The organism is Streptomyces sp. SID14515 (genome assembly GCF_010548505.1).
GTDB classification, from domain to species: domain Bacteria; phylum Actinomycetota; class Actinomycetes; order Streptomycetales; family Streptomycetaceae; genus Streptomyces; species Streptomyces caviscabies.
In genome coordinates this window covers 1-43,586 of record NZ_JAAGMH010000050.1, presented here as the reverse complement: position 1 = coordinate 43,586, position 43,586 = coordinate 1, and the positions used below count along the sequence as shown (strand labels likewise).

General features: G+C 71.0%; 40 protein-coding genes and 1 pseudogene. 26 read left to right on the top strand and 15 right to left on the bottom strand.

Annotation, left to right across the window (positions count from 1 at the left end):
• The first annotated feature begins 243 nt into the window (after positions 1–243).
• Positions 244–1,590, top strand: coding sequence for a 6-phospho-beta-glucosidase (locus G3I54_RS09760; protein ID WP_164613118.1), 1,347 nt, complete (start codon positions 244–246; stop codon positions 1,588–1,590).
• A 92-nt stretch (positions 1,591–1,682) separates the two neighbouring features.
• On the opposite strand, the gene G3I54_RS09755 is transcribed toward G3I54_RS09760, so the two are convergent.
• Positions 1,683–2,120: a hypothetical protein gene (locus G3I54_RS09755; RefSeq protein ID WP_164613116.1), complete on the bottom strand. Its 438-nt coding sequence runs from the start codon at positions 2,118–2,120 to the stop codon at positions 1,683–1,685.
• Positions 2,114–2,590 carry an ATP-binding protein gene (locus G3I54_RS09750; RefSeq protein WP_164613114.1) on the bottom strand — a complete coding sequence of 159 codons (477 nt, stop codon included), beginning with the start codon at positions 2,588–2,590 and terminating at the stop codon, positions 2,114–2,116. The genes G3I54_RS09755 and G3I54_RS09750 overlap by 7 nt, the downstream gene beginning before the upstream one ends.
• Positions 2,591–2,797: 207 nt before the next feature.
• On the opposite strand from G3I54_RS09750, the gene G3I54_RS09745 reads away from it, so the two are divergent.
• The 3 genes from G3I54_RS09745 to G3I54_RS09735 are packed head-to-tail and all read left to right on the top strand — an operon-like array spanning position 2,798 to position 4,763.
• Positions 2,798–3,658 carry a helix-turn-helix transcriptional regulator gene (locus G3I54_RS09745; protein WP_164613112.1) on the top strand — a complete coding sequence of 287 codons (861 nt, stop codon included), beginning with the start codon at positions 2,798–2,800 and terminating at the stop codon, positions 3,656–3,658.
• The gene (locus tag G3I54_RS09740) at positions 3,658–3,894 is read left to right on the top strand and encodes a DUF397 domain-containing protein (protein ID WP_010058136.1); all 237 of its coding nucleotides are present in this window, start codon (positions 3,658–3,660) and stop codon (positions 3,892–3,894) included. Before G3I54_RS09745 ends, G3I54_RS09740 begins: the two co-directional genes overlap by 1 nt.
• A 59-nt stretch (positions 3,895–3,953) precedes the next feature.
• Positions 3,954–4,763 (top strand): SAM-dependent methyltransferase, encoded by an 810-nt coding sequence (locus G3I54_RS09735; RefSeq protein WP_164613110.1) that lies wholly within the window; start codon positions 3,954–3,956, stop codon positions 4,761–4,763.
• Positions 4,764–4,775: 12 nt separating this feature from the next.
• Here G3I54_RS09735 and G3I54_RS09730 read toward each other — a convergent pair whose 3' ends face one another.
• Complete coding sequence (locus tag G3I54_RS09730; RefSeq protein ID WP_164613108.1) at positions 4,776–5,003, bottom strand: hypothetical protein; 228 nt, start codon at positions 5,001–5,003, stop codon at positions 4,776–4,778.
• 44 nt (positions 5,004–5,047) lie between these two features.
• On the opposite strand from G3I54_RS09730, the gene G3I54_RS09725 reads away from it, so the two are divergent.
• Together G3I54_RS09725 and G3I54_RS39385 are read left to right on the top strand one after the other, a co-directional pair.
• A complete protein-coding gene (locus G3I54_RS09725) occupies positions 5,048–5,482 on the top strand; it encodes a YchJ family metal-binding protein (protein WP_164613106.1) in 435 nt (144 codons plus the stop codon).
• A gap of 117 nt (positions 5,483–5,599) precedes the next feature.
• Positions 5,600–5,947, top strand: a pseudogene (locus G3I54_RS39385) (GNAT family N-acetyltransferase); the annotation flags it as partial.
• 225 nt (positions 5,948–6,172) lie between these two features.
• Here G3I54_RS39385 and G3I54_RS09715 read toward each other — a convergent pair.
• From G3I54_RS09715 to G3I54_RS09680, 8 genes are all read right to left on the bottom strand, one after another.
• Positions 6,173–8,266, bottom strand: a complete 2,094-nt coding sequence (locus G3I54_RS09715) for an MDR family MFS transporter (RefSeq protein ID WP_164613104.1) — start codon at positions 8,264–8,266, stop codon at positions 6,173–6,175.
• A 57-nt stretch (positions 8,267–8,323) separates the two neighbouring features.
• Positions 8,324–9,178, bottom strand: coding sequence for a hypothetical protein (locus tag G3I54_RS09710; RefSeq protein ID WP_164613102.1), 855 nt, complete (start codon positions 9,176–9,178; stop codon positions 8,324–8,326).
• Between the two features lie 136 nt (positions 9,179–9,314).
• Positions 9,315–9,491: a hypothetical protein gene (locus G3I54_RS09705; protein WP_164613048.1), complete on the bottom strand. Its 177-nt coding sequence runs from the start codon at positions 9,489–9,491 to the stop codon at positions 9,315–9,317.
• 344 nt (positions 9,492–9,835) lie between these two features.
• Positions 9,836–10,360 (bottom strand): excalibur calcium-binding domain-containing protein, encoded by a 525-nt coding sequence (locus G3I54_RS09700; protein WP_164613100.1) that lies wholly within the window; start codon positions 10,358–10,360, stop codon positions 9,836–9,838.
• A gap of 134 nt (positions 10,361–10,494) precedes the next feature.
• Positions 10,495–11,709: an acyl-CoA dehydrogenase family protein gene (locus G3I54_RS09695; protein ID WP_164613098.1), complete on the bottom strand. Its 1,215-nt coding sequence runs from the start codon at positions 11,707–11,709 to the stop codon at positions 10,495–10,497.
• Between the two features lie 4 nt (positions 11,710–11,713).
• A complete protein-coding gene (locus G3I54_RS09690; protein ID WP_164613096.1) occupies positions 11,714–12,187 on the bottom strand; it encodes an SCP2 sterol-binding domain-containing protein in 474 nt (157 codons plus the stop codon).
• 105 nt (positions 12,188–12,292) lie between these two features.
• On the bottom strand, positions 12,293–12,556 hold the full coding sequence (locus G3I54_RS09685) for a hypothetical protein (protein WP_030076261.1): 264 nt from the start codon (positions 12,554–12,556) through the stop codon (positions 12,293–12,295).
• 201 nt (positions 12,557–12,757) lie between these two features.
• Positions 12,758–13,972: a helix-turn-helix domain-containing protein gene (locus tag G3I54_RS09680; RefSeq protein ID WP_164613094.1), complete on the bottom strand. Its 1,215-nt coding sequence runs from the start codon at positions 13,970–13,972 to the stop codon at positions 12,758–12,760.
• Between the two features lie 811 nt (positions 13,973–14,783).
• Here G3I54_RS09680 and G3I54_RS09675 point away from each other — a divergent pair.
• The 17 genes from G3I54_RS09675 (at position 14,784) to G3I54_RS09595 (ending at position 32,493) form a co-directional block, all read left to right on the top strand.
• Positions 14,784–15,719, top strand: coding sequence for a hypothetical protein (locus G3I54_RS09675; protein ID WP_164613092.1), 936 nt, complete (start codon positions 14,784–14,786; stop codon positions 15,717–15,719).
• A 165-nt stretch (positions 15,720–15,884) separates the two neighbouring features.
• Positions 15,885–16,541: a hypothetical protein gene (locus G3I54_RS09670; RefSeq protein ID WP_164613090.1), complete on the top strand. Its 657-nt coding sequence runs from the start codon at positions 15,885–15,887 to the stop codon at positions 16,539–16,541.
• Between the two features lie 481 nt (positions 16,542–17,022).
• Positions 17,023–18,513 carry a DUF6801 domain-containing protein gene (locus G3I54_RS09665; RefSeq protein WP_164613088.1) on the top strand — a complete coding sequence of 497 codons (1,491 nt, stop codon included), beginning with the start codon at positions 17,023–17,025 and terminating at the stop codon, positions 18,511–18,513.
• A 471-nt stretch (positions 18,514–18,984) separates the two neighbouring features.
• Positions 18,985–19,971 carry an ATP-binding cassette domain-containing protein gene (locus G3I54_RS09660; RefSeq protein WP_164613086.1) on the top strand — a complete coding sequence of 329 codons (987 nt, stop codon included), beginning with the start codon at positions 18,985–18,987 and terminating at the stop codon, positions 19,969–19,971.
• Positions 19,968–20,849, top strand: coding sequence for an ABC transporter permease (locus tag G3I54_RS09655; RefSeq protein ID WP_164613084.1), 882 nt, complete (start codon positions 19,968–19,970; stop codon positions 20,847–20,849). The genes G3I54_RS09660 and G3I54_RS09655 overlap by 4 nt, the downstream gene beginning before the upstream one ends.
• Positions 20,850–20,852: 3 nt before the next feature.
• Positions 20,853–21,656, top strand: a complete 804-nt coding sequence (locus G3I54_RS09650; protein ID WP_164613082.1) for an ABC transporter permease — start codon at positions 20,853–20,855, stop codon at positions 21,654–21,656.
• Complete coding sequence (locus G3I54_RS09645; protein WP_164613080.1) at positions 21,656–22,957, top strand: MCE family protein; 1,302 nt, start codon at positions 21,656–21,658, stop codon at positions 22,955–22,957. The genes G3I54_RS09650 and G3I54_RS09645 overlap by 1 nt, the downstream gene beginning before the upstream one ends.
• Positions 22,954–23,985 (top strand): MCE family protein, encoded by a 1,032-nt coding sequence (locus G3I54_RS09640; RefSeq protein WP_164613078.1) that lies wholly within the window; start codon positions 22,954–22,956, stop codon positions 23,983–23,985. The genes G3I54_RS09645 and G3I54_RS09640 overlap by 4 nt, the downstream gene beginning before the upstream one ends.
• On the top strand, positions 23,982–25,001 hold the full coding sequence (locus tag G3I54_RS09635) for an MCE family protein (protein ID WP_164613075.1): 1,020 nt from the start codon (positions 23,982–23,984) through the stop codon (positions 24,999–25,001). The genes G3I54_RS09640 and G3I54_RS09635 overlap by 4 nt, the downstream gene beginning before the upstream one ends.
• 1 nt (position 25,002) lies before the next feature.
• Positions 25,003–26,133 carry an MCE family protein gene (locus tag G3I54_RS09630; RefSeq protein WP_164613073.1) on the top strand — a complete coding sequence of 377 codons (1,131 nt, stop codon included), beginning with the start codon at positions 25,003–25,005 and terminating at the stop codon, positions 26,131–26,133.
• The gene (locus tag G3I54_RS09625; protein WP_164613071.1) at positions 26,130–27,356 is read left to right on the top strand and encodes an MCE family protein; all 1,227 of its coding nucleotides are present in this window, start codon (positions 26,130–26,132) and stop codon (positions 27,354–27,356) included. Before G3I54_RS09630 ends, G3I54_RS09625 begins: the two co-directional genes overlap by 4 nt.
• On the top strand, positions 27,353–28,588 hold the full coding sequence (locus tag G3I54_RS09620) for an MlaD family protein (protein ID WP_164613069.1): 1,236 nt from the start codon (positions 27,353–27,355) through the stop codon (positions 28,586–28,588). The genes G3I54_RS09625 and G3I54_RS09620 overlap by 4 nt, the downstream gene beginning before the upstream one ends.
• Entirely contained in the window at positions 28,585–29,106 is a 522-nt protein-coding gene (locus tag G3I54_RS09615) for a hypothetical protein (protein ID WP_164613067.1), read from the top strand. The genes G3I54_RS09620 and G3I54_RS09615 overlap by 4 nt, the downstream gene beginning before the upstream one ends.
• Positions 29,107–29,129: 23 nt before the next feature.
• Positions 29,130–29,738, top strand: a complete 609-nt coding sequence (locus tag G3I54_RS09610) for a hypothetical protein (RefSeq protein ID WP_164613065.1) — start codon at positions 29,130–29,132, stop codon at positions 29,736–29,738.
• Between the two features lie 140 nt (positions 29,739–29,878).
• Positions 29,879–30,376, top strand: coding sequence for a nuclear transport factor 2 family protein (locus G3I54_RS09605; RefSeq protein WP_164613124.1), 498 nt, complete (start codon positions 29,879–29,881; stop codon positions 30,374–30,376).
• 68 nt (positions 30,377–30,444) lie between these two features.
• Entirely contained in the window at positions 30,445–31,218 is a 774-nt protein-coding gene (locus G3I54_RS09600; protein WP_164613063.1) for a hypothetical protein, read from the top strand.
• A 21-nt stretch (positions 31,219–31,239) separates the two neighbouring features.
• Positions 31,240–32,493 (top strand): lytic transglycosylase domain-containing protein, encoded by a 1,254-nt coding sequence (locus G3I54_RS09595; RefSeq protein ID WP_164613061.1) that lies wholly within the window; start codon positions 31,240–31,242, stop codon positions 32,491–32,493.
• Here the strand turns inward: G3I54_RS09595 and G3I54_RS09590 are convergent.
• Complete coding sequence (locus G3I54_RS09590; RefSeq protein WP_164613059.1) at positions 32,482–33,543, bottom strand: ATP-dependent DNA ligase; 1,062 nt, start codon at positions 33,541–33,543, stop codon at positions 32,482–32,484. The genes G3I54_RS09595 and G3I54_RS09590 overlap by 12 nt on opposite strands.
• Positions 33,544–33,619: 76 nt before the next feature.
• Here G3I54_RS09590 and ligD point away from each other — a divergent pair, with 76 nt between their 5' ends.
• Together ligD and G3I54_RS09580 are read left to right on the top strand one after the other, a co-directional pair.
• Positions 33,620–34,645 carry a non-homologous end-joining DNA ligase gene (gene ligD / locus G3I54_RS09585; protein ID WP_203685825.1) on the top strand — a complete coding sequence of 342 codons (1,026 nt, stop codon included), beginning with the start codon at positions 33,620–33,622 and terminating at the stop codon, positions 34,643–34,645.
• The gene (locus G3I54_RS09580) at positions 34,642–35,769 is read left to right on the top strand and encodes an ABC transporter permease (RefSeq protein ID WP_164613056.1); all 1,128 of its coding nucleotides are present in this window, start codon (positions 34,642–34,644) and stop codon (positions 35,767–35,769) included. Before ligD ends, G3I54_RS09580 begins: the two co-directional genes overlap by 4 nt.
• 16 nt (positions 35,770–35,785) lie before the next feature.
• On the opposite strand, the gene G3I54_RS09575 is transcribed toward G3I54_RS09580, so the two are convergent.
• Entirely contained in the window at positions 35,786–38,026 is a 2,241-nt protein-coding gene (locus tag G3I54_RS09575) for a family 16 glycoside hydrolase (protein WP_164613054.1), read from the bottom strand.
• Positions 38,023–40,527: a ThuA domain-containing protein gene (locus G3I54_RS09570; protein WP_203685824.1), complete on the bottom strand. Its 2,505-nt coding sequence runs from the start codon at positions 40,525–40,527 to the stop codon at positions 38,023–38,025. The genes G3I54_RS09575 and G3I54_RS09570 overlap by 4 nt, the downstream gene beginning before the upstream one ends.
• A gap of 282 nt (positions 40,528–40,809) precedes the next feature.
• On the opposite strand from G3I54_RS09570, the gene G3I54_RS09565 reads away from it, so the two are divergent.
• On the top strand, positions 40,810–41,844 hold the full coding sequence (locus G3I54_RS09565; protein ID WP_164613052.1) for a multicopper oxidase domain-containing protein: 1,035 nt from the start codon (positions 40,810–40,812) through the stop codon (positions 41,842–41,844).
• Between the two features lie 39 nt (positions 41,845–41,883).
• Here G3I54_RS09565 and G3I54_RS09560 read toward each other — a convergent pair.
• Positions 41,884–43,586: DEAD/DEAH box helicase (locus G3I54_RS09560; RefSeq protein ID WP_164613050.1), on the bottom strand; the 1,703-nt coding region annotated here is incomplete at its 5' end.

The following is a 43,586-nucleotide window of genomic DNA, read 5'->3' as shown; positions in this document are numbered from 1 at the left end:
GGTGGCGACGATCCCGCAGCAGCGCCGCCCGGCCGCCCCCGCCCGGCTCTGGCAGGCGGTCGCCCGCTGGTGGAGCGGCTACTGACATACCGTCGCCCCGTCCGGCCGCGGCGGCCCCGGATCACGCCCACGGGCCCGGGGCCGCCGCGTCGTACGCCCGGACCGGCGCGGGCGGCGGGAGTCCCGGACCTGCCCGCGCGGCCCCCACCGGACGGCCCCGGCCTGCCCGTACCATCGAGCAGCGTGAAGCTGACAATTCTTGGCGGTGGCGGATTCCGGGTGCCTCTGGTGTACGGGGCCCTCCTCGGCGATCACGCCGAGGGCCGCGTCTCCCGGGTCACGCTGTACGACACCGACGCCGACCGGCTCACCGCCGTCGCCCGCGTCCTCGCGGAACAGGGGCGGGGCATCGCGGACGCCCCCGCCGTCGTCGCCACCACGGAGCTCGACGAGGCACTGCGCGGAGCCGACTTCGTCTTCTCCGCCATCCGCGTCGGCGGACTGGCCGGACGCGCCGCCGACGAACGGGTGGCCCTCGACGAAGGCGTGCTCGGCCAGGAGACCGTCGGCGCCGGAGGCATCGCGTACGGGCTGCGCACCGTCCCCGTCGCCCTCGACCTCGCCCGGCGCATCGCCCGCCTCGCCCCGCAGGCCTGGGTCATCAACTTCACCAATCCGGCGGGCCTGGTCACCGAGGCCATGTCCCGGCACCTCGGTGACCGGGTCATCGGGATCTGCGACTCGCCGGTCGGCCTCGGGCGGCGCATCGCCCGGGTCCTGGGCGCCGACCCCGACCGGGCGTGGATCGACTACGCCGGGCTCAACCACCTCGGCTGGGTGCGCGGGCTGTACGTGGACGGGCGGGACGAACTGCCCCGGCTGCTCGCCGACCCGAAACTGCTCGACTCCTTCGAGGAGGGCCGGCTCTTCGGCGCGGAACTGCTCCGTTCGCTGGGCGCGATCCCCAACGAGTACCTGCACTACTACTACTTCAACCGGGAAGCCGTACGCGCCTACCAGGAGGCCGAACGGACCCGGGGCGCCTTCCTCCGGGACCAGCAGGAGGGCTTCTACGCCCGGATGCGGGAGCCCGGCACCCCCGCGCTGGCCACCTGGGACCGCACCCGCGCCGAACGGGAGGCGACGTACATGGCGGAGAACCGCGAGGTCGCCGGGGCGGGGGAGCGGGCGGAGAGCGACCTGGAGTCGGGCGGCTACGAACAGGTCGCGCTCGCCCTGATGCGGGCGGTCGCCCGCAACGAACGCACCTCGCTGATCCTCAACGTCCGCAACCGCACCGCCCTTTCGGTCCTGGACACGGACGCCGTCGTCGAGCTGCCCTGCCTCGTGGACGCCAACGGGGCCCATCCGGTGGCCGTCTCGCCCCTCCCGTACCACGCCGTCGGTCTCGTCACCGCGGTGAAGGCCGTGGAGCGGGCGGTGCTGGCGGCGGCGGAGAGCGGATCCCGCGCGGCGGCCGTGCAGGCGTTCGCGCTGCACCCGCTGGTGGACTCCGTGGCGGTGGCCCGGCGGCTGCTCGACCGGTACACCGAGGCGCACCCGGGGCTCGCGTACCTGGACCGGCCCTGACCACCGGGGGCGCACGACGGAACGGGACGGGCCCGACCTGACCGGGCCCGGCTCGTTCCGTCGTGCGCCCGCCGCCGGGCACGACGTACGTACTACGGAGCGGACACGACGCTTCGCGTACCGGCCGTCGCCCAGCTCGGGGCCACCCCGGTCACCTGGCAGACCATCAGGAAGAGCGGAATGGGCGGGGTGTACGGAGTGAGACCGTCCGGTGAGTGGATCAACCGGGGCCGACCGCCGGGCACGTCCGCGTCCCGTGCGTACGTCACCTGATCGGGCCAGTCGAGATCCAGGTCGGAGCCGGCCGGGACGATCCACCACCAGCGGTCCGCGTCGGCGAAGACGCATCCGGTGCGCGGCAGATGGGACATGAGGCGGAAGCCGTGCCGGGCGGGCACCCCGACCGCGTCGCAGCCCAGGCTGGCCGACATCGAGGCGGGCAGGGCCAGCCGCACCCGGCCGCCGCGGGGCTGCTCGGGCGTCCGGGCCCGGTGCGCCGCGCGCAGCCGGGACAGCGCGTTCTTCAGCATGGCCGCTCCGTGCCGGACAGCTGCTCGGCGCCGTGCGGCAGCTCCGCCCAGACGATGCGCCCGGAGGCGTTCCCGGCGTCGTGCGAACCCCAGGCGCTGCTCATCGCGTCGACGAGGAGCAGGCCACGGCCGTGCTCGTCGTCGGAGGACCGGCGCAGCCGCGGGCCACCGGGCTGGTGCCCCTGGTCCTGCACGGCTATCCGCAGTCGTCTGCCGAAGCGGCTCAGCTCGCACACCACCCGGGTGCTCGCGGTGTGCACGACCGCGTTGGTCACCAGCTCCGAGACGATGAGGACGGCGGCGTCGCAGGCGTCGCGGCCCAGCTTCCAGGCGTCCAGCCGTGCTCGCGTCAGCTCGCGCGCGCCGGCCACCGACTCGGGGTGCGCGGGCAGCGCGAAGCAGTAACGGAGGGCCTCCGTCCCGGGGCTGAGGTCCATGAGCCGGGGGATGAGCGCACTGCCAGGTGCCACGACCGATTCCTCACAGTGGGGGCTGCGTCACGCTTCGTTCCCCGGATGCTCGGGGGCGGGCATGACTGAGCGAACTGGTTCGGGAGTCAACTCTCCCCCTGACGATGACACTTGGCAAGGGGCACTCTGAAATTTCCAGAGTGACTGTGTCGTTGGGGGCGCACGCATGGCACACTGCTCGCAAAACAGCGCATGGGGAGGTCTGAAGTGAGCGAACCGCGGTCCGCCCCGACCGTGGGCCAGGTCGTTCTCGGCAAGCGCCTGCAGGATCTGCGTGAGCGTGTCGGCCTGACCCGTGACCAGGCGGCGAAGGTGCTCAGGGTCGCCCCGGCGACGATACGCAGAATGGAGACGGCCGAGGTCGGGCTGAAGATCCCCTACGTCCAGTCGCTGCTGAAGGCGTACGGCGTCGCCGAGCACGAGGCCGACGCCTTCGTCGAGCTGGCGGAGGAGGCGAACAAGCCGGGCTGGTGGCAGCGTTTCCACGACGTCCTGCCCGACTGGTTCAGCATGTACGTCAGCCTGGAGGGCGCGGCGAGCCTGTTGCGTATGTACGAGCCGCACTTCGTGCCAGGACTGCTCCAGACCGAGGACTACGCGCGCTCCGTGATGCGGACCGGAGCGGTCGGCCAGACCCGCCCCGAGGACATCGAGCGCCATGTGGCGCTGCGTATGGAACGCCAGTCCCTGCTGGCCAAGGACGACGCCCCCAAGCTGTGGGCGATCATGGACGAGACCGTCCTGCGGCGGCCCGTCGGCGGCTCGCAGGTGATGCGCGGGCAGATCGACAGGCTGCTCGAGGCCACGGAGCTTCCCCACGTCACGCTACAGATCGCGGAGTTCGCCACCGGCCACCACCCGGGAACCTATGGACCGTTCGTCCTCTTCCGGTTCGCCGTCCCCGAACTCCCCGACATGGTCTACAGCGAGTACCTGACCGGAGCCGTCTACTTCGACGCCCGCCCCGAGGTGGCCTCCTACCTCGAAGTCATGGACCGCATGGCGGCTCAGGCCGCGACTGCACAACGCACGAAGGAAATCCTCCGGGACTTCCGCAAGGAGCTGTGATGAACCACATATACAACGGCATGCCGGCCGGTGACCTCGGCTCCGAAGGCTGGTACAAGCCGTGGAGCGGTGGGAACGGCGGCAACTGCATCGAGGCCATGAAACTCGCCGACGGGCGGGTGGCCGTACGCCAGTCGGCCGACCCGGACGGCCCCGCCCTCATTTACTCCAACGGCGAGATCGCCGCGTTCATCCAAGGCGCCAAGGCCGGCCAGGCGGACTTCCTCCTCACCTGACGTCGCACCCCCTGCACCGCACCCCGACTCTGTACGGACCCTCGACCACGGAGCGCGCCATGACCGGGCAAGAATCCCACTCCATCGAGATCGACACCAGCACGCCGCATCCGGCCCGGATGTACGACTGGTTCCTCGGCGGCAAGGACAACTACCCGGTCGACGAACAGATGGCGCGTCAGCTGCTCGCGCTCGACGCACGGGGCCGTGACATGGCGCGGGTCAACCGGGCGTTCATGCACCGGGCCACCCGCTGGCTCGCCGAGAGCGGTGTGCGTCAGTTCCTGGACATCGGCACCGGCATACCCACCGAGCCGAACCTCCACCAGATCGCCCAGCAGGCCGCCCCGGACGCCCGCGTCGTCTACTGCGACAACGACCCGATCGTGCTCGCCCACGCGGCGGCCCTGCTCCGCTCCACGCCCGAGGGCGCCACGGAGTACATCCAGGCCGACGCCCGCAGGCCCGAGACGATCCTGGCGCAGGCCGGCGAGGTCCTGGACTTCGACCGGCCGATCGCCCTGTCGCTGCTGGCCCTGCTGCACTTCATCGACGACGAGGACGGCGCGGCCGAACTGGTCGACAAGCTGGTCGGGCAGCTTCCCTCCGGCAGCTATCTGGTGCTCTCGCACACCACCGGCGACTTCAACCCGGAGGGCGCCGCGCAGGCGCGGGCCATGTACAAGGCGCGCGGAATGACGCTGCGACCCCGCAGCCGCGCCGAACTCACCGCCTTCTTCGACGGTCTCGAACTGGTCGAGCCGGGCGTCACGCTCTCCGCCGAGTGGCATCCGGAGCTCGGCGAGGCCATCGACGTCCCGGGCGACGAGCCGATCCCCGGCTACGCGGGCGTCGCGCGCAAGCCCTGAGCCGATCCGCGCTCAGGTGCCGAGCGCGTGGCCCGCGGTGACGTCCACATGTCCGGGCACCGCGTCGTGCGCATCCTCGTGCACATGCCAGACATGCTCGTCGGCCACCTTGGCCACGCGTACGTCGTGGTCGTTGACCCGGGGCACGATGCGCGGACTCCACAGTGCGTCGAAGGAGGCCAGGGCGGTGGTCAGCGGAATCGGTTCGGTGGCGGGCTGCGCCGCCTTCTCGTTGCTCATGGGGTCCATCCTGGGCACCGGCCCCCACCCGTCACAATGGACCCATGTCACGACGCACCTCCCGGTCCCGGGGCCCCGCCGCCCCGCGGATCACCGCCGCCTCCCCGTGCCCCTGCGGCCTGCCCGCCGGATACGGGGAGTGCTGCGGCCGCTTCCACTCCGGCAGCGCCGCCGCGCCGACCTGCGAGGCCCTGATGCGCAGCCGGTACGCGGCCTTCGTCGTCCAGGACGCGGCGTACCTGCTGCGCACCTGGCACCCCGAGACCCGGCCGCCCGGCGTCGACTTCGATCCGTCGATGCGCTGGGTCCGCCTGGAGATCCTGGACACCACCGAGGGCAGCGCCTTCCACTCCACCGGTACGGTCACCTTCCGCGCCCACTACACCGACGACGGGCGCCCCTACTCCCTCCACGAGAAGAGCCGTTTCGCCCGCCTCGAAGGGGCCTGGGTCTACACGACGGCCGTCTTCGTCGACTGAGGAGGCCGGCCACGAGAATCCGTTTCCCGGCGGACCGAGCGCGACCGTACGATCCGCGCATGAACGAGGGCGAGGCAGCGACGCCGTACGCCGGGCGGGAACGATTCTGGCGGGGCCGTGACGTCGTGTTCACCCCGGTCGAGCCGGAGGGACGCCGAACTGCTCCACCACTGGCGCGCCGACCCGGTGGCCACCCATGAGATCGGCGTCTGGCCCGGCTCGCTGCGCGAACTCCGCGAACGCGTCGAGGCCAACGTCGAGAACCGCGACCGCGACGACTTCCTCGTCCTCCTGGAGGACGGCACCCCGGTCGGTCACATCGCCCTCATCGGGGAGGACTTCGCCGACGGCACCGCCGAGGCCTACCTCCTGCTCGCCCCCGAACACCGCCGCCAGGGTCTTGGTGCCGACGCGCTCGCCGCCCTCGCCGACCTGGCCTTCGGCGAGCTGCCCCTGCACCGGATCGAGGCCGTCACCCACACGAGCAACGCCGCGGCCCTCGCCACGCTGAGCGGAGCCGGCTTCGTGCAGGAGGGCGTACGCCGGTCCTCGTGCCTGCACCGCGGCCGCCGCTACGACAACGCGATCCTCGGCCTGCTCCGCGAGGAGTGGGAGGCGCTGGCCCGCCCCCGGTCCTGGGAACAACTGAGGAAGGCGCTCCGCCCGTACGGGCCCGGGGCCCGGGGATGCTCAGGCCGGGGCCCCCACCCGCGTCGAGCCGCCCGGTCCGGCCGCGGGCGACAGCTCCTGGGCCAGGTCCTCCGCCAGCAGCCGCTTGGCGATCATGTCCACGGTGGCCCGGAGCTGACGGTCGTCGGGGCGTGCGCCGTCCTCGGCCAGGCGGTCGTTGAGCCAGCGGCCCCAGGCGTCGGAGATCACCGCCGCCTCGCGCCGGCCCGCCGCCGTGTGCGAGAAGATCCGGCCGTCGCCCGTCAGATAGCCCTCCTCGATCATCCGGTCGAAGACGGGCACCAGCACTTCCGGCGGGATGCGGTGCCGGGCGGCGATCAGACCGAGGCCCGCGTGGCCGACCATCCTGGTGAACAGGTCCACCTGCATCACCGCCCAGGCGCCCGCCATGTCGAGCCGGGTGTCGCACTCGGCGGTGATCCGCCGGGCGGTCTCCGGGCCCGCGCCGTGCAGGATCGTGGCCACCGAGTATTCGAGGAGCTTCGCCGAGTCCCCGCTGCCCGGCTGGGCGAAGCCCTCGCCCATGTCCGTCGACCCGAGCCGGGCCGAGTCCCGCAGCTTCACCTCCTTCAGGAACAGCGCGACGACGAAGCCGATCAGCGCGACGGGCACCGTCCACAGGAACACCGTGTGCAGCGTGTCCGCGTAGGCCAGCGCCAGCGGCTCCGACTGGGCGGCGGGCAGCGCGTGCAGGGCCTGCGGGCTCTGCGAGGCATTGGCCAGGACCGCGGGATCGCCGCCCGCGGCCACCGCCTGCGCCACCCCGTCGGTGAGGTTCGGCTTGAGCGCGTTGGCGTAGATGGTGCCGAACACGGCCGTGCCGAAGGCGCTGCCCAGCGTACGGAAGAAGGTCACGCCCGAGGTGGCCGTGCCCAGGTCCTCGTAGTCGACGGTGTTCTGCACGGCGATCGTCAGCACCTGCATGGCCAGACCGATGCCGAGCCCCAGCACCACCATGTAGAGGGACTCCAGCCAGACGCCGGTCCCGGGCCCCATCCGGGACAGGAGGAACAGCCCGGCCGCCATGACCAGCGTCCCCACGATCGGGAACACCCGGTAGCGGCCCGTCTTGCTGACCACGTTGCCGCTGAAGATCGAGGCGGCCAGCAGACCGACGACCAGCGGCAGCGTCCGCACCCCCGAGAGCGTCGCCGAGTCGCCGTCCACGTACTGGAGGTACGTCGGCAGGAAGATCATCGAGCCGAGCATCGCGAAACCCACGATGAAGCTGAGGATCGAGCAGACGGTGAACACCGGGTTCCGGAACAGCCGCATCGGCAGCATCGGTTCCTTCGCCCGTGTCTCCACCCGGCAGAACAGCGCCAGGGCGATCAGCCCGCCGGCGAACAGCCCGATGATCATGGGCGAGCCCCAGGCGTACTCGTTCCCGCCCCAGCTCGTCGCCAGGATCAACGCGCTCGCCCCGACGGTGACCAGCGCGATTCCGGCGTAGTCGATGACCGGCCGGCCCGCGGCCTTCACCGACGGGATGTTCCGGGCGGCGGCGATCACCACCACGATGGCGATCGGCACATTGACGTAGAACGCCCAACGCCAGGTCAGATGGTCGGTGAAGAGCCCGCCGAGCAGCGGCCCGATCACGGTCGAGATGCCGAAGACCGCTCCGATCGCGCCCTGGTACTTGCCTCGTTCGCGCAGCGGGATCACATCCGCGATCAGCGCCATCGAGGTGACCATGAGGCCGCCCGCGCCGATGCCCTGCATACCGCGCCAGATGATCAGCAGCAGCATGTCCGAGGCGAGGCCGCACAGGAACGATCCGGTGATGAAGATGATCGCCGAGACCTGGAAGACCAGCTTCCGCCCGAACAGGTCGCCGAACTTGCCGACCAGGACGGTGGCCACCGTCTCGGCCAGCAGATAGGCGGTGACCACCCACGACATGTGGGCGGCGCCGCCCAGGTCGGAGACGATCGTCGGCAGGGCCGTGCCCACGATCGTCTGGTCCAGTGCGGCGAGCAGCATGCCGAGCACGATCGTGGCGAAGACGATGTTGCGCCGCCGCCGGTCGAGGACGGGCGGCGGCGCGGCGGCACTCTGCACGGCGGGGGCTTGCTCGCTGGCAGTGGTCACCTCTGCACCCTCACACCGGCCCACCGCCCCCGCATGCGGGAGCGGGCCGGACGGGGGTCAGCGGGGCAGCGAGGCCAGTGACCTCTTCAGCCGCGCCACGAACGCCTCCCGGACGTCCTCGCCGACCCGGTCGAGCGACAGATACGGATTCAGGTCCTCCAGCTCCACGAGGAGCAGATCACCGCCCGAGGCCCGGCAGGCGTCGACCCGCTGGATCCCGTGCGTGAGGGAGTTCCAGTCGATGAAGCGCCGGGCGAACTCCAGGTCCTCCGCGCTCGCCGCGTACGGCTCCAGCACCCAGCGCCGCTCCGGGTCCGGGGCGTACAGCGCGTACTGGAAATCGTGGTCGACGAAGTAGAAGGACACCTCGTGGCGGAAGCCGATCCGCGGCTGTACGAGCAGGGAGCCCTCGGCCGCCCGCTCCAGCTCGGCCCGCGCCTCCGCCGCCGTGACGAACCGCAGCCCGACCGAGTCCGCCCCCAGCTTCGGCTTCACCACGTACCGGGGGACGTCGGGCAGCTCCGGCAGATCCGCCGCCCGGTCCACCGTGGGGATGACCGGGAGGCCGGCCCGGCTCATCTCGACGAGGTACTCCTTGCCCGCCATGTCGCCGCGCCCGCCCAGCGGGTTGTAGACCGGCGTCCGCAGCTCCCGGGCCCGCGCGCAGAACGCGTCGTACGCCTCCCGGTAGTGCAGCACCGGCCCGCTGTTGCGGATCAGCACGGTGTCGAAGCCCGCAAGCAGCGCGGCCGCGTCCCGCGGGTGGCACAGCGCCACGTCGAACGTCTCGCGCAGCCGGGAGCCGAGGTAGATGTCCTCGTCGCAGTAGCGGCGGCCGCGCGCCTCGTACGCGAGATCGGTGACGAGCAGGAGCGACGGGCGGCGGGCGCCGGCGGGTGACGCGGCGGTCATGAGGTTCTCCCGGGGTCAGGACGCGGACGGACGCTCACTATCGCCGACACCCCGGCCGGGCCGCGCGGAGGGGGCGGTTCCCGTCGCGCCGGAGCCGTCACCCGCTCCCGGCGCACTCGCCGCCGTACCCGTACGGTCAGCCGGCTTCGGTGGATCCGCCCCGCACGGCCGCCACCCACTCGACGAGAAGCCGCTCGTACTCCCGGCGGCCCTCCGGCGACACCACACCGCCGTCGGCGACCAGCGCACGGATCTCCGCGTTCAGTTCAACCATCGGGCGGGCAGGCGTCGGCTCGGTCGAAGTGGAGGTCATGTGAAGAGGCTAGTGGCACGGAGCCGGTCCGGGTGCCGATAAATCGTGTGGAACCCGCCACGCGGAACGCGCGGCCCGGCCTGGCGCCCGCGTCGGCGCGCCGCCCTCCCGCGCCGCGGGCGTCTCCACATCGTCGTCACGCATCGCCATGACCGGGCGCCCCGGACCCTGTTGCCGCACGTCGACGGCGTGTGACGGGCTGTCGGCGCTGTCCCGTGCGCGTCCCGGCGCGCTCGGTGACGACCTCTGCCGCCGGGGCCGGATGCCGAAGTCCGGGCTTCGGTTCCGGTGTCGTCGTACGGGTCAGGGCGACGAGAATCACATATGCCGACGTCCTGCTCCCCCTATTCGCAGCCCACTCCATCGCCGTCACGGTCCAGGTGCGGCCCGTACCCGGGCTGCCCGGACCGGATGGGCGCGACACCGGCGGCACGCACCGCATCGCAGTTCTTGTAGTACGCCGACGTGCTGTCCGAGCCCTCACCGCTGCCGGAGGTGTCGTCCCGGGCGGCGGGCTTCTTCGCGGGCTCCGGCTCCGGGGGAGCGGCGGTGACCGTGACCCGCACCTTCTTGACCTTCGTGACGGTCGGGGCCGGTTCCGGGGTCGCGGTCACCGTGACCGTCGCCGTCTCCGTGACCGTGACGGTCGGGCCGGGTTTCGCCTTCGCCGCGACGGTGCGCACTTCTTGCGGCTGTTCACCGGTGGTGCCGATCCCGACGCCGAGCACGAACAACGCACCGGCCGCCGGGAGTACGACACGCTTGCGCGCCCACCGCGGTCCGCCCGCCGGAGGCGGCTGCGGCGTGAAGCCGTCGCCCTGGCCCCAGCCGGGCTGACGCGACGGGTGCTGCGGACTGTTCCACTCCATGGTCCCCCCAGGGTGCTGTGTGGAAGCCCGACCGTAGCGACCCGACCGGGACCGGGGGAGCGACTTGTTCCGTTGGTGATGGAGTTGTGATGAAACAGCGAGGGAAGGGTGCGCCGACGGATCGGACCCCGGCCTCAGCGGATGTGCCGACCCGAGATCGCCCGCGCGATCACCAGCCGCTGGATCTCGCTCGTCCCCTCGAAGATGGTGTAGATCTTGGCGTCGCGGTACATCCGCTCCACCGGATGCTCCCGGCTGTAGCCCGCGCCGCCGAGGATCTGGACCGCCTTCTCCGTTGCCGCGACCGCGAGTTCACCGGCCCGCAGCTTCGACATGGAGCCCTGGCCCGCGTCGAAGGCGCGGTCGTTGCGGGCCATCCAGGCGGCCTGCCAGATCAGCAGCCGTACGGCTTCGATCTCCGTACGGATATCGGCCAGGGCGAAGGCGATCGACTGGTTCTCGATGATCGGCCGGCCGAACGCCTCGCGCTCACCGGCGTATTCCAGGGCGCATTCGTAGGCGGCCCGCGCGATGCCGAGCGCTTGTGCGGCGACGGTGGGGCGGCTGACCTCGAACGTCGCCATGGCGGCCTGGCCCTTGGCGGTGCCGCCCTCGCGGGCCCTGGCGAGGCGGGCGTCCAGCTTCTCCTTGCCGCCGAGCAGACAGTGGCCCGGCACGGTGACCTCGTCGAGGAAGAGATCCGCCGTGTGCGAGGCGCGCAGGCCGAGCTTCTTGACCGTGCGGCCCGCCGTCAGGCCCTTCGTGCCGGGCGGCACGATGAACGCGGCCTGGCCGCGGGAGCCGAGCGACGGATCGACCGAGGCGACGACGACATGGACCTCGGCGATGCCGCCGTTGGTGATCCACGCCTTCTGACCGGATATCACCCACTCATCGCTCGCCTCGACGTAGCGCGCCTTCGTCGTCATCGCGGAGACGTCGGATCCGGCTCCCGGTTCGGAGACGCAGAAGGCGGCGACCTTCGGATCGTCCTCGTCGCCGTAGCACTGCGGTACCCACTCGGCGAGTTGGTCCGGGGTGCCGGAGGCGAAGATTCCGGCGACCGCGAGCGAGGTGCCGAACAGGGCCATGCCGATGCCCGCGTCGCCCCAGAACAGCTCCTCGTTGGCGATCTGGAGGGACAGCCCGGTCGGGTCCCCGTACAGGTCGGCGAGCGATTCGAAACCGTACAGACCGATCCGGGCGGCCTCCTGGATCACCGGCCAGGGGGTCTCCTCCCGGGCGTCCCACTCGGCGGCGGCCGGGCGGACCACCTGGGCGGCGAAGCCGTGCACCCAGTTACGGAGGTCCTGCTGCTCCTCGGTCAGGGCCAGGGAGAAGATGCTCATGCCCTCACGCCTTCGGGATGTCGAAGTAGCGGGTCAGGCCGGAGGCGAGACCGACATCGCCGGCCACCTTCAGCTTGCGCGTCATGAACATCGTGACCGGATTGCCGTTGCCGGAGGCGAGCTTGAGGAACTCGGCGTCGCCCATCACCAGCGTGGTGCGGGGTTCGGCCTCGGACCGGCCGGAGGTGACCCGGCAGACGCCGTCGGCTATCGCGGTCTCGTAGACCGCGTCGTCCTCGCCGGTGATCTTCCAGCGGATCAGTGCGGTGAGGCCACCGGCCGCGTCGGGCCGGAACTGCTGCCGCATCCGGCCGAAGACCTCGCCGAGTATCCGGGAGCGCAGCTCGCCCCGCATGATCTCGGCGAGCTGCTTGGCGGACAGTCCCTTGACGATCCGTGCGAACTCCTCGGGCGCCACCGCCGCGAAGTCGAGCCCGGCCAGATCGTCGGTGAGGTTGCCGCTGCTGGTTCCGTCCACGCCCATTCCTTACTCCGGAGTAAACTTACTTTTGAGTAAGGTAAGGGGAGTGGCGGCGGGTCGCAAGACCGGTCCGCCGCCGGGGCGCTCGACGGGGATGCGGGGTCAGAAGGGCGAGCCGGGCAGTACCGCCAGTCGCGGATGGTGCGCGGCCAGCACCTTGTTGGCGCGGGCCAGGTCGGACAGGGCCTGCTCCCGGTCGGCCTGGTCCTCGACGCCGAGCCGGGGGCCGCGGAACCTGCGGACCTCGCGGGCCGCGCAGTCGGCGTCGAACTCCGCCTGGAGGATGTGCGGCGGAATGCACGAACCGATCAGCGCGGCGACCCGGTCCGGGATCGGCACGGGGACGAGGAGGTGCGAGGCGGTCATGGGGCTTTCCCTCTCGGATGGTTGGCCAGGAGGCGGTGCACGGGGCCTGTCGCCTGATGGGCGCCAGGTTCCTTCCTGTGTACGGGACGCGGTTCCGGGTTTCTCGTCGGATACGTCTCCGTGTCGCAACCGTTTGGGACTGACCGTCTATTTCGCCTTACGCGCCGGTAAGTTGACCCGGCGCGCCGAACGTGATCCGGATCAGGGGGATGTGCCGGTGGCGCGGGAGCGCAGGCGCAGTGCCCGTAACACCGCCTCGGTGGCGAAACGGCTCTCGGGATCGACGAGTTGGTCACCGAAAATGGTCTCCAGGCTCCGCATGCGGTAGCGCACGGTCTGCGGGTGGACATCCAGCAGCGCGCCCATCTGCGCCGCCGTGCCCCGGGTGTCGAGCCAGATCCGCAGCGTCTCGACCAGCCGGTCGCGGCGGGTGGCGCTGATCCCCGCGACGGCGGCCAACTCCCGCTGGGCGAGCTGGTCCAGCAGGGCGGGGTCGGACAGCAGCCACAGGGTGGTGAGGTGGTCCTCGCAGCGGATCAGCGGGGCGTCGTCGATCACGCCGGAGTCGACGAGCTCCAGGACCCGGCGGGCCCAGCGGATCGACTCGCAGGCCAGCGCGGTGGGCACGGTCAGTCCGATCGCCGCGCGGCCGGCCGGCAGTGCCTGTTCCAGCATGGATCTTCGTGCGTCGTCCAGCGCTCCCGGGACGAGCAGGTGCGGCTGCGGGGCGCTGAGGTCGACGAGCAGGTCACGGTCCGCGCTGAGCCGGTCCAGCTCCGCCGGGGCGCGGACGGCGATCAGGGTGACCTCCTCCGGCAGCGGCCAGCCCACCTGCTCGCACAGATCCGCGATGGCGCTGCCGGGGGCCGGGCGCCCGGCGAGGATGAGGTGGAGCAGCCGGCGGCGCAGCGCCTCGCTGTGCTCGCCCGACTGGGACTGCACCTCCAGGAAGCCTTCGCGGGAAAGCGATTCCAGTTCGTCGACGTAGGCGAAGAGCGCGTCGGCGAAGCTCAGCATCAACGTGGGGGAGAGGTGGTAGCTCTGCCCGACCTTCTTGGCCCGCCGCAACGCCACCCGCGCGCCCAGCCGGTAGGCCCCCTGGAGGGTGTCCATGCTCCGGCCCTCGTACGCCTCGAACCGTCCGAAGCGCCGGCACATGTCGTCCCGGAGCGTGGTGGGGGAGGAGGGCTCGGCCACCAGATCGACGAAGGAGGCGAGGCTCTGCTCCACGCCCACCCGGATGGCCTGCCCGTTCGGCCCGTCGAGCAGTCGGGCGTATTCCGGATAGGCCCGGGTGACCTCGACACCGATTTCCTTGATGAGGCTGGGCAGTTCGGGCCGCATGATCGCCGCGAATTCCTGGGGAAGCGGCCCCAGCGGGTCCTCGGTGTCCAACGGCTGTATGAGATGTGCCATGACATGTCCCCTTGCTCTCGGCGCCCGGTGGTGGGGTGAGGCGGTGGGGGGAAAGCGCTCCCACGAACCGACAGGTGCGTACCAAGTTCGCGACGAAGATAGACCAAGGAACAGGCACTGCACACCACTTGGACAAGATCGAAGTGCAGGGGGCACACATCCTGGCCGCACTGTGCGACTTCCGTGCAGGTCGGGCGGTACTGCGCGCTTTCGGACAATGAATTTCGGCCGCCTGCTCCGGTGATGACAACAAAGCCGTTCCATGGCGGCCGAGTTGTTCCCGGCCCGGTGTGCATCGCGTCGGCCGGCCCCTGCGGTGGTCGCGCGCACAGGCGGCTCACCATGCGGAACGCGGGTGAACTGACCCTCCTGGACAGGTATTTCCGGCCGCATGGCCGATTCGCAGGCCGTACGTGAGGGAACGGAGGCGGGACTTCCGCGGCCCTCCGCCCCGGCCGTTCCAGGTGCGCGCGACGCGCGGGGTTCCGGCCGCCCGCGCGTAATTCCACGCCCCCGGGTGCGCATTCCTTGATAAGAGCACGGCACTCCGATGCTCATTTCCGGATCAAAAAGAGTGCGCCGCAAAGAATCTTAGACGGACGGATTGTGTCGCCCTGTTTCCCGCGAGTAACATCACGCCTCGATCAATTCGGTCAAGAAATCTGCCCGAAATTTGATGCTCCGATCCTCCGCCCCCGGGCCCACCCGAGGCACCATCACCGTCGACGTTCGTCGCGGTGCGGGCATGCGTTGCAGAACCGGTCAACTTCGTGCACGAGGCCGCGCCACGGCGGCCGACAGAGGGGACGACATGAGATCCGTTTCCAATCGAACCCGCGTAGGCCTGCTCGCGGCATTCACGGCGTTCAGCGCTCTGCTCTCCACCGGATCGGCCACCGCCGCCACCCAGCTCAACGGCGACTGGGCGCCCTTCGACCGCTGCCCGGTCGACGCGCCCGCCATGCTGGCCGCGGACGGCATCAACACCATCGCCACCTGCATAGCGTCGAGCTCGGCCACCGGATCCATCACGCTCGGCAAGACCGAGGTGGCCACCGGCCGGACCGATCTACAGCTCGGAGTCGTCCAGCGGGCCGACGGCACCGCCACGCTGGTGGCCCCGCCCGAGGGCGCGCTGACCGCGGACCCGGCGCAGATCCCGGGCGGGCTGCTCGGGCTGATGTGCCCCAGCGGAATTCCCCTCGTATCAGCAATCTGCCGCCAGCTCACCGACAACAATCTCAACCGTGTGACAGCCACCATCGAACCGGCCGGAGCGCCGCGCGACTTCAATATGAGCGCCGCCTTCTCCACCGGTGAGCCCATTCTCACCATCCCGGTCCGCATCCACCTCAAGAATCCGTTCCTGGGTGACAAGTGCTACATCGGGACCACCGCGAATCCGGTGCTCCTGAAGCCGCAGAACGTGACGGCTCCGACCCTCTCGCTCCAGCGGTTCTCGGCCGACGGAACCCCGAACGACGACGAGGGCGAGATGGGGCGCTACACCTTCGACGGCGCCGACCAGGGCGACGCGGCCTTCGCCGTGCCGGGGGCCGGCGGCTGTGGCGCCGGGCTGCTGGACTGGGCGGTGAACCTCAAGACCGGTCTGCCGTCCGCCGCCGGGAAGAACAGCGTGACCCTGGACGCCACCACGACGTACTTCGGCAGCCCCTACGACCCCGCCGGCCTCGCGCCGGACGAGGGCCGCAAGCTGTCGGAATTCTGGCACTCCGCGAAGCGGTAGGCCCTCACCCCCCGCTACGAGGAGGTGATGCGAAAGCCGCCCTCACGTCCAGCCCCGTGAACCCCCGAGTGTGCCGCACCGTCCGGCACGGCGAGCAACAGCGCACGCACCTCTCCAGTCACGTTCAGCCGAATCCCCAACGGGACGAGAAAAGGGAGTACCCCCATGTTCAAGCGAACCGGTGTCCTGACCGCGATCGGTGCCGCCGCGGCATCCGTCGTCCTGGCCGCCCCCTCGGCCGTCGCCGCGCCGACCAGCTGGACGATCAGCCCGACCGGCGCCTTCAACGGCAGTGCCGGAGTGACCGTCCTGACCGACAACAACGGCAACAAGATCCAGTGTGCGACCTCCGCCGCCTCGGGCTCGGCGCCGACCTCCCCGGTCGCCGGCAGCCCGGCCAAGCTCGCGTCCATCTCGGCGATCTCGTTCAACTCGCCGTGCACCGGGCCGTTCAGCTCCACCTGGACGGTGGCCACCACGCCGCCGTGGGAGATCTGGGGCCTGGACTACGCGGCGGGCGCCGGCACCAACTCCACGGGCCAGACGACCGGTGAGATCAGAGCGATCAAGGCGAAGGTGACCGGGAGCAGCATCCTTGGCCCCTGCACCTTCGACGTGACCGGCAAGGTCGCGGCCAAGTACAACAACCCGAGCGCGGGCGGCAGCAACGGCACGCTCAACACCGCGGGCGGCGGGCTCACCCTGGCCATCGCCAACAAGGTCGGCGGCGGCTGCGGCATCGTCGGCACCACCGCCAGCTTCCAGGGCCTCTACACCATCGTGAACGCGGCATCGGGCCAGTCCCCGGTCATCAGCGGGTGACCCACCGCCGATGACGTCCCGTACCTGAGCGTCGTGCCCGGCCGTCCGCACCCGACGGCCGGGCACGACAGCGGCCGGGTACGGCTGTGTCCGGGCACGACCGCGGCCGGGCGGCGACCGGCCGGGCGCGCCGCTCTTTTCGCGCACCCGCGGACAAGGGCGCGACGGCGGATTGTCATCGGCTGCCAAACTCCGCGGGCCGGTGATCCGATCGGCGACCCGGCCCTTCCCAGGCGTCGTCGGCGTGCGTACCGTACCCGTCGGTAGGGGGCTCCGAAGCCCGGCCGACCCCGGCCGACGTACGGCAGAACCCGCTCGGCGTACGGCCGCACCCGCCCGAGCCACAGCCGAACCGAACCCCGCCCGATGTCCGTTCGCGGTCCGCCCGGCCTCCGCCCGCGAGGCCGTCGCCGGGAAGCGGACCCGCTGTCCGCAGCCACCCCACCCTCTGGGCCCACGCGCGCCGGAAGGACACATCCGTATGACCGTCGATGCACGCGCCGCAGCGAGACGACCGATCCACTGGGCCGTGGGCGGGGCGCTCGTCGTCGCCACCGCGCTCGTTCCCAGCGCCGAATCGGCCGCCGCGGAACAGAAGTCGGAGGTCGCCCTCCGCTACGCCTGCCCGTTCCCCTCCGGGCCCGAGGAGGTGGACGTCGTCGTCTCGGCGGTGCTCCCGACCTCGGTCCGCACGGGCGAGGAGATCCGCCCCGGCCAGGTCTCGGTGGACGTCACCCTGCCGCAGACGGCGCTCGCCCGGTTCCGCGACCTCGACACCGGGACGCTGTCGGCCGTCGCACGGCTCACCGTCCGCAACACCGTCGGCGACCGGTCCGCCGACGCCTCCTGGCAGGACCTGGCCGCCCCGCCCGTGCCGCTGCCCGACGAGGGCGACCTGGCCCTGACCGCCACCGGGGACGTGCCGACGGTCTCCTTCGGCAGCCCCGGACGCGCGACGCTGGCCCCCGACGCGCTCGCCCTCGCGCTCTCCTCCCGTACGGCCGACGGCGAACCGACCACGCCCCCGGGTCTCGACGTCGCCTGCGAACCGGTCCCGGGCCAGGAGCCCGAACTGGCCGCGATCACGGTCCGCGGCGACACCGACCCCACCGCCCCCGCTCCCCGCCCCGGGGAGAGCGACCCCGCACCGGAGCCGAAGCCCACCCGGCCGGACGAGGGGCTGCCCCCCACCGCACGGGAGAAGATCGACGCCCTCACCGACGAACGGCTCGAAGCCCTCGCCGACGACGATCCGGGCAGCTGCCCGATCGAGATCCCGCCCGAGTGGGTGATGACCACCGCCGAGACCTACGCGGCCGGCTACGCCAACGCCGCCAAGCTGGACGGCGCGGCGGCGCTGGGGCCCGCCTTCATGAAGGTGGTGCTCAACAAGCGCTACATCAACGACTCCTGCGCCTCGACCGTCGACGTCTCCTCGGAGGTGGACTTCGACTACGAGGGCCGCCGCCAACTCCCGCCGACGAAGGCCACGTTCCTCAGCTACGGATTCATGCCGACGACCGCGACCATGACACTGGAGCAGGTCGGCCCCCCGGCCGCGATCCACACGCACACGGTCACCAACACGCCGACCTACCCGGAGGAGACGACCGTCACGGCCCAGCTCGTCATGCGGCTCTCCGATGTGAAGGTGAACGGGGTGCCCCTGGACGTGGGCCCCGACTGCCGCACGGAACGCCCCTTCGAGCAGGTGCTGCGGGGATACGGCCAGAGCTATCCGCCGGCCGGCTATCTCGTGGCGTTCGGGGGCACCCTGACCGGGTACGCCCATATCCCGCCGTTCGAGGGCTGCGGTGTGGGCGAGGACCTCGACCCGATCTTCACCTCGGCCATCTCCAGCCCGGGCAAGAAGGCGGACAACTACACCAAGATGACGCAGGCGCCCCTGTGCGTGGCGACGAACCCGGAAGGGCCGGACTGCCCGCCGAGGGTGCCCGACCCCGAGCGGTGATCCGAACACCTCCCAGCCCTTCCGGTTCCACGGGACCGGAAGGGCTCTTTTTCATGCCCGTCGGGCCGGTCGGCCGACCATGCGTTTCCTCATCATCCGACAGGTTTGACGGGCGGATTGCTCACCCGGCAACAATCCTTCGCTCCACATGAATTCTCGCCGAGGAAAATCTGTACCCAGTATTGCGAAGTCAGGTTACCGGCCCGTAGCGTCCCAGACGTGCCGATCGGGAACGCCCGGGTGCTTGCGCAGATTTCGACAAGGTCGGGGACCGGCTTTGTCACCGAATGACAAGTGATCCATTCTCAGCACCGCGTTCGTCGATCTCCGCTGTTCAACGGCTTGCCCTGGCGGTTTCGGCGGACATAACGTGCGCCCCCCCCGGTGCATGTGTGACGAGCCGCCATCGCTTTTCTCAGAGCCGGAGCGCTTAACGATGAACACGTTCACCGCCACCTGGAGGGAGGGCCGATGGGAATCGAAGTAGTCGTCGAGGGCCTGACGAAGTCCTTCGGCAAGCAGAACATCTGGCAGGACGTCAGCCTCACCCTGCCCGCCGGTGAAGTGAGTGTCATGCTCGGTCCTTCCGGAACCGGAAAGACCGTTTTCCTGAAATCCATCATCGGGCTTCTGAAGCCCGAACAGGGACGCGTCCTCATTAACGGCGTCGACATGGTGAACAGCTCCGAGCGCGACATCATGGAGACCCGGAAGCTCTTCGGCCTCATGTTCCAGGACGGGGCTCTTTTCGGCTCGATGTCGCTCTTCGACAACATCGCCTTCCCGCTGCGCGAGCACACCCGCAAGAAAGAATCCGAGATCCGCCGCATCGTCATGGAGCGGATCGACATCGTCGGGCTCCTCGGCGCCGAGGGCAAACTGCCGGGCGAGATATCCGGCGGTATGCGCAAGCGGGCCGGCCTCGCCCGCGCCCTGGTCCTGGACCCGCAGATCATCCTCTGCGACGAGCCGGACTCCGGCCTCGACCCGGTCCGCACCGCCTACCTCTCGCAGCTCCTCATCGACCTCAACGCGCAGATCGACGCGACGATGCTCATCGTCACCCACAACCTCGACATCGCGGCCACCGTCCCCGACAACATGGGCATGCTGTTCTGCCGCAACCTCGTCACCTTCGGCCCGCGCGAGGTACTGCTCACCAGCGACACCCCGGTCGTCTCGCAGTTCCTCGCCGGACGCCGCGAAGGACCCATCGGCATGTCCGAGGAGAAGGACGCCGCCACCCTCGCCGCCGAGCAGCTGGGCGGCACCGGCCCGCTGCCCACCGGGCCCCGCACCGTCGTCCCCCAGCTGGAGCCCTCGCCCGGGATGCCCGTACGCCAGGGCGCGCTGCGCCGCCGGGAGCGGGTCATGTCGATGATGGGCCAGCTGCCGGAGGCCGCCCGTACGGCGATCCTCAACAGCTACGCCCCGGCCGCGGGAGGTGCGCGCGCGTGACCGCCCCGATGCCGGTGCGGCCGCCCGAGCCGCCCGAGAAACCTCCGCCCGCCGCCTCCGGGAATGCCTCCGGGGAGACCCCCGGGAAGGCCCCCGAGCAGCGCCGGCCCTCCCGGCTGCTCGCGCCGCTCCGCGAGACCGGGAAGCTGTTCGCGCTCGCCGTCGCGGTGGCCCGGGCCATCTTCCGCCGGCCTTTCCAGGTACGGGAGTTCATCGAGCAGTTCTGGTTCGTCGCGAGCGTCACGATCCTGCCCGCAGCCCTCGTCTCCATCCCGTTCGGCGCGGTCATCGCCCTCCAGGTCGGCTCCCTCACCCAGCAGCTCGGCGCCCAGTCCTTCACCGGCGGCGCCAGCGTCCTCGCGGTCATCCAGCAGGCGAGCCCGATCATCGTGGCGCTGCTGATCTCCGGCGCCGCCGGATCCGCGATCTGCGCCGACCTCGGCTCGCGCAAGATCCGCGAGGAACTGGACGCGATGGAGGTCATGGGCGTCTCGCCCATCCAACGCCTCGTCGTTCCGCGGGTGTTGGCCACCATGCTCGTCGCCGTCCTGCTCAACGGGCTGATCTCGGTGGTCGGCACGCTCGGCGGCTACTTCTTCAACGTGATCATGCAGGACGGCACCCCGGGCGCGTACCTCGCGAGCTTCTCCGCCCTCGCCCAGCTGCCCGACCTCTACATCAGCGAGTTCAAGGCGCTCATCTTCGGCTTCATCGCGGGCATCGTCGCCGCCTACCGCGGCCTCAACCCGCGCGGCGGCCCCAAGGGCGTCGGCGACGCGGTCAACCAGTCCGTCGTCATCACCTTCATGCTGCTGTTCTTCGTGAACATGGTCCTCACGGCGATCTACCTCCAGATCGTCCCCGCGAAGGGGAGCTGACCGATGGCGATGCTCAGCTGGCTCGACCGATCCGGCGACCAACTCACCTTCTACGTCAAGGCGCTCGTCTGGATCCCGCGCACCCTGCGCCGCTATCTGCGCGAGGTGCAGCGGCTGCTGGCCGAGGTCGCCTTCGGCAGCGGCGGACTAGGCGTCATCGGCGGCACCATCGGCGTGATGGTCGCCATGACCCTGTTCACCGGCACGGTCGTCGGACTCCAGGGGTACGCGGCCCTCAACCAGATCGGCACCTCGGCGTTCACCGGCTTCATCTCCGCCTACTTCAACACCCGGGAGATCGCCCCGCTGGTCGCCGGCCTCGCCCTCTCCGCCACCGTCGGCGCCGGCTTCACCGCGCAGCTCGGCGCGATGCGGATCAACGAGGAGGTCGACGCCCTGGAAGCGATGGGCGTGCGGTCCATGCCCTATCTCGTCACCACCCGGATCATCGCCGGAGTCGTCGCGATCATCCCGCTGTACGCGATCGGGCTGCTCTCCTCGTACGTCGCCTCCCGCTACATCACCATCTTCTTCAACGGGCAGTCGGCGGGCACCTACGACCACTACTTCAATCTCTTCCTCTCCCCGCAGGACGTACTGCTGTCGGTGCTGAAGGTGCTGATCTTCAGCGTGCTGGTGATCCTCGCCCACTGCTACTACGGCTTCCACACCACCGGCGGACCGGCCGGCGTGGGCGTGGCGGTCGGCCGGTCGGTGCGTAACGCCATCGTCCTGATCAGCGTCACCGACTTCTTCCTCTCGCTCGCCATCTGGGGCGCCACGACGACGGTGAAGGTGGCCGGCTGATGCGTACCTCCAGCACCCGCACGGTCCGCCGACGCCTGGCCGGAGTCACCTTCCTGCTGGTGCCCGCCGTCCTGGTGTGGGTCTCGGTCTCCGTGTACGACAAGGACTTCACCGACGACGCCACCGTCACCGTCCGCACCGGATCGGTCGGCAACGAGATGCACGACAACGCCGATGTGAAACTGCGCGGCGTCGTCATCGGGCAGGTCCGCTCCATCGCCACCGACGGCGAGGGCGCCCGTCTCACCCTGGCCATCGACCGGGACCAGCTCGGGCGGATACCCGCCGACGTCACCGCCCAGATGCTGCCCACCACCCTCTTCGGCGCACGGTTCGTCGCGCTCGTACCGCCCCGCATTCCCACGGGCGGAGTCCTGCGGGCCGGGGCCGTCATCCCGCAGGACCGCTCCAGCAACGCCATCGAGCTGGAACAGGTCCTGGACAACGTCCTGCCGCTGCTGACCGCCGTGAAGCCCGAGAAGCTCTCCGCCACGCTCAACGCCGTCTCCCAGGCGCTGGAGGGCCGCGGTGAACGCCTCGGCGAGACTCTGACCACGCTGGACGGCCACCTGAAGAAGTTCAACCCGCAACTCCCCACCCTCAACGCCGACATCAAGGAACTCGTCAAGGTGAGCACGCTGTACGCGGACGCCGCCCCCGACGTCCTCGACGCGCTGACCGACGCCACGGTCACCAGCTCCACCCTCGCCGACCAGGAGGCCCGGCTCGCCGGCCTCTACGGCACCACCACGGCCGCCGCGCAGGACGTCACCTCCTTCCTGCGGGAGAACAAGGACAACCTCATCCGGCTCTCCGCATCCAGCAGGCCCTCCCTCGAACTCCTCGCCGAATACGCCGAGTCGTTCCCCTGCACCCTGCGCACCATGGCCGGTTTCGTGCCCGCCATGGACAAGGCCCTCGGTAAGGGAACCGACCAGCCGGGACTGCATGTGTCGGTCAAGGCCGTTCCCTCCAAGGGCAAATACGTCCCCGGCAGGGACACCCCGGTCTACGACGCCACCGGTGGACCGCACTGCTACTCGGTGCCGTACGTCGGCAAGCACGCCCCGACCGCCGACACCCGCCGGGCCACCGACGTCACCGCACCACCGCCCGACACCCCCGACGGCGGCGGCGAGGGCACGGACACCGCGCTAGGCCTGCCCAACTCGCCCCAGGAGTCCCGGCTCGTCAACGAACTGGTCGCGCCCTCGCTGAAGGTCCGGCCGGGAGACCTCGCCGACTGGAGCAGCGTGCTCATCGGTCCGGCCTTCCGCGGTGCGGAGGTGAAGCTCAAGTGAAACGCCGCTCGCTCGCCGGACCGATCACCAAGTCCCTCGTCTTCATCGTGGTCACCGTGCTGGCCACCACCGTCCTCGGACTCTCCATCGCCAACACGGGCGTCGGCGACACCACCACGTACAAGGCGCGGTTCACCGACGCCACCGGGCTGATCCCCGGCGACAGCGTCCGGATCGCCGGAGTGAAGGTCGGCCAGGTCGAATCCGTGCGGGTCGCCGACCGACGCGTCGCCGAGGTCGCCTTCGCCGTACGCAAAGGACGCACCCTCCCCGCCTCGGTGACGGCGTCCATCAAATACCTCAACATGGTCGGCCAGCGGTACGTCGACCTCGACCAGGGGGCAGGACCCGTCGGCCGGGCCTTCGCGCCCGGGGACACCATCCCGCTCTCCCGCACCACCCCGGCGCTCGACCTCACCCAGCTCTTCAACGGCTTCCAGCCCCTGTTCGAAGGGCTCTCGCCGCCCGACGTCAACCAGCTCGCCGGCTCCATCGTCCAGGTCCTCCAGGGCGAGGGCGGCACCGTCGACAGCATCCTGCGGCACGTCGGCTCGCTGACCACCACCGTCGCCGCGAAGGACAAGGTGATCGGCGAGGTGATCAAGAACCTCAACACGGTGCTCAAGACGGTCAACGACCGGGAGGCGGGCTTCGACGATCTCGTCGTCACCCTCCAGAAGCTCGTCACCGGCTTCTCCGGCGACCGCAAACCGCTCGGCGAGGCCATCACCGCGATGGGCGCGCTCACCACCGTCACCGCCGACCTCTTCCAGGACGGCAGAAAGCCGCTCAAGGACGACATCCGGCAACTCGGTCGACTCAGCGGCCAGTTGGAGAAGGGCACCCCGCAGATCGAGAACTTCCTCCAGAAGACCCCGGCCAAGATGGCGGCCATCACCCGGCTGACGTCCTACGGATCGTGGCTCAACCTCTACCTCTGCGAAGCGAAGGTCAGCGGCGTCACCCACGACGACGGCAGCACGCCGCCCACCGGCATCGCGATCACCCAACCGAGGTGCCTGGCATGAGAATCACCCCCATCCGGGAACGGAACCCGGTCGCCGTCGCCGTCGTCGGGCTCCTCGTCCTGGCGCTGGTCGGCCTCGCCGCCTGGCGCGCCGACTCGCTGCCCTTCCTCGACAGCGGCACCTCCTACAGCGCCGACTTCAGCGAATCCGCCGGACTCGCCGACGGCGACGAGGTACGGATCGCCGGAGTGAAGGTCGGCGAGGTCACCGGCGTCTCCCTCGACGGCGCGAAGGTCCGCGTCGATTTCCGGGTGAAGAACGCCTGGATCGGCGATTCCTCCACCGTGGGCATCGCCGTCAAGACCCTGCTCGGCGAGAAGTACCTCGCCGTCGACCCCCTCGGCGACGCCCCGCAGGACCCCGGCTCCCGCATCACCGCGAGCCGCACCACCTCCCCGTACGACGTCACCCAGGCGTTCAACGGGCTCGGGGAGACCATCGGCGAGATCGACACCGAGCAGCTCGCCAAGAGCTTCGAGGCGATCTCCGCCACCTTCAAGGACTCCCCGCCCCACGTCCGCAGCGCCGCCGACGGGCTCTCCGCCCTCTCCCGTACGGTCTCCGAACGCGACGCCCAGCTCGCCACCCTGCTCCGCAGCAGCAAGCAGCTCACCAGGACGCTCGCCGGAAAGAAGAGCAGCTTCGAAACGCTCCTGGAGGACGGCAACCTGCTCCTCGGCGAGATCCAGGCCCGCCGCGACTCCATCCACCTCCTGCTCACCGGCACCCGCGACCTCGGCACCCAGCTCGCCGGACTCGTCAAGGACAACGACAAACAGCTCGGGCCGACCCTGGACTCCCTCGGCCGGGTCACCGCCGTGCTGGTGAAGAACCGCAAGAGCCTGGACAAGGTCCTCGCCGCCACCGGCTCCTACAGCCGGCTCGTCGGCAATACCCTCGGCAGCGGGCGCTGGTTCGACAACTACGTCTGCGGCGTCGTGCCCAAGAACTACCTCCCCGCCGGCACACCTCCGGCGACCGGATGCATGCCACCCCGGCAGCAAGGGGGCCGCTGACATGAGACGCACCCGCATCATCGGCATCGGAGCCGGACTGGCCCTCGTCGCCGTCGCGGCCGCCACCGGCGTCAGCGCCCTGGAGGAGGACGGGAAGACCACGGTCACCGCCTACTTCGACCGGGCCACCGGCGTCTACGCCGGATCCGACCTGCGGATCCTCGGCGTCAAGGTCGGCACCGTCGACTCCGTCGAGCCGCGCGGCGAGGAGGTCAAGGTCGTGCTGCGCCTCGACCGGGGCATCGACGTCCCCAAGGACGCCCACGCCGTCGTCGTCGCGCCCAGCCTCGTGGCCGACCGCTACATCCAGCTCGCCCCGGCCTACGACGGCGGACCCCGCCTCGCCGACGACGCGGTCCTGCCCGCCGCCCGCAACGCCACCCCCGTCGAGGTCGACGAGCTGTACGCCTCCATCACCGAACTCTCCACCGCGCTCGGCCCGAACGGGGCCAATGCCGACGGGGCGCTCGCCCGGCTCCTGGACACCGGGGCGAAGAACCTCGACGGCAACGGCAAGGCCATCGGGGACTCCATCGAGCAGTTCGGCAAGGCCACCAAGACGCTCGACAAGAGCAGCGGCGACCTGTTCGACACCCTGACCTACCTCCAGACCTTCACCACCATGCTCAAGGAGAACGACGGCAACGTCCGCAGCGCCGAGCAGCAGCTGAACACGGTCACCTCCTTCCTCGCCGACGACAAGAAGAACCTCAGCGCCGCCCTCAAGGAACTCGGCACCGCCCTCGGCCAGGTCAAGGCGTTCATCGCGAAGAACCGCGGCGCGCTCAAGAAGAACGTCGAGGCGCTGGTGCCCGTCACCCAGGCCCTCGTCGACCAGCGCGCCTCGCTCGCCGAGGCGATGGACACCCTGCCGCTCGCCGCCGGAAACGTGCTCAACGCCTACGACCCGGCCAACCGCACTCTCAACGGGCGCACCAACCTCAACGAACTGTCCATGGGCGGCCCGCTTGTCGACCCCGGGGCCGCCGAAGCGGCCGGCCGGCTCACCGGCCTCGCCCCCGTCGACGCGAACCGCCGCAAGGCCCTGCCCGTCCTGCCGCTGCCCGAGGTCGGCACGGTCTACGGCACCCCCGAGAAGCAGCCCGGCAAGCAGAAGGGGGCACGACGATGAACGACGACGCCCGGCGCAGACCCGTCGTACGGGCCGCCGTCTCAGCCGTGGCCCTGCTCGCCACCGGCGCCCTGATCGCCCTGGTCGTGGTCCGCCCCGACGCCCCCTCCTTCACCGGCATCGAGCAGATCCCGCTGCCCGGCGGCGCGGACCTCGGCGACCGCCCGTACGAGGTCACCGCCGAGTTCGGCGATGTCCTCAGCCTCGCCCCGCAGTCCTCGGTCAAGGTCAACGACGTGTCCGTCGGGCGCGTCACGAAGATCGCCCTCGCCCCGGACGGCTGGCGGGCCCGGGTCACCATGCGGGTCAACGGGAAGATCGAGCTGCCCGCCAACGCGTACGCCCGCCTCGAACAGTCCAGCCTGCTCGGCGAGAAGTTCATCCAGCTCGCCCCGCCCCCCGAGGGCACCGCACAGGGCTCGCTCGCCGCCGGGGGCCGCATCCCGCTCTCCCGCACCAACCGGAACCCGGAGGTCGAAGAGGTCTTCGGAGCCCTGTCGCTGCTCCTCAACGGCGGCGGCGTCAACCAGCTCAAGACCATCACCACCGAGCTGAACAAGGCGCTCGCGGGACAGGAACCGCAGATCCGCTCCATGCTCAAGCGGGTCGACACGCTCGTCACCAACCTGGACGAGAACAAGGGCGACATCACCAAGGCCCTGGACGGCGTCAACCGGCTCGCCGCCACCCTCGCCACCCGCAAGCAGGACGTCGGCACGGTCCTGACCGGGCTCAGCCCCGGACTCAAGGTCCTGGAGAAGCAGCGCGGCTCCCTGCTGACCATGCTGCGCTCCCTCGACACCCTCTCCACCGTGGCCGTCGACACGATCAACCGGAGCAAAGCCGACATGATCGCCGACCTCAAGGCGCTCGCCCCGACCCTCAAGGCGCTCGCCGACTCCGGCCAGGACCTCCCCGACTCCCTCCAGGTGCTGCTGACCTACCCCTTCACGGACGAGGTGCTGCGCGGCGTCAAGGGCGACTACCTCAACGTCTACCTGGACGTGACGGCCCTGCCCGGTACGCAGATCATCCCGCCGCTCACCCCGGACGAGCCCGGCATCCCGCTGCCCCCGGCCGAGGGCGAGGGCGCGGCGGCAGCGGCCCGCAGCACACTCCCGCTGCCGCTCCCGGCCGTGTCGGGCACACCGAGGACCACCGCTCCGGGCGCGCCGAAGACCACACCGGGCACGCCGGAGACCGAGAAGGAGGCGACACCGTGATCACCCTCGCCATCCGGCTGAAGAACCTCGCCTTCCTCGTCATCGCCGTCCTGGTCCTCGGCTATCTCGGCGTGCGGTACGCCGATCTCGGCCACTACGTCGGACTCCGCAGCTACTACACCGTCACGGTCCAACTCCCGCAGACGGGCGGCCTGTACACCCACTCCAACGTCACCTACCGGGGCGTCTCCGTGGGCCGGGTCGGGCCGATCGAGCTGACCGAGGAGGGCGTCGAGGCCCAGCTGCGGATCGAGAAGGACGCCCCGCCGATCCCGGACAGCCTCACCGCCGTCGTCGCGAACCTCTCGGCGGTCGGCGAGCAGTACGTCGATCTGCGGCCCACCCGCAAGGACGGGCCGTTCCTGGGCAACGGCTCGGTCATCGACGAGGCGGACACCACCATTCCCGCACCCCCGACCGACGTCCTCACCAGCGTCGACGACCTGGCGAGCTCGGTGGACCTGGAGAGTCTGCGGACCGTCGTCGAGGAGTTCGGGGCCGCCTTCGAAGGGCGCGGCGACGACCTCCAGGTCCTGCTGGACACCGGCGGCGACTTCATCGAGGCCGCGGACAAGGCCCTGCCGGTCACCACCCGGCTGATGGCCGACGGCGAGCGCGTCCTGCGGACCCAGGCCGAACAGGGGCAGGCACTCAAGGGCTTCGCCTCGGGGGCCAAGGAACTGGCCGCCGAACTCAAGGGCTCCGACACCGACCTGCGCCGCCTCATCGCGACCACCCCGGACGCCGCCGTCCAGATCAGCGGACTGCTGCGCGATGTGGACCCGGCCTTCGGCGTCGTCGTCGCCAACCTCCTCACCACCTCGGAGGTCGCCGTCACCCGCCAACGCGGTCTGGAGGAACTCCTCGTGAAGCTACCCGCCGTCGCCGCCGCCGGAGCGAGCGCGGTCGACGACGACGGCGCCCGGTTCGGGATGTCCGTCACCTTCTTCGAACCGCTGCCCTGCACCGCGGGCTACGGCGGCACGGTCTACCGCAACGGTCTCAACACCTCGGCCGGCCCCGCCGTGAACACCGCCGCCCGCTGCACCTCCTCGCCCGGTACCGGTATCAACGTCCGGGGCAGCGCCAACGCCCCCAAGGGCGGCCCGGTGCCGAAACCCGCCGTACCGGGCTCGATGAAGCTGCCCGGGACCGTGGCCGGCGCGCCCGCGGCCTCACAGCCGCCGACCGAGGGCATGGCCGGACTGCTCGGCCTGGGAGGCGGCTCATGACCCCCCGCACCCGAAGCCGGGCCGGCTGGGCCGTTCTCCTCGTCGCCGCGCTGCTCTGCGGCCTGGGCGCCTGGTCGTACGGGCAGGCCCGCGGCGACCGCTCGCTGGCCTACGCGAAGGCCCGCGACACCGCCCTGACCGAGGGCAAGCGGCATCTCGCCACGCTGAACAGCCTGGACGGCGAGAACGCGAAACGGGTCGACGAGGGGCTGCGGGCCTGGCTGGACTCCTCGACAGGACCGCTGCACGACCAGCTGGAGCGGACCCGGAAGGCCGACGCGAAGTCCCTGACGACAGCGGGCGACACGGCCCGCGGCAAGGTCACATCGGCGGCGCTGACCGCACTGGACGAGCGCACGGGCACGGCGGAGCTGATCGCCACCGTGGACGTCCAGGTCACCCCGCGCACCGGCGCGGCCGGCACCCAGCGCAAGCGGTTCGCGGCGACCCTCGCCCGTACGGCCGATGGCTGGAAGGTCAAGGCGCTCACGGCGATCGGAACGGGCGGCGGCCGATGAGGCCGCGGGGAGGAACGCCGACGATGAACAGCACGACGACGGACACGACGGACACGGAGCCCGAGACGGCCGCGGTGGACGAGACGGTCGCGGTGGACGAGCCGGACGTGGCAGATGCCGTGGACGTGACCCGCCGCCGTCGGCCACGCGTCCTCGGCGTTCTGCTGACCATCGCCCTGATCGCTACGGGCGGCGCCCTCTACGCCGAGGGCCGCCAGCTGCGCGATACCCCGGCCACCGCGAACCTCGCCCTCACCGACGCGGAGGCGACCGCCCGCGTCACCGGCGACGTCAGCAGCGCGCTCGGGAAGATCTTCTCGTACGGTCCCGGGGCCACCGCCACCACCAGGGCGGCGGCGAAAGAGGTCCTGGCGGGCAAGGCGCTCCAGCAGTACGCGGCCCTGTTCGGCCAGGTCGAGCGGCAGTCCACCGACCAGAAGCTGACGCTCACCACCGAGGTCGTCCGGGCCGGGGTGACCCGGCTGACCGGCAGCAGCGCCCACCTCCTGGTCTTCCTCGACCAGGTCTACGAGCGCCGCGGCCGCGCCCCCACCACCGCCTCCGCGCAGCTCACGGTGACCGCCGAACTGCGCGACGGGCGCTGGTGGATCGTCGAGATCGGCTCCACATGACGGCGGGCCGGAGGCGACGGCGCACCGGTCCGGTTCGGCAGGCAGGGGAGAGGCAGCACATGGCACGGGAGCGCAAAGCACAGCAGGACGCGGCGGACACGCCGGCCGGGGAGGTACGGGCGAGGGCCAGGAATCCGCTGGTGATCGTCGCGCTGGCCCTCGCCGTGTGCGCGGCCGGAGCGGCGGGCTGGGGCGGCTGGTCGCGCTACGAGGCCGCGCACGACGACGCGGCGTCCTTCGCGCAGGCGCGGGACGACGCGCTGGCCGCGGGCGAGCAGGCGGTGCAGAACATGAACACCCTGGACCACCGCTCGCTGGAGGAGGGGCTCGACAGCTGGGAGCAGTCCACGACCGGCGATCTGCACCGCCAACTCATCGACGGACGCGACGCGTTCGCGAAGCAGATCACCGAGGCGAAGACGGTGAGCACGGCCAAGGTCCTCTCCGGCGCGGTGACCGAACTGGACCAACGGGCGGGCCGGGCCGGGGTGATGGTGGCGATCCGGGTCACCGTGACCGCGCCGAAGGGCGAACCGGCGGTGAAGGAGAGCCGGTTGCTCGGGAGCCTCACCCGGACCGCCGACGGGTGGAAGCTCAGCGCGCTGGGCCAGGCGCCCGTCGGGAGCACGGCCGGCTGACCTCCGCCCCCTCCCATCCGCCCGCCCAGCCCAGCCCCGCCCCGCACGCCCCGGAGAGGACCCCGCCCATGTCGACGACCCGCCACCTCGTCAACCGCCGCCGCCGGCTGGCCACGGCACCACCGCGCACGGCGGAGGCCGGGACGGAACCGGTGGCCGGGCCGACCGCCGGCCCGGCCACCGCGACCGAGCCCGACCCACCGGCCGCACCGGACACCGCTGCCGCACCGGACACCGCTGCCGAACCGAGCACCGTTGCCGATACGGAAGCAGGCACCGACACCGCTCCCGATGCCCCGGCCGCCGCCCCTCGCGCCAGGTCGCCCCGCCTCCGCGTCACGCTGCCCGTCCTGCTGTGCGCCCTCACCGTGCTCCTGGGCGCCTTCGCCGCCTGGGCGTTCGCCTCGGCGAGCGGTCTCCGCGACGAGCCGGCCCGGCAGAACACCGCGCTCACCGACATCGGCCGGACCAGTGAGGTGAAGGGCCGGATCAGTGAGGCGGTCGGCGCGGTGTTCAGTTACGACTACGCCTCGCCCGCCAGGTCCGACCGTGCGGCGAGCACCTATCTGACCGGCCGGGCCGTGCGGCAGCACAAGGACATGCTCGCCGACGTACGGGAACAGGCCCCGAAGCAGAAGCTCGTCCTGACCACCACCGTCACCGAGAGCGGCGTCGAGTTCCTCGACGGCGACCGGGCCCGGCTGCTGGTCTTCGCCGACCAGAGCAACACCCGTACGGGCAAGGACGAGGAGACGACGTACGCGGCGGCCATGTTCGCCGTGGACGCCGTCCGCCGCGGGGACACCTGGCTGATCGCCGCCATCGACACGTTCACTCGCTGAGCCCCGGAGAGGGGAGCCCCCATGAGGTTCGACCGCACCGTGCGCCGCCGACTGGGCACCACGGCCACCGCCGTCGCCGCGATGACCGCGCTCACCGCGTCCCAGGCCCCGGGGTTCGCCCTGCCCGAGCCCCGGCAGGAGAAGACGGCGGCCTCCGACGACGTCGTGTGGACCGAGGTGCCGGGCGACGACGTCTACCACACCGAGCTGCCGCCGCTACGGACCCCGAAGCCGCCGGGGCCCCTGAAGCCCGGTACGAAACCCGACCCCGTGGTGGTCCGCGCCTGGTCCGAGGCGGGCATTCCGGCCACCGTCCTGGACGCCTACCGCAAGGCGGAGGGCGCGGTGGGCCGCAGCGACCCGGGCTGCGGACTGCCGTGGCAGCTGCTCGCGGCGATCGGCAAGGTCGAGTCCGGCCAGGCCTCCGGCGGGCGGGTCGACGCGCGCGGGACGACGCTCAGCCCGATCCTCGGCCCGGCGCTCGACGGCGACGGCTTCGCGCTGATCCGGGACACCGACCAGGGAGCCTACGACGGCGACCGCGCCTTCGACCGGGCTGTGGGGCCGATGCAGTTCATCCCGTCCACGTGGGCGTCCTGGGGCGCGGACGGCAACGGCGACGGCCGCAAGGACCCGAACAACATCTACGACGCGGCGCTCGCCGCCGGGCACTACCTCTGCGCCGGGCCCCGTGATCTGACCCGCCGCGCCGACCTGGACCGGGCCATCCTCAGCTACAACCGCTCGGACACCTATCTGCGGACGGTGCTGTCCTGGCTGGAGTTCTACCGCAACGGCAGCCACCCGGTCGCCGACGGCGAGGGGGTCCTCCCGGTCAGCCCCGGCCCCGGCGGAAAGACCCGGCCCAAGGCCCCGGTCGGCGGCCCCGGCGCGCCGGAACGCCCCGGCAAGGGGGACGGCGGTGTCGTCGTCGGCCCGCAGCCCACGCGGCCGCCGAGCCCGACGCCCACACCGCGCCCCACGGGCCCCGGCTCGCCGAGCCCGAGCCCCGACCCGACGGACCCCGGCCCCACCGAGCCCGGACCCAGCCCCGATCCGACGGACCCGACCGACCCGGGCCCCACCGAACCGGGCCCGAGCCCCAGCCCCGACCCGACCGGGCCCACCACCCCGCCCGACCCCGGCGGGACCGACCCGGGCTGCCCCGACGACACCCCGTCGCCGTCCCCGTCCGACGACGCCGGCACGCCCGCGCCGGGCGGGTCGGACGAGCCCTGCGCCACGCCGACCGGCGACCCGGAGTCAGCCGCCTGACAACACCTCGGACAGGTCGTAGGAGACGACCTCCTCCAGCTGCGCGTACGTACAGCCGGCGGGGGACCGGTCCGGCCGCCACCGGCGGAACTGCGTGGTGTGCCGGAACCGGTCGCCCTCCATGTGGTCGTAGGCCACCTCGCACACCCGCTCCGGGCGCAGCGGCACCCAGGACTGGTCCTTCTTGCCCGTCCAGCGGTTCTGCGTGCCCGGCAGCCGGGATTGTTCGTGCGCCGCCGCGTCCGCCCACGCCCCCCACGGATGTTCGGCGAACTCGCAGCGCAGCGGGGCGAGTTCCTCGGCGAGCTCGGCGCGCCGCTTCATCGGGAAGGCCGCGCAGACCCCGACGTGCTGGAGCACGCCGTCGGCGCCGTACAGGCCGAGCAGCAGCGAGCCGACGACCGGGCCGCTCTTGTGCTCGCGGTAGCCCGCCACCACGACGTCGGCGGTCCGCTCGTGCTTGATCTTGTACATCGCCCGGGTGTCGGGCCGGTAGGGCAGATCGAGCGGCTTCGCCACGACCCCGTCGAGCCCGGCGCCCTCGTACCGGTCGAACCACTCGCGGGCGATCTCGATGTCCGTGGTGGACGGGGCGAGGAGGACGGGCGCGGACGCGCCGGAGAGCGCGGCCTTCAGCACCTCCCGTCGGTCCGCCTGCCGGGTGGCGAGAAGAGAGGTGTCGTCGACCGCGAGGACGTCGAAGGCGATGAAGCTCGCCGGGGTCTGCTCGGCGAGCATCCGCACCCGGGAGTCCGCCGGATGGATGCGCTCGCTGAGCCGCTCGAAGTCGAGCCGCCCCTCGTGGGCGATGACGATCTCCCCGTCGATCACACAACGCGGCGGAAGGTTGTCCCGTACGGCGTCGACCAGATCGGGGAAGTAGCGGGTCAGGGACTTGCCCGTACGGCTGCCGATCTCGACCTCGTCGCCGTCCCGGTACACGATCGCCCGGAAGCCGTCCCACTTCGCCTCGTAACTCATGCCCGGCGGGATCTTGGCCACCGACTTGGCGAGCATCGGCTTCACGGGCGGCATCACCGGCAGGTCCATGGCCCGATTCTGGACCGGCCGCCCACCCATGTCTCCCGATGTGCGGCATATGTGCGACCGGCCTACGGTGGCCGACATGGGAGCAGCGGTGGAGCTGGACGCGGGCGGACGGGCCGTGAGGCTGTCCAACCCGGACAAGGTGTACTTCCCGGAGAAGGGCTACACCAAGAGGGACGTGGCCGAGTACTTCCTGGCGGTCGGCCCCGGCATCACGCGTGCCCTGAACCACCGGCCTACCACCCTCCAGCGCTTCGTGGACGGGGTCGAGGGCGACTTCTTCTACCAGAAGCGCGCCCCGAAGAACCTCCCCGAGTGGATCCCCACCGCCCGTATCGCCTTCCCCAGCGGCCGTCCCGCCGACGAGATCTGCCCGACCGAGCTCGCCGCCGTGATCTGGGCCGCCAACCTCGGCACGCTCACCTTCCACCCGTGGCCGGTCCGCGCCGGGGACACCGACCACCCGGACGAACTCCGTATCGACCTGGACCCGCAGCCCGGCACCGACTACGCCGACGCGGTCACCGCCGCCCACGAACTGCGCTCCGTCCTGGAGGACCACGGCGTACGCGGCTGGCCCAAGACCTCCGGCGGGCGCGGGATGCACGTCTTCGTGCCCATCGAGCCCGCCTGGACCTTCGTGGAGGTGCGGCGCGCCGCCATCGCCGCCGGGCGCGAGCTGGAGCGGCGGATGCCCGAGCGGGTGACGACCGCCTGGTGGAAGGAGGAGCGCGGCGAGCGGATCTTCGTCGACTTCAACCAGACCGCCCGCGACCGCACCATCGCCTCCGCCTACTCCGTACGCCCCTTCCCGCACGCCCCGGTCTCCGCGCCGCTGCGCTGGGAGGAGATCGACGACGCCGAACCGCGCGACTTCGACATCCGCACACTCCCGGTGCGCTACGCCGAACTCGGCGACGTCCACGCCGACATGGACCAGGAGGCGTTCCGGCTCGACGGACTGCTGGAGCTGGCCGACCGGGACGAGAAGGAACGCGGGCTCGGCGACATGCCCTACCCGCCGGAGTACCCGAAGATGCCCGGCGAGCCCAAGCGCGTCCAGCCCAGCCGCGCCCGCCACGACGACGACGGCGAGATGGCGTGAGCGGGAGCGGGAGCGGGGAAACGGGCGGCGAGCGGAGCGGCGAGAACGGCGGCGAGCGGAGCGGCAGCAGCGAGAGGCACGGCGCGCACGGGCGGCCGCGCACCCTCCGCGAGCGCTGGGAGGCGTACAAGAACAGCCCGTTCCTCCCCGCGACCGTCCTCGTCCTCATCGTCGCCGCTGCGGCCGGTCTCTTCGCCGGCTCCTACACGTACGCGATGGCCGACCCCACTCCGCACCGCATTCCGGCGGCCCTGGTCACCCGGCCCGAGGTGCAGCGCGGCGAGGCGTTCGTCGCCGGGATGGAGAAGGCGCTCGACGCCTCGCTGGAGCTGCGCGACTATCCGGACGTCGCCGACGCCCGCCGTGCCCTGGACGAACAGAAGGTCTTCGCCATCGTGCGCGCGTCCGACAGCGGGGTGGCGCTCGACGTGGCCGGAGCCTCCGGCGCGTCCGTGGCCGAACTGCTCGGCAAGGCCGGGCTGGAGGTGGGCGACGCCACCGGCGTCGAGGTCACCGTCCGGGACGTCAAGCCGCTCCAGCGGGGCGATCCGCGCGGGCTGGCCCTGTTCTACATCTCGCTGGCCGCCGTGATCATGGGCTTCCTCGGCGCGATCCAGCTCAGCGTGCACGCCCACGGCCTCAACCCGGCCGAGCGCATCGCCTTCACCGCCGCGTACGCCCTGCTCGGCGGCTTCGCCATCGCGGCGGCCGTGGACTGGTGGCTCGGGGCGGTGAACCTGCCGTTCGTCCAGTCCTGGCTGATCCTGGCGTTCACGATGTTCACCTCCGGGATGGTCTTCACCATGTTCAACACCCTGATGGGCCGCTGGGCGATGATCCCGACCTGGGGGGTGATGGTGCTGCTCGGCAACCCGTCCTCCGGCGGGGCGGTGTCCTGGCCGCTGCTGCCCTCGGCGCTCGGACACATCGGCCGCTGGCTGCCGCCGGGCGCGTCCGTCAACGCCCAGCACACCGCCGTCTACTACCAGGGCCACCAGTTCGTCTTCCCGTACCTGGTCCTGGCCGGCTGGGCCCTGGTCTCCTGCACGGTCTTCTGGGTGTGGCGGCACCGACACCCAGGTGGCCGCGCCCGCACGCCGGAGCATGCGGCCGCGGCCACCTGAGACCTTCCCGTGCGGGTTACAGCTCCTTGATCCGGATGTCGCGGTACGAGATGACGTCGGTGACGCCGTGCACCTGGAGCCCGATGTAACCGGAGGCGAACCGCCGGCCGTCGGTGCCCGGGTCGTCGCCGCGCGGCGGCTCGAAGAGCTGGCCGCCGGTGTTGTCGAACTCGTTGATCAGGACACCGTTGCGGTAGATCTCGTAGTGCTGGTCCACCACCTTGATCTCGTAGTCGTTCCAGGTGCCCTTGGGCGTGACCCCGGCGCCGCCGAGACCCACCCGGTCGAAGCCGTACACCGAACCGGTCTTGTACATGTCGCCGTCCGGCCGGTCGTTGATCTGGATCTCATGGCCGTACTTGATGGCGACCCACTCCGGACGGGACTCCTCCGGGTGGTCGTGGACCTTCGGGAAGCGGACGAAGACCCCGCCGTTGGCGTTGCCCGAGCCCGGGGCGTCGTCCCGCCACTGGAGCTTGAGCGAGTAGTCGCCGTAGGCCCGGTTCGGCAGCCACAGCATGCCCATCCCGTCCACCGTGGTGGAGCTGGTGATCGAGCCCTCCTCCTCGTTCAGCTCGAACTTGCCGCCGCCCACCTGCTCCCACTTGGCGAGCGAGGCCGCCGTGCCGTCGAAGAGCTTGGTGTAGCCCTCGGACTGCCCCGGCTTGCCGATGCCCGACTGCTTGGCGGCCTGGTTGATCGCCTTGCGCTCGCGCTGGTCGATGACGCCGTCGGTCTTCAGCTTGTCCAGCACCGACTTCACGTGCTTGAGGAACAGGGCGTTGGAGGACCAGTCCTTCTCGTCCTCGATCAGCTCGTTGATCGTGCAGCGGTTACGGGTGATCCGGTTCGGGACGCCCGTGTCGATCGTGCCGACGAAGACGGTGTGCCGCTCGTCGAACTCCGCGCAGTTCGGCGCGGGAACCCCGCCGCCCTGGGCGATGGTGAACGACACCTTCTTCGCCTCGGAGGTGTTGCCCGCCTTGTCCGTCGCCCGGTGGGCGATCGAGTGGTGGCCGACGCGGTCGACGATCACCGGGGCGGTGTACGCGAGGTACGGGCCGCCGTCGAGACTGTACTCGACCTTGTCCACGCCCGAGTCGTCGTCGGTCGCGGAGACGGTGGCCTTGGCGCTGGTGATGAACGCGCCGTCGCTGTTCTTGTCGCCCTCGACCTTCACCGAGGTCTCCGGAGCCGTCTGGTCCTGCGACGGCGGCTCGACCACGGTGAAGTCGACGGACTTCTCGTCCGCGACATTGCCCGACCGGTCGGTGGCCCGGTAGCGGACGGTGTGCTCGCCCACCTCGTGGACCATCACCGGTGCGGTGTACGGCTGCCACGCGCCGTCCGCGCCGAGCGCGTACTCGATGGTGTTGACGCCGGACCCGGTGTCGGACGCGGTCACGGTGACCGTGGCCATGCCCAGGTAGGCGCCCGCGTCGTCCTTCTCTCCGGTGACGGTCGCCGAGGTCTCCGGCGGCGTCTCGTCGTCGGTCGGCGGGGCGGCGACCGCGAAGTCGACGGACTTCTCCTCGGCCGCGTTGCCCGCCTTGTCGGTGGCCCGGTAGCGGACCGTGTGGTCGCCGACCTCGTTCACCACGACGGGCGCGGTGTAGGGCTGCCACTCGCCGTCCGCGCCGAGCGCGTACTCGACGGTGTCGACGCCGGAACCCTCGTCGGTGGCCTCGACGGTCACCGTGGCCTGGCCGATGTACGCGCCGTCGCCGTTCTGGTCGCCGTCGACCTTCGCCGAGGTCGCGGGGGCCTCGGTGTCCTCGCCGCCACCGCCCTCGGTGACGGTCAGGATGCCCTGCATCTGGCCGTGCCCGGGGATCGTGCAGTGGTAGAAGTACCGGCCGGGCGACAGCGTGACCTCCACGCTGTGCTTGCCGCCCTCGGAGTCACCGGGGTTGGCCAGGATGTTCAGCTGGACGTCGTTGTTGAACTCCGGGTCCGACACGCTGAACGTCAGCGTGTGCGGCATGCTCGTGGTGTTCCCGGTCGCCGTGCTGTTCTCGAAGACGATCGTCGCCTTGCCGGCCACCGCCGTCTTCGGCGCGGTCAGATAGTGGTCGATCGGGTCGCCCGCGGTCCAGGTGAGCACCTGGTCGGCGGCCTTGGCCCCGGGAGCGTCGCCGCCCTTGCCGTACGCGGCCGTGGAGGTCAGCCCGAGGACCATCAGGAGGGATGCCAGCAGGGCCACCCAGAAGCTCGGCGGACGGTGCCGCCCGCGTGCCAGGAGCGAGTGGTGTCTCACTTCGCCGCCGCCTTTCCGACGAGATCCTTGGCGGCCGGGGTCGCGCCGCCGCCCTTGTACGACACGCGCCACAGCGCGGACTTGGAGTCGGAGGTGAAGAAGCCGCGCCCGTAGTCCAGGACGTACAGCGAACCGTCCGGCGCGAACTTCCAGTCCATCAGATTGCGGATGCCGTCCGCCCCGACCGGGATGATCTTCTTCAACGACTCGGCGTGCGTGGGTAGTCCACCCTTGCCGACCGTCTTCGGATCGGTGAGCACGGCGTGCCGGGGCTGGGTGTCGTCGTAGAAGTCGCCGACGAACCACTTGCCGTCCCAGTAGGCGGGCCACTTGGCGGTGGACTCGCTCTGCGCGTCGTAGCGGTAGACCGGGCCGTTCATCGTGGCCTGCCCGCCGCCCTTGAGCCAGGGCAGGAGCTCCTTGCCCTCCTCCGCCTTGTAGCTCGGTACGCCGTTCTCGTCGCGCGGGTAGTCGACCCCGCCGCCCTGCGGTGAGTACCAGATGGTGTTCGGGGTCACCGGCGGCAGCTTGACCAGCCCGTCGTTGTTCGGCGACTCGTTCTTCGGGGCGTCGCAGTCGTACCAGCCCAGCGGCTTGGTCGGGTCCGGCAGATTACGGTCCCGGTAGGGCTGGTTGTTGCCCATGCAGAACGGCCAGCCGTGGTTGCCCGCCTTGGTGATCGCGGCGAACGTGTCGTACTTCGCCGGACCCCAGGTGGTGGACGGCGCGCCCGCGTCGGGCCCGACCCATCCCGCGTACAGCGTGTCCGTCGACGGGTCGATCGAGATCCGGGCCGGGTTGCGCACGCCCATCACATAGATCTCGCCGCGCGTCTTGCCGCCGCCCTCGTCCGGTTCCTCACCGGTAAAGAGGTTGCCCGCGGGCAGGGTGTACGTGCCGTCGTCCTCCGGGTGGATCCGCAGGATCTTCCCGTTGAGGTTGTTGGTGTTGCCGGCCGTGCGCCGGGCGTCGGCGAAGGAGACGCCCTTGTAGTTCGGCTGCGGGTTGTTTCCGGAGTAACCGTCGCTGAAACCGGAGGAGTTGTTGTCACCGGTCGCGATGTACAGGTTGTCCTTCGAGTCCCACGCCAGACCGCCGCCCGCGTGGCAGCAGCTGTTGATCTGCACCGGCCAGTCGAGCAGCACCTTCTCCGATGCCAGGTCCAGCTTGTTCGTCGCCGAATCGAAGGTGAAGCGGGAGACCTGCCGGGTCGCCATGCGCTTGTCGCGGTCGATCTTCGCGTGCGGGGTGTAGTGGAGGTACACCCACCCGTTCGACGCGAAGTCCGGGTCCAGCTCGATACCGAGCAACCCCTCCTCGACCTTGACCAGTTCGTCGCCGCCGCCCTTGTTGCCGAAGACGTCCAGCGCACCGGCCAGGGTGACCTTCTCGGTCTTCGGGTCGTAGACGTGGATCTCGCCCTTGCCCTTGCCGATGTTCGGGTCGTTCCAGTCGATGACGACCGGCTGGGAGCTGTCGGCCCCGCCGCGCCCGATGTAGAAGACCCGGCCGTCCGGGGCGGTCACCAGACCGTGCGGTTCGCCGATCTGGTCGTTCTGGCCCGGCTGGTTGGGCTCGGTGACCCGCTCGGCGGTGTAGTTGGAGGTGATCGTCGCCTTGCAGTCGGCCTGCGAGGTCCGGTTCGTCCAGGAGAGCGCGCCGCGCAGATGGTCGCGGAAGTCGGTCTCGGCGAAGCTGTCCGCCGTACCGCCCATGGCCGTGTAGAAGGAGCGGCCGCCGTCGTAGTCGCGGCACCAGGAGACCGGGTGGTCCCAGCCGTTGGCGCTCGCGCCCGGCTTGTACGTCAACTCCCGTACGCGCGCCACGGTGTGCACCTCACCGGACGGGTTCTTCGTCCAGTTCAGCCACTTGTCGGGCCGCTTCCACTCCAACGGCAGGCTCTTGGTGGCCGGGTGGACCCGGTCACCGATCTCGACCGTCGCGCGCTGCACGGTGGCCGGGCTGTTCGCCGCCGGGCGGGCCCCGACCAGACCGGTGAACCAGTCCGAGTAGGGCTCGGTGCGCGCCGCGTCATGGATGCCGAGGAAGCCGCCGCCGGCCTCCATGTACGCCTCCAGGCCAGCTTCCTGCTCCGGGTCGAGGACGTCGCCGCCGCCGGTCAGGAAGACGACGGCGTGGAAGGAGCCGAGCCGCTTGCCGTTGGTGAACACCTTCGGGTCGTCCGTGGCCACGGTGGTGAACCGCCCGGCCTCCGGGCCGGTCAGCCCGATCTTCTCGATCGCCGCGATCCCGGCATCGGTGTACGGGGCCTCGTCACCCGCCGACGCATGGAAGACCAGCACCTTCACCTGGTTCTTCGCACCCGGCGGAGACGGCAGCGACAACGTTGTCGCCATCTTCTCCACCAGGGCCCGGTCCGGCGATGTGTCCGCGCTGGCCGGGCCGCCGCTGCCCAGCATGGACACGGTCAGTGCGCCGGCCGCCACGGCCGCCGCGAGGCCGCGTCGTGATCTGGACCGGTGATGTGATGCGCGCTGCATGTGGTCACCCACCCCTCTGTGGTCACTGCACCTCTCGGTGACTGTGGCTTGCTCACTCTTCGTCAGAACGCTTCAGCAACTCTTGATTCATTGCGACAGCGCACGAAGCTAGACCTCTTTTCGCGGTCCGCCAATAGCTACGGCAGCAATCGCACGAACTTTGTCCTGAGTGTGGATAAACGGGGTTGCCCCGGCTACGGTGTGGCCCGTTCCGGGGATCCCGTGAGTGCTGTTCCGTACCGGCGGCTTCGCCAGTTTCCTTATCGCAGTGGGGAGTTCGACATGGACCGAAGGACCTTCAGCCGGCGGATGCTGGTCGGCGGAGCGGCGGCCGCCGCGACGGGAGTGACATCGTTGTCGCTCGGAGCGGTGGAGGCAAGCTCGGCCGAGAACCCGCCGCGTACGGCCCCGGCGGGCGGCGTCACACGCCGACTCAAGATGTACGCCGAGAAGCTGCCGAACGGCGAGCTGGGCTACGGCTTCGAGAAGGGCAAGGCCTCGATCCCCGGCCCCCTCATCGAGGTCAACGAGGGCGACACGCTGCACATCGAGTTCGAGAACCTCACCGACGTCGACGCCAGCCTCCATGTCCACGGCGTGGATTACGACATCGCCAACGACGGCACCCGGATGAACAAGAGCCACGTGGAGCCCGGCGGCACCCGTACCTACACCTGGCGCACCCATGCCCCGGGCCGCCGCAAGGACGGCACCTGGGAACCGGGCAGTGCGGGCTACTGGCACTACCACGACCATGTCGTCGGCACGGACCACGGCACCGGCGGCATCCGCAAGGGGCTCTACGGACCGGTCATCGTGCGCCGCAAGGGCGACATCCTGCCGGACCAGACGTGCACGGTCGTCTTCAACGACATGACGATCAACAACAAGACGGCCCACAACAGCGTCAACTTCGAGGCCACGGTGGGTGATCGGCTCGAATTCGTGATGATCACGCACGGCGAGTACTACCACACCTTCCATATCCACGGTCACCGCTGGGCCGACAACCGCACCGGCCTGCTGACCGGCCCGGACGACCCCAGCCGGGTCATCGACAACAAGATCTGCGGACCCGCGGACTCCTTCGGCCTCCAGATCATCGCGGGCGAACGCGTCGGCGCGGGCGCGTGGATGTACCACTGCCATGTCCAGAGCCACTCCGACATGGGGATGGCGGGGCTCCTGCTGATCAAGAAGCCCGACGGCACGATCCCGGGCTACGAACCCCACCATGTGGCGGGCGACACGGACAAGAAGGCCGAGAAGGCCGAGAAGAAGAGCGCCGACGCGGGCGCGGCGGAGCACCAGCACTGACCCCGGCCGTCGCGGGGCCCGCGGAGGGGGCGGGCCCGGTCACGGCCGGCGGGAGTCGTCCACGAGCCGCCGCTGCTCCTCCTCGACGATGCGCCGGGCCAGCTCGGCGTCGGAGACGTCCACCGCGTCCGGGGTGGTCTCCGCGAGATCGCTGCGCCGGGCGTACGCGTCGAAGAGCCGGTCCTTGCGGGCCAGCAGCTCCACCAGGCGCTGGTCCACACTGTCCGTGGCCAGCAGCCGGTGCACCTGGACCGTGCGCACCTGGCCCATCCGGTGGGCACGGGCGACCGCCTGGTGCTCCAGGGTGGGCTTGATCTGCGGCTCGCACAGGATGACCACGGAGGCGGCCTGCATGTTCAGTCCGGTGCCGCCCGCCTGGATCTGGCTCAGCAGCACCGCGTGCCCGTCCACGGCGGAGAACGCGTCGACCAGCTCCTGCCGCCGGGCTGGCGGGACGCTTCCGGAGAGCGGTCCGAAGGCGTCCGGCCCCAGGGCGTCGCCGACCGTCGCGAGGACCTCGCGGAAGTAGGAGAAGACGACCACCTTCAGGCCGTTGTCCCGTGCCTCGTCGACCAGTTCGCGCAGCCGCTCCAACTTGGCGGACGCCTCGGGCACGGCATAGGCGGCCCGGCGCATCCGCATGAACCGCCCCGAGGCGACCGCCTCGCGGTAGGCCTCCCGGTCCGCGGCGCCGAACTCCTCCCACTCGTCCACCTGGACCAGCGCCGGGAGTTCGGCCAGCACATCGACCTGGTTACGGCGCAGATAGGCGGGGGCGACGGCCCGGCGGAAGGCCCGTGAACCGGCCGCGCCGTGCGTGGAGCTGACCGACGGCGCGAGTTCCGGTCGCAGTTGGCGCACCAGGCTGCGGAACTCCTCCACCCGGTTCTCCATCGGGGTGCCCGTGAGGAACAGCACCCGCTCCACCTGCTCCGCCCAGCCGGCGACCGCCCGGGACCGGCGGGCCTCGGGGTTCTTCACGAAGTGGGCCTCGTCCACCACCAGCATCCCGGGCCGCACCTCGGCCGCCGCCACCTCGGGCAGCAGATGCAGCGCGTCGAAGGTGGTCACCGCGACGCCGCCGCTCTCCCGCCAGTCCGCGAACGCCTCGGTCCGCTCCGCGCCGTGCACCGGAACGGCGCGCAGTGTGGAGCGGGCCCGGATTTCCCGGGTCCAGTTGATCAGCACGCTCGCCGGGCACACCACGAGGAAGTGCCGCTCGCCGTGGGCGGCGAGGTGCGCGAGGGCGGCGATGGCCTGCACGGTCTTGCCGAGCCCCATCTCGTCGCCGATGACGACCCGCTTCTGCGCCAGCGCGAAGCGCGCCCCGAACGCCTGGTAGCCGCGCAGGGACACCCGTAGACGCGTGTCGTCGAGGCGCAGCGCGCGCACCCGGTCCGCGATCCCGGCGGGCAGGAACCCCTCGGCGGCATCGCGGTCGGGACCGGTGCCGGACAGCTCGGCGAGCAGGCTGTAGTACTCGGCGGACCGCAGCTCGAAGTCCACCCAGGCCTCGGCCGGCGACGCCGGTGACCGCAGTAGATCGGCCGACGCCTGCGCGAACAGCACCGGCAGCTCCCGCTCCACGGCGTCCGCCACGGCCGACCGCACCGAACCGAGCGCCTCCCGCGCCCGCGCCCGCGCCTCCCGCCCGGTGAACAGCATCCGCAGCCGGCTCCGGGCCGGCGCGGCCGCCGCCGCCGGAGGGCCGAGCCGCTCGGTGAGCCGGCGGGCCGCGTCCA

What these genes read in the sequence shown, in the direction of transcription:
- G3I54_RS09610 (WP_164613065.1), top strand. Translation starts at nt 29,130, where the DNA reads ATGAACAGCACGACGACGGACACGACGGACACGGAGCCCGAGACGGCC.
- G3I54_RS09650 (WP_164613082.1), top strand. Translation starts at nt 20,853, where the DNA reads ATGGCGATGCTCAGCTGGCTCGACCGATCCGGCGACCAACTCACCTTC.
- G3I54_RS09625 (WP_164613071.1), top strand. Translation starts at nt 26,130, where the DNA reads ATGAACGACGACGCCCGGCGCAGACCCGTCGTACGGGCCGCCGTCTCA.
- G3I54_RS09740 (WP_010058136.1), top strand. Translation starts at nt 3,658, where the DNA reads ATGAACCACATATACAACGGCATGCCGGCCGGTGACCTCGGCTCCGAA.
- G3I54_RS09735 (WP_164613110.1), top strand. Translation starts at nt 3,954, where the DNA reads ATGACCGGGCAAGAATCCCACTCCATCGAGATCGACACCAGCACGCCG.
- ligD (WP_203685825.1), top strand. Translation starts at nt 33,620, where the DNA reads ATGGGAGCAGCGGTGGAGCTGGACGCGGGCGGACGGGCCGTGAGGCTG.
- G3I54_RS09665 (WP_164613088.1), top strand. Translation starts at nt 17,023, where the DNA reads ATGACCGTCGATGCACGCGCCGCAGCGAGACGACCGATCCACTGGGCC.
- G3I54_RS09565 (WP_164613052.1), top strand. Translation starts at nt 40,810, where the DNA reads ATGGACCGAAGGACCTTCAGCCGGCGGATGCTGGTCGGCGGAGCGGCG.
- G3I54_RS09660 (WP_164613086.1), top strand. Translation starts at nt 18,985, where the DNA reads ATGGGAATCGAAGTAGTCGTCGAGGGCCTGACGAAGTCCTTCGGCAAG.
- G3I54_RS09755 (WP_164613116.1), bottom strand. Translation starts at nt 2,120, where the DNA reads ATGCTGAAGAACGCGCTGTCCCGGCTGCGCGCGGCGCACCGGGCCCGG.
- G3I54_RS09705 (WP_164613048.1), bottom strand. Translation starts at nt 9,491, where the DNA reads ATGACCTCCACTTCGACCGAGCCGACGCCTGCCCGCCCGATGGTTGAA.
- G3I54_RS09695 (WP_164613098.1), bottom strand. Translation starts at nt 11,709, where the DNA reads ATGAGCATCTTCTCCCTGGCCCTGACCGAGGAGCAGCAGGACCTCCGT.
- G3I54_RS09600 (WP_164613063.1), top strand. Translation starts at nt 30,445, where the DNA reads ATGTCGACGACCCGCCACCTCGTCAACCGCCGCCGCCGGCTGGCCACG.
- G3I54_RS09590 (WP_164613059.1), bottom strand. Translation starts at nt 33,543, where the DNA reads ATGGACCTGCCGGTGATGCCGCCCGTGAAGCCGATGCTCGCCAAGTCG.
- G3I54_RS09725 (WP_164613106.1), top strand. Translation starts at nt 5,048, where the DNA reads ATGTCACGACGCACCTCCCGGTCCCGGGGCCCCGCCGCCCCGCGGATC.
- G3I54_RS09615 (WP_164613067.1), top strand. Translation starts at nt 28,585, where the DNA reads ATGACCCCCCGCACCCGAAGCCGGGCCGGCTGGGCCGTTCTCCTCGTC.
- G3I54_RS09570 (WP_203685824.1), bottom strand. Translation starts at nt 40,527, where the DNA reads ATGCAGCGCGCATCACATCACCGGTCCAGATCACGACGCGGCCTCGCG.
- G3I54_RS09675 (WP_164613092.1), top strand. Translation starts at nt 14,784, where the DNA reads ATGAGATCCGTTTCCAATCGAACCCGCGTAGGCCTGCTCGCGGCATTC.
- G3I54_RS09685 (WP_030076261.1), bottom strand. Translation starts at nt 12,556, where the DNA reads ATGACCGCCTCGCACCTCCTCGTCCCCGTGCCGATCCCGGACCGGGTC.
- G3I54_RS09645 (WP_164613080.1), top strand. Translation starts at nt 21,656, where the DNA reads ATGCGTACCTCCAGCACCCGCACGGTCCGCCGACGCCTGGCCGGAGTC.
- G3I54_RS09635 (WP_164613075.1), top strand. Translation starts at nt 23,982, where the DNA reads ATGAGAATCACCCCCATCCGGGAACGGAACCCGGTCGCCGTCGCCGTC.
- G3I54_RS09700 (WP_164613100.1), bottom strand. Translation starts at nt 10,360, where the DNA reads ATGGAGTGGAACAGTCCGCAGCACCCGTCGCGTCAGCCCGGCTGGGGC.
- G3I54_RS09595 (WP_164613061.1), top strand. Translation starts at nt 31,240, where the DNA reads ATGAGGTTCGACCGCACCGTGCGCCGCCGACTGGGCACCACGGCCACC.
- G3I54_RS09710 (WP_164613102.1), bottom strand. Translation starts at nt 9,178, where the DNA reads ATGACCGCCGCGTCACCCGCCGGCGCCCGCCGCCCGTCGCTCCTGCTC.
- G3I54_RS09680 (WP_164613094.1), bottom strand. Translation starts at nt 13,972, where the DNA reads ATGGCACATCTCATACAGCCGTTGGACACCGAGGACCCGCTGGGGCCG.
- G3I54_RS09670 (WP_164613090.1), top strand. Translation starts at nt 15,885, where the DNA reads ATGTTCAAGCGAACCGGTGTCCTGACCGCGATCGGTGCCGCCGCGGCA.
- G3I54_RS09730 (WP_164613108.1), bottom strand. Translation starts at nt 5,003, where the DNA reads ATGAGCAACGAGAAGGCGGCGCAGCCCGCCACCGAACCGATTCCGCTG.
- G3I54_RS09630 (WP_164613073.1), top strand. Translation starts at nt 25,003, where the DNA reads ATGAGACGCACCCGCATCATCGGCATCGGAGCCGGACTGGCCCTCGTC.